The organism is Sphingopyxis sp. GW821-FHT12F08 (assembly GCF_058806755.1).
In genome coordinates, this window is the sequence record NZ_JBXAQA010000004.1 from 280,361 (window position 1) to 335,684 (window position 55,324).

The following is a 55,324-nucleotide window of genomic DNA, read 5'->3' on the forward strand; positions in this document are numbered from 1 at the left end:
ATGCCGCCGCAACGCCCGCCCTCGCTCGAAACCCTGCGCGTCTTCGACGCCTGCGCGCGCCACGGCAATTTTTCGCGCGCCGCCGCCGAACTGTGCGTCACCCCCGCCGCGGTCAGCCAGCGGATCCGCGGGCTCGAAAGCGACATCGGCAAACCCTTGTTCGTGCGGAGCGGCCCGCGCATCACGCTCAACGGCGACGGCGAGCGACTCCTCGCGCGTACCAGCGCGATGATGGCGCTGGCGCGCGCCGCGATCGACGAGTTGCGCGATGTCCGCACGCTGCGGCTGACCGTCACTCCGACCTTCGCGTCGCGCTGGCTCGCCCCGCGGCTGCCGGGTTTCGAGGCGCTGCATCCCGGCATCGCGGTGGAGATCGACGCATCGACCGACCTGCGCGACCCCGACGCCTATGATCTCGCGATCCGTTCGGGCGCGGGGCGCTGGCCGGGCGCGCATGCGACCCCGCTGTTCGCGATCGAGGCCACGCCGATGCTCAGCCCGCGGCTTCTGGAGAGTCCAGGAGTGGCGAATCCCGGCGATCTCGCACGCGTCGCGCTCGTCCCGGGCACCGACTGGCCGCGCTGGTTCGCCGAGCAGGGCCTCGAAGTCCCCGCGCTGCCCGGGCCGGCCCGCGCGGGTTACCCGACGCAGGAGCTCGCCGCGCGCGCGGCCATCGAGGGACAGGGCGCAGCGCTGCTCTCGCCGCGGCTGTTCCGGTCCGAAATCGACGCCGGGCGGCTCGTCCGGCCTTTCGCCTTCCTGCTGTCGGGGCCGCATCACTATTGGCTGGTCGAACCCGGCGCGCGCGGCGATCCGGCGGCGGCGGCCTTCCGGAACTGGCTGCTCGCGGAAATCGCCGCGCGCTGACCCGCGCACCCTTCCGGTTTCGCGCCGCTTGGCTATGATGGCTGTAATGCCCCCAACGAATTCCACGCCCCGGATCAGGACGCGCATGCCGCGGATCGCCGCCGCCGTCCTGCTCGCGCTGACACTGCCGAGCTGCGGGCTGTTCGGCGCGCGCGGCCCGGTGACGATCGCCGCGATCGGCACGCTCAACGGCGCGGTCAGCCCGATCGGGGGCGAACTCAATGCCGCCAACGCCGCTTTGCTCGACGCCAGCTCGCAGGGGCTGGTCAGCTATGACGGCGAGGCGCAGATCGACGTCGGGCTCGCCGAGCGCTGGACGGTGACCGGCGACGGGCGCAGCTATATCTTCCGCATCCGCGAGGCCAAATGGGCGAACGGGCGCAAGGTCACCGCGGGCGACGTCGCCGCGATCCTGCGTTCCTATCTGGGGCCGGGCAGCCAGCACCCGCTGCGCGGCGATTTTCCGGAGGTCGAGGCGATCCGCGCGATGACCGACACGGTCGTCGAAATCCGCCTCTCGGTCGCGCAGCCGGGCATGCTCGAACTGCTCGCGCAGCCGTCGATGGCGATCGTCAACCGCGGCCTCGGCTGGGGGCCGATGCGCGCGAAGCGCGCCGGCAAGGCGATGCTGCTCACTCCGGTGGCCGATCCGCTCGCCGAAGACCCCGAAGCCGCCGAGGCCGCCGCCGCCGACCCCGCGGCGTCGATCGAGCTGGTCGGCACCTCGGCGGCAAAGGCGCTCGCGCGCTTCAAGAACGGCTATGCCGACGGCGTCATCGGCGGCCGTTTTTCGACCCTGCCCTATTTCGCCGCATCGAACATCGGCCGTTCGCGGCTCGTCGTCGACCCGGTCCCCGGGCTGTTCGGGCTGAGCTTCACGAGCAGCGACGGCCTGCTCGGCGTGCAGGCCAATCGCGAAGCGCTGTCGCGCGCGATCCGGCGTGAGCGGCTGGTCGATGCCTTCGGGCTGCAGGAATGGCAGTCGCAGGTGACGCTGCGCCCCGACCTCTACACGCGCGACGTCGGGCCGACGCCGCTCCTGCCCGCCTGGGCCGAATTCGACGAGCAGTCGCGCTTCGTCCAGGCGAAGCGCGTGATCGACGCATGGCGCGCGGGTGGGCGCGAGATCGCGCCGCTGCGCATCGCGGTGCCCGACTCACCCGGCGGGCGCATCCTCTACGCCTATGTCGCCGCCGATTTCGCGCGGCTGGGCGTGCCGAGCCGCCGCGTCGGGCTGGCGGCGCGCGCCGACCTCAGGTTGATCGACGAGGTGATGCCCAACGACGATGCCTTGTGGGGCCTCCGCCGCCTGTCGTGCCGCGCCGACACCATCTGCCACCGCGACGCGCAGGAGAGGATCGACGAAGCCGTCGCGGCGACCAGCGCCGCCGAGCGCGCAAGGCTGATCGGCGAGGCCGAGGCGCTGCTCGCGGGCTATTCGCCCTTCATCCCGATCGCCACCCCGCTGCGCTGGTCGGTCGCGTCGCAGCGGCTGACGGGGCTGCGCGCCAACGGCCGGGCGCAGCACCCCTTGAATCACCTGATTGCCCTACCCAACTAATACAGTGGCGCTCAAGATCGGGCGCTGCCTGAAAGGACCCCGATGGCCCCTTCGACCCCCGACACCGACGCCCTGTTCGATACGCTGATCCAGAACCGCCGCGATCCCGCCGCGCTGCGCAAGCGCGTCGAGACGCTCGAGATCATCCTCGAGCGCAGCTTCGTGATCCCTGGCATCAACCGCCCCGTCGGGCTCGACGCGATCGTCGGCCTCGTCCCCGTCGTCGGCGACGTCATCGCCGCGGCGATGGGCGCTTACCTGATCTGGGAAGCGCGCAACCTCGGCATGCCGAAGTGGAAGATCTGGCGGATGGTCGGCAACCTCGGCGTCGACACCACGCTCGGTGCGATCCCGGTCGTCGGCGACGCCTTCGATCTGTTCTTCCGCTCGAACACGCGCAATCTCAAGATCATCAAGAAGCATCTCGACAAGCATCATCCGGGCACGATGATCATCGACCAATAGCGGCGCTTCCCTCCGGCCGTCCGGTGGTGCTAACACAGTAGCATCGGACGATTTTCGGAGACCCAGATGATCCGCGCCACGCTCGCCGCGCTCGCCCTCGGCTGTTCCTTCGCGACCCTCGCCGCCGCCGCCGAGAAGGAGGAGAAGGACCCCTATCTCTGGCTCGAGGAGATCGAGGGCAAGAAGGCGCTCGACTGGGTGAAGGCGGAGAATGCCGCGACCGACAAGCTGATCCTCGGTCGCCCGGGCTTCGAGGCCGATCGCAAGCGCGCGCGCGAAATCCTCGACGACGACCGCCAGATCGCGATGCCCGGCGAGGTGATGGGCGAGACAATCACCAATTTCTGGCGCGACGCCGCCAATCCGCGCGGGCTGTGGCGCCAAAGCCCGCTCGCCGCCTGGCTTGCGGGCAAGCCCGAGTGGAAGACGCTGATCGACGTCGACGCGCTGGGCAAGGCCGAGAAGCAGAGCTGGGTGTGGCACGGCGCCGACTGCCTCGCCCCCGAGTATAAGCGCTGCCTCGTCTCGCTCAGCCCCGGCGGGACCGACGCCGACATCGTCCGCGAATGGGATCGTAGCACCGGGCAATTCGTCGAGGGCGGTTTCGCCGTTCCGCTCGCCAAGAGCAGCGTGACCTGGGAGGACGCCGACAATCTGCTCGTCGCGACCGACTTCGGCGAGGGCAGCATGACGACCTCGGGCTATCCGCGTATCGTCAAGCGCTGGAAGCGCGGGACGCCGCTGTCGGCGGCCGAGACTTTGGTAGAGGGCGAGACCGCCGACGTCGGCATGGGGGTCGGCGCCGAGATGGACGGCGACACGCGCTGGCCGGTCATCAGCCGCAACAAGAGCTTCTACACCACCGAATATTATATCCCGAACGGCAGCCGGTCGGGCTATACCGACACGATCATCCCCGAGACCGCCGAACTGCGCGGGGTGATCGACGGGCAGGCGATCATTTTCCTCAACGACAAGGAATTCGACTATCCGCCGGGTTCGCTGCTCGCGCTGCCCTTGCTCGAAATGTCGCGCGGCGACCAGGTGCCCTTCGTTCCCGTGATGACGCCGACCGCGTCGCAGGCGATCGAGAATGTCGCGGCGGGCGACGATATATTGTGGGTCAAGGCGCTGGACGATGTCGAGGGCAAGCTCTTTGCGCTGCGCCGCGACCAGCCCCATGGCCGCTGGAGCCAGAAGGAAGTGCCGCTCGCCGCCAATGCGACGGTGCAGATCGCGGGGGTGATCGGCAAGACCAACCAGGTGCTGGCGACCGCCGAAACCATGCTGCAGCCGCCCACGCTTTATGCACTGGCCGAGACGGGGGCGCCGCAGGCGGTGCAAAGCCTGCCCGCGATGTTCGATGCCAAGGACATGAGCGTCGAGAAACGCTTCGCGACCTCCAAGGATGGGACGAAAATACCCTATTTTCTCGTCCGCAAGAAGGGCGCGAGCGGACCGGTGCCCGCGCTTGTCCACGCCTATGGCGGGTTCAAGGCGGCGCAGACGCCGGCTTATCTGACCGGCCAGCCCTATCGCGCCGGCCCCCTCGGGCTGTTCTGGGTCGAGGACGGCAACGCCTATGTCCTCGCGAACATCCGCGGCGGCGGCGAATATGGACCCGCCTGGCACCAGGCGGCGCTCTACGAGAAGCGCCAGAACAGTTTCGACGACCTGCATGCGGTCGCCGAGGATCTCGTCGCGACCGGGGTCAGCCCCAAGGGCAAGATCGCGATCTCGGGCCGCTCGAACGGCGGCGTGCTCGTCGGCGCGGCGATGGAGCAGCGCCCCGACCTCTATGGCGCAGTGATCTCGGGCTCGCCGCTCAAAGATATGAAACGCTTCAACAAATTGCTCGCGGGCGCGTCGTGGATGGACGAATATGGCGACCCCGACGATCCCGCCGACTGGGCGTTCATCTCGAAATATTCGCCCTATCAGAACCTCAGGAAGGGCGTGAAATATCCGCCGATCTTCCTCTATCTCTCGACCAAGGACGACCGCGTCCACCCCGGCCACGCGCGTAAATTCGCGGCGCGGCTGAAGGAATATAGGAACCGGGTCTATTATCACGAATATCTGGAGGGCGGCCATTCGGTCGGCGCCGACCATGCCGAGGATGCGGTGCGCGCCGCGATGCTGCATGCGTTTCTGCTGCGGGAACTGGTGGAGAGGAAGTAGGGGGTGGGTTTCGGGCGAAACTTGTTATCGGGTTTTACCCAACGTCACCCCGGGCTTGACCCGGGGCCTGCCTTGTCTTGAAGAAAAAAGGCGGATCCCGGATCAAGTCCGGGATGACGAAGAATGGGGCAGCACCGGCAGCTCCCATTCCAACCTCCGCTCAGAAAATCACCACCACCAGCGTCCCCGGTTCGGCGTCGCCGATCTCCAGCGCCCCCTTGTGCAGCGCCACGATCGCCGCGACCAGCGCGAGGCCCAGCCCCGTCCCCGGCGCGCTAGCGGTCTCGCGCACGCGGAAGAAGCGCTCCTTCACCCGCTCGCGATAAGCGAGGGCGATGCCGGGGCCGCTGTCGCTGATCTCGATGCGGATGCGCCCGCCCTTCGCGGTCGCCGCGACCAGGATGCGGCCGCCCTCGCCCGCATATTTGACCGCATTGTCGAGCAGGTTCGACACCGCCTGGAAGATCAGGTTGCGGTCGCCCTCCATCACGAGCCCGCCCGCGATCGCGCTTTCCAATGTCTGCCCATGCGCGTCGACATCGGGGCTGTGCAGCTCGATCGCATCGGCCAGCAGCGCACTCAGATCGACGCGCGCGAAGCCCGCGAAATGCCGTCCGCTCTCGATCCGCGCGATGCGCAGCAGCGCGTCGAAGATCGCCTGCAACCGCGCGGCCTCGGCGATCGCCTGCTCGGTCAGCCGCTCGCGTTCCTTCGTGCCCTTCGCCATGCGCAGTTCGTCGAGGTCGGCGTGCAGCCGCGACAATGGCGTGCGCAGTTCGTGCGCGACATTGTCCGACACGCGCCGCACCGACTCGACCGATTCCTCGATCCGCCCAAGCATCAGGTTGAGCGTCTCGGCGAGCTCGTCGAAATCGTCGCCGGTGCCGCGCAAGGGGATGCGCTCGGTCATGCTGCCCGCCATCACGCGCCGCGCGGTGCGCGTCACCGCCTCGATTCGGCGCCCGACCGCGGCGCTCATCGCAAAGCTGCTGCCGACCGCCAGCAGCGCGGCGATCAGGATCAGCCACGCCGACCCCATCGAGAAGAGTTCGTCGCGGTCGTCGATATCCTCGACGTCGCGCCCGACGATCAGCCGCGCGCCGTCCGCCAGCCGGCGTTCGACCGACAGCGACGTAAAATCCTCCTCGCTGCCCTGCACCGACAGGTCGGCGTCGAGCATGCGCCAGCCCTCGATCGTCTCATCGGGCCAGCTCGGCAGATTGGCGCTCAATGTCTGGCCGTCCGCGCCGATCAGCGCGTGAAAGGCGTGGCGATGCCCCGCCAGCCGCTGCCGCGCGTCGAGCGCCGCGATCAGCGCGCCACGCCCCTCGGCCCGATCGACCGCGACGAGCCGGCCGGTCTCCCCGATCACCTGCTCGGCCTCCTGCTGCATCGGGCGCGCGACGCCGATCCAATAGGCGGCACCGAACAAGGTCAGCATCGAGGTCAGGAACAGGACGACGTACAGGATGCCCAACCGGAAGGTCAGGCTGCGCGCCATCCTCCGCCAGCGCTCCTGCGTCACGCGCCTGCCCGCATCATATAGCCGGTGCCGCGCACGGTGTGGACTAGCGGGGCGTCATAGCCCTTGTCGACCTTTTGGCGCAGCCGGCTGACATGCTGGTCGATGATGTTGGTCTGCGGGTCGAAATGATAGTCCCACACATGTTCGAGCAGCATCGAGCGCGTCACCACGCGGCCCTCATTCTGTGCAAGATAGACGAGGATGCGGAATTCGCGCGCGGTGAGGTCGACGGGCCTCCCCTGCCGCTTCACCTGCTGGCCGAGCAGGTCGATCTCGAGGTCGCCGACCGCCAGCTTCGTCTCGGCGACGATCGCCGGCCCGCGCCGCGCGAGCACGTCGACGCGCGCGAGCAGTTCGGACATGGCGAAAGGCTTGGTCAGATAATCGTCGCCGCCGGCGCGCAGCCCCGCGACGCGCTCGTCGACTTCGCCGAGCGCGCTCAGGAACAGGATCGGGGTCGCGTCGCCCGTGGCGCGGATCGTCTGGACGATCGTCAGCCCGTCGACCTGCGGCAGCATGCGGTCGACGATGATCAGGTCGAAGCTGTCGGCAGCGGCGCGGAGCAGCCCGGCGCGCCCGTCGCCCTCGTGCGTGACGACATGCCCCGCGGCCTTCAGCCCCTTGCCGATATGCTCCGCGACGCGGGCGTCGTCCTCGATCACCAGGATTTGCATTCGATCCCCACATACCAAAACCCTCCCCTTCAGGGGAGGGCAGCGAGACCTGGCGGCTTCCGCCTGGTCGCAGCGGGTGGGGGCCAGCGGCCTTGCGCGAGGTTCGGGCCCCCACCCCAACCCCTCCCCTAAAGGGGAGGGGCTTTGAAGACCACAGCCGCGAACATTTGATTTTCGACATGTTCGGTGTCGGCACACGATCATGGCCAAAATCAAATCTTTGCGCCACCCGCCCGTTAAGCCCGCCCGCCATGGCTCTGCGCAGCAAAGGAGCGAACCATGGGCCAGGCACAGGTCAACATCGCGGCGGCGCCCCAACCGGAAGCCGCGCGGGCGAAGATCGAACTGTCGGTCTTCGATCTCGACCGCACGCTGACCATCTTGCCGACCTATACCCCCTTTCTCTTCTTCGCCGCGCGGACCCGCGCGCCTTGGCGGCTCCTCCTCGCCCCGCTGCTGCTGCCGCTCGCGCTGCTCTATGCGCTGAAGCTGCTCCCGCGCTGCCGGATGAAGCAGGCGATGCACTGGGTCGCATTGGGCGGCGCGCTGCCCGAACGCGAGGCCGCGCGGCTCGCCGACCGCTTTGCACAGCATCTGGTGGCACGCGGCCTGTACGCCGAGGGGCTGGCGCTGATCGAAAAGGAACGCGCCGCGGGGCGCCGCATCCTGCTCGCGACCGCCGCGCCGCATTTCTACACCGCCGCGCTCGCGCGCCGGCTCGGCATCGCCGACGTCGTCGCCACCGCCTCGTCGTGGCAGGAGGGCAGCCTCGTCCCCACGCTCGCCGGCGCCAATTGCTACGGCGCCGACAAATGCACGATGGTCGGGGCCTTTTTGGACCGCGCCGGCATCGCGCGTGAGGCCACGCATATCCGCTTCTATTCGGACCATGCTTCCGACCTGCCGCTCTTCGACCTCTGCGACGAACCCGTCGCGGTGAACCCCTCCCCCAAATTGGCCGCTATCGCCGCCGCGCGCGGCTGGCCGGTGCTCGACTGGCGCAAAGCAAAGGCCTGACCCCCATGCGTATCGGTTTCCTCTTCAACCACAGCGCCGGGCACCAGGTCGCGCACGCCCTCCCCGTCGCGCTCGCGCTGCGCCGACTGTCGAACCACGCCGAGATCCGCGTCCTCGTCTCGCAAGGGAGCGAGGCGGAGGTGACGCGGCTGCTCGATCGCGAGGCGGGGCCGCGCCCCGACGTCGTGCGACTGGCGCCGCCGTCGCGCCTCGCAAGCACCGCGCAGCGTGCAACGGGCGGCGCAGTCCCCGCCGACACGCTGTCGGTGCTGCGCCGCAACCTCGGCCATTTCCGCGACCTCGACGCGCTCGTCGTCCCCGAAAAGACCTCGCTGCTGCTCAAGACGCATTTCGGGCTCGACAATCTGAAGATGATCCACACGCGCCACGGCGCGGGCGACCGTGCGATCGGCTTCGACAAGGCGAGCGGGAAATTCGATCTCGTGCTGATGTCGGGGGCGAAGATCCGCGACCGGCTGGCGGGCGCCGGGCTGCTGCGCGAGAACGGCCATGCGATCGTCGGCTACCCGAAGTTCGACCTGCCGCCGCGCAGCCCACGCCCGCGGCTTTTCCCCAAGGACCGCCCGACCGTCCTCTACAACCCGCACCCCTCGCCCGCGCTGTCGAGCTGGTACCGCATGGGGCCGCAGATCCTCGACTGGTTCGCGAAGAGCGACCGGTACAACCTCATCTTCGCGCCGCACGTCATGCTGTTCCAGAAAAGGCTGACCGCCTCGCTCTCGCCCTTCGCGCTCGGCTGGAACCGCCTGCCCGACGTCCGGCACTACGACCTCGACCATATGCTGATCGACACCGGCAGCGCGGGGAGTGTCGACATGACCTATACCGACGCCGCCGACATCTACCTCGGCGACGCGAGCAGCCAGGTCTACGAGTTCATCCGCCGCCCGCGCCCGTGCGTCTTCCTCAATCCGCGCGGCCATGCGTGGCGCGGCAATCCCGATTTCGCGCATTGGCAGGCGGGCCCGGTGGTCGAGACCCTCGACGATTTCGAGGCGGCGTTCGAAGAGGTGCCGATGCTCGACCCCGCCGACCGCCAGCGCCAGCAGGGCCTCTTCGCCTACAGCTTCGACCTCGACGCCCGCCCTTCGTCGGAACGCGCGGCCGCGGCGATCCTCGACTATATGGGCCGCGCCTGATGATCGGCCTCGCTTCCCCCTCGCCGCTCGGCGCCTTCGTCGAATATGGGCTGGTCAAGACGCTCGCCAAATGGCGTGCCCGCGCGCTGTCGGCGCTGCGCCCGGTCAGCGACCGGCCCGTGCGCACGCGCTACGGCGTAACGATGCACGCCAACTGGCGCGACCGCACCTTCCAATATTGCTATCACGGCACCTATGGCCCGGTGCTCGCCGACTATCTCGCAAATCGGCAAGGGCCTTTCGCCTTCGTCGATATCGGCGCGAACCAGGGGCTCTACAGCCTGATCGCGGCGCAGAACCCGCACTGCGGCGCGGTGACCGCCTTTGAGCCCGTCGCCGCGACCTTCGCTCTTTTGGGGCGCAACATTGCGGCGAACGCAGGAGCGGCAAAGGTGGCGGCAGTGGACGCGGCCATCTCGCGCGAGTCCGGTGCCGCGACGATCGCCACCGACAGCGCGCACAGCGGCACCGCGAGCCTGCGCCACGCCGACGCCGGGGGCGAGCCGATCCGCATCCTCAGCGCCGCCGAATTCGACCCGCTGATCGACGCGCATCTGCCGTTGATTGTAAAGATCGACGTCGAGGGGCATGAGGAGGCGGTGATCGACGCGCTCATCGCCTCGGCGCACCTGCCGCGCATCGCCGCGATCTTCTACGAGATCGACCGCCGCTGGACCGACGCCGCCGCGATCGAGGCGCAGCTCTCTGCGGCAGGTTTCGCGCGCTTTGCCCGCTACGGCTTCGGGCGCCATTATGACGTGCTGGCGGAGCGCTGATCCGCACCGCTGGCCGCCCCGCCGCACGAACGCCGCCGCGGCCTGATAGGCGTCCATGAACGCCCGCGCCTCGCCGACCAGCGCGCTCTCGGCCGCCTGCGCCGCCGCCTCCGGCGCGGAAAACCCCGTGATCGCAGGCGCCGCCGCGAGCGCCAAAGCCGCCCATATCCGATTCATGCCAGTCTCCCTCATGCGAGGTTAGGCTAGGCATCAACGCGAGGGAAGCTGCCGGGCGCATCGCGACTTCGCGCCCGGCATCAAGCGGTCAGAAGGCGGCGGTCACGCTCGCCACGACGGCCGCGTCGGCAATCGATCCGCTGCCGTCGCCGCCCTTGCTGAAATTGGGCTGCAAACGCGCCGCCTCTGCCTTGCCGATGTCGGTATCGACGTAGGAGAGATTGAGCGTCAGGTTGCGCCAAGTCGCGTCCATGCCGAGCGACCAGTCCCAGTAGCGGCCGGTGGGCGCGACGCTGGTGCCGTTGGGACCGAGCCCGGGATTGCCGTCCGAATAGCCGATATGCGCCTTCGCCGTCAGCGGCGTTCCGGCGATGGCCAGCGCGCCGTCGCCCCACAGATAGAGATTGTCGTCGCTCTGGCCGCGGCTGTTCGGCGCCGCCGACACATTGGCGAGCGCGTGCTGTTTGGGCGCATAGGCGGCCCCGGCGGTCAGCGTGGCGGGTCCCGTCGTGCCGGTCAGCTTGACATAGGGTTCCGCGAAGTCCGATTCATCGGCGCCGCCCGGATACATGTACCAGACCAGCCCGACATCGAGCGTCGCATTGTCCGCGACGGGCAATTTGTAGCCGCCGATCAGGTCGAGCTCCATGTTCGCGCCGCCAAACGTCCCCCAACCGGCGAGGTTCGAGCCCCACACCCCGGCGTAAAGCCCGCTCTTATGCGTCAGGGTCAGCCCGCCCTGCACCGCCATCTCCTTGTCCGACTGCGATACGCCGCGGAAGCGATAGTCCGAGGCGATCGTCGCCGAACCCGAAATGACGACGGCAGGCTTCTCTTCCTCCTGCGCCGAAGCGGCGGCAGGCGTCAGGGCTGCCGCCAGAAGGGCCGCAGAGATGATGTGTTTCATATTGTCCTCATGGGTGTTCGCCCGGCCGGAATGGCGCAGGCTCGTGAGGCGGCTCAACTAGATCGGGCGCGCGTTGAAAATCGAGACGGGCCGAGGCGCAATCGCATAGTGTTTTCACTATGCGCGGGCGGGTCGGCGGGAGCGCCTTATCGGTCGCGATCGAAATAGGTCGTCGGCGGCGGCAGCCGCCGCCATCGCTCGGACACCTCGACCGATTCCCAGAGACCGGGACCGACGAAGAGCAGCGCGCTCCCCGCACTGCCGCAGAGGAAGACGATCGCCGCGAGCAGCATCATGAAGGACGAATAATCGCGCGAAGGCGTGGCGAGCGCAAGCTGATGGAGCCGCACCGCGACCGACCAGCCGGTGGCAAGCAAGGCGATCCCGCCTGCGCGCAGGCCGATGTTGGCGGAGAGGTTTTCGTGCCGGTATTTCATTGGGAGACCTCCGAAGGAGGTCATCCACCTACGCATAGGCGCGTAGGAATTCGAGAGCGCGAAACGCGGCGGCGCATTGAAATTGCATAGGATCGGCGCACAGATCGAAATCTAGCGCACTGCGTCGGCGACGAAGGCGATGGCTGCAACGATCGCGCACATATAGACCGTCAGCAGCGACGGCCCCTGCGCGCCCAGCCAGTCGACGATGCGATCCCGGACGCGCGATGGTCCGGCTGGGTCGGTTTCGATATGATGTCCGATCATGGACAATAGCTAGCCGCTAGCACCGTTGGAATTCGAGAGCGGCCAGCGGCATTTTCCATAGCAATTGCATAGGATCGGCGCGCTGCTGCGACTCAGCGCCCCTCATGCCCCTCGGCGAGACCGTCCGCCCCGAGGCGCAGCCGATAGCCGATGCCGAGTTCGTTGCAGATAATCTGCGGCTGTTGCGGATCGGCCTCGAGCTTTTGGCGCAGCGTGCGGATCAGGACGCGCAGATATTCGACATGATGCTCGTGCTCGTGCGGCCACACCTCGTTCATGATCTGCTTGTGGGTGATAACGCGGCCGGGAAAGCGGGCGAGTTGCGCCAGCACGGCATATTCCTTGGGCGTGAGATGCACCTCCTTGCCCCCCTTGGTCACCGTTCGCGCGACGAGGTCGAGCTGCACGTCACCCACCGTGAGGCCGAGGTTGCCGCCGTCGCGCGTCAGGCGATGGCGGAGCGCGACGCGGACGCGCGCGAGCAGTTCGTCGGTGTCGAAGGGCTTGGTGAGATAATCGTCGGCGCCAAGGTCGAGCGCGGCGACCTTCTCCTCGGTGGCGTCGCGCGCCGACACGACGATCAGCGTCGTCCCCGATTGCTGCTTGAACAGCGGTACGAGTTCGAGCCCGTCGCGGTCGGGGAGCCCCAGGTCGAGCAAGGTGATGTCGGGGCGCTCCTCGTGCAGCCGCTCGGTCGCCTCGCGCGCATTTTCGGCTTCGACAATCGCATAGTCGGCGCGTTCCAGCGCCGCGCGGATCAGGCGGCGGATATGGAGTTCGTCGTCGACGACGAGCACCTTGTGACGCACTTTCATGGGATATCCTTGTCGGTGAGATTCGTGATGATCAGCGCTTCGGGGATGCGGATCGTGAAACAGGCCCCGTGCGGCTCGTCATTGTTGCCCGCCTCGACCGTCAGCCCCATCGCCTCGGCGAAGCCCTTGACGATCGCGAGCCCGAGGCCGGTGCCATGCTTTACGCGGTCGCTGCCTTCGAGCCGCGTAAAGGTTTCGAAGACGCGTTTCTCGTTCCCCGGCGCAATCCCCGGTCCCTGGTCGATCACCGAAAGCAGGATCGCGTCGGCGGTGCGGCTCGCGCGGATCGTGATCGGCGTATCGGGATCGGCGTAGCGCCCCGCATTGTCGAGCAAGTTGATCAGGCAGTGGTGAAGCAGCACCGGATCGACGCGCACGAAGGGGATGTTCGGGGCGATATCGATCTTGACCTCGTGCCCCGCGAGTGACGCGCGCGTATCGTGCGCCGCACTCGCCGCCGCGTCGAACAACTCGGTGGCCTCGGCCTTCATCGGCAGCGCGCCCGCCTCGACGCGGACCATGTCGAGGAGGTTGGATACGAAGCGGTTGAGGCGCAGCGCTTCGGTCTCGACCGTCTCGGCGAGTTCCGGCGAGGGATGCCGTCGCATTTCCTGCGCGGCGGACAGGATCGTCGTCAGCGGCGTACGCAGGTCGTGGCTGACCGACGAGAGCAGGGCCGAGCGCAGCCGGTCGCGCTCGTCGACCTGCCGCGCGCGTAGCGACGCCTCCTCGAGCTCCATGCGATCGAGCGCGATCGACGCCTGGTCGAGCAGGCTCATCAGCAGCGGCACCTGGTCCGACCGCACCGGCTCGCCCGCGTCGTCGCGGGTCAGGCCGAGCACGCCGAGCACGCCGCGCGTCGTGCACAGCGGATGGAAGAGCCAGTCCGACGCGGTGAGCGTCGACGACCCGCGGCCCGCGGGCTGCTCATTGTCCATTGCCCATTGCGCCGCCGCGCGCTCGATCTGTTCGAGCCGGTCTTCGGGCGGAACCGCCGCGCGCAGCGTCGGGCCGTCGGCCGACGGGAGCAATAGCGCCGTCCGGACATGGAGCAGGCGGCCGACCTCGGCGCAGATCGCCTGCATCAGCGTGTCCTGATCGGGCGCGGCCGTGAGCAGCCGCGAGAAACTTGCGAGCGCGGCATTCTGACGTGCGCTCGATTGCGCAAGGTCGGCCTGCGCGCGCACGCGCGCGGCGAACTGGCTCGTCACCACCGCCACACCCAGCAGCACGAGAATGCTGACGACATTTTCGGGATTGTTGACGGTGAGCGTGCCGGTCGGCGGCAGGAAGAAGAAATTATAGGCGAGGCTCGATGCAAGCCCTGCGAAAAGCCCGGCGCGCAGGCCGAAGGTCGCCGCCGCGAACATCACCGGTACCAGATAGAGCAGGGCAATATTGCCAAGGTCGATCGCCTCGATCAGCAGGCGACCCAGCGCGGTCATCGCGGCGACCATCGCCAGCGACCAGATATAGTCCGACGTCTTGCCCCAGCGGCCGGGAACGGCGATCGCGCGGTGCCGGGCCGCCTTTGCTTCGGGCTCGCCCGGCAGGACATGCACCGCGACATCGTCGATCGTGCGCACAAGCTGGTCGACCACCGAGCCGTGGCGCAGCTCGAACCACCACGGCCGCGCCGACTTGCCGATGACGATCTGCGTCGCGCGGGCATCTTCGGCGAAAGCGCGCAACCCCTCGACCACGCTCGCGGCGGGGACGGTCGCGGTCGACGCGCCCAGCCGCGAGGCCAGCGCCAGCGTGTCGGCGAGCTGTTTGCGGTCCTCGTCGGACATCGCCCGGCTGCGACGCGTCTCGATATAGACCGCCGCCCAGGGCGCCTTCAGCGCATCGGCGAGCCTTTTGCCCGCGCGCACAAGTTCGGCGGCGACGGGCAATTCGCTGACCGCGACGACGATCCGCTCGCCCACCGCGAAGCTGCCCGCGAGCGCGTGGCTGCGCACATGCTCGAGCATCTGCGCATCGACCGCCTGCGCCGCGCGGCGGAGCGCCAGTTCGCGCAGCGCCGTCAGGTTGGACTTCGAGAAAAAATGGGTGAGCGCACGCGTCGCTTCCTGCGGGATATAGACCTTGCCGTCACGCAACCGCTCGATCAGCTCGTCGGGCGGGATGTCGACCACCTCGATCTCGGCATTTTCGAGGATCGAGTCGGGCACCGTCTCGCGGACGCGGACGCGGGTGAAGGACGCGACGACGTCGTTGAGGCTCTCGACGTGCTGGATATTGATCGTCGAATAGACGTCGATGCCCGCGTCGAGCAATTCCTCGACATCCTGATAGCGCTTGGGGTGCCGGCTGCCGGGCGCGTTGGTGTGCGCAAGTTCGTCGACGAGCACGAGTTGGGGATGACGCGCGAGAATCGCGTCGATGTCCATTTCGCCGAGACTATGACCCTGATGGTCGACGTCGCGGCGCGGGATGATTTCATGGCCGTGGACCAGCGCCTCGGTCTCGCGCCGGCCGTGCGTCTCGACCACGCCGATCACGACATCGATCCCGGCCTCGCGCCGTTGCCGTCCGTCGGTGAGCATCTCCCACGTCTTGCCGACGCCCGGCGCGGCGCCGAGAAACACCTTGAGACGGCCACGACCTTCCTGCGCCGCCTGGCGCAGGAAGGCTTCGGGGGATGGTCGATCGTTTCCTGTCACGCGGCGGGTTTAGCCCCAAAAGCATCGAGCCGTCGATTGAGCTTGAACACATTGACGCGCGGCTCGCCAAGAAAGCCGAGCAGCGGTGTTTCGACGCTCTGTTCGACAAGCTTCCGGACCGCAGCAGGATCGAGTCCCCGTGCTCCGGCGACGCGATCGACTTGATAGAAGGCGGCCTCGGGGGTGATGTCGGGGTCGAGCCCCGAGCCCGAGGTGGTGACCAGATCGGCCGGCACAGCCTTGCCGGGTTCGGTGGTCTTCAGTTTCTCGACATCGCCCTTCACCCGGTCGACGAGCGCCTGCGACGTCGGGCCGAGGTTCGAGCCCGACGAGGCAAGCCCGTCATAGCCGTCGCCCGCCGCCGAAGGACGCGTGTTGAAATAGCGTTCCGACGCGAAGGCCTGACCGACGACAGTCGAACCGACGACCTTGCCATTCTCTTCCACGAGGCTGCCGTTCGCCTGGTTCGGGAAGAGCACCTGCCCGATGCCGGTGAGCGCCAGCGGGTAGGCGAGCCCGAGGAGCAGCGCAAAGAGCAGCGTCATGACGAGTGCCGGACGCAGCGAGCTGATGAAATCCTTGTTCATTGTCATATCCTCAGACGAGACCCAGGCCGCCGACCGCGAGGTCGATCAGCTTGATGCCGACAAAAGGTGCCACAAGGCCGCCAAGGCCATAGACGGCAAGATTGCGCGCGAGCAGCGGCCCCGCCCCCATCGGGCGATAGGTCACGCCCTTCAATGCGAGCGGAACGAGCATCGGGATGATCAACGCGTTGAAGATGATCGCCGACAGGATCGCGCTCTCGGGACTGGTGAGCCCCATGACGTTGAGCACGCCGAGCCCCGGATAGAGCACGATGAACATCGCGGGGATGATCGCGAAATATTTGGCGACGTCGTTGGCGACCGAGAAGGTCGTCAGCGCCCCGCGCGTCATCAGCAATTGCTTGCCGAGGCCGACGACCTCGATCAGCTTGGTCGGATCGCTGTCGAGATCGACCATATTGCCCGCCTCGCGCGCCGCCTGCGTGCCGGTGTTCATCGCGACGCCGACGTCGGCCTGCGCGAGCGCCGGGGCGTCGTTGGTGCCGTCGCCGCACATCGCGACGAGGCGCCCACCCTGCTGTTCCTTGCGGATCAGCTCGAGCTTGTCCTCGGGCGTCGCCTGCGCGAGGAAGTCGTCGACCCCGGCCTCGGCAGCGATCGCCGCGGCGGTGAGCGGGTTGTCGCCGGTGATCATCACCGTGCGGATGCCCATCGCGCGCAGCTCGCCGAACCGTTCGCGAATGCCCGCCTTGACGATGTCCTTGAGGAAAATCGCGCCGAGCAGCTGCCCGTCCTTCGCGACCGCGAGCGGCGTACCGCCCGCGCGCGCGATTTCGTCGGTGATGCGGCGCAGTTCGGTTGCGGCGGCGGTCGCCTCCGCACCCGGATTGGCCTTGAGCACCGAATCGACCGCCCCCTTCTGGATCACGCTGCCCTCGAGCTTGATGCCCGAGATGCGGGTCTGCGCGGTGAAGGGAATGATTTCGGCACCGGCCGGCAGATCGGTCATCGTCTGGCCGAATTTCTCGCGCGCGAGAGCGACGATCGAGCGGCCTTCGGGCGTCTCGTCGGCGAGGCTGGCGAGCAGCGCGGCTTCGGACAGCACGGCCATCGACTGACCGCCCACCGGACGGAATTCGGTCGCCTGCCGATCGCCGACGGTGATCGTGCCGGTCTTGTCGAGCAGCAGCACATCGACGTCGCCCGCCGCCTCGACCGCGCGGCCCGATTTCGCGAGGACGTTGAAGCGCACGAGGCGGTCCATGCCCGCGATGCCGATGGCGGAGAGCAAGGCCGCGATCGTCGTCGGAATGAGCGTGATCAGCAGCGCCGCGAGGATCGCGACGGGAATGCTGCCGCCCGCATAGCTCGCAAAAGCGGGGATCGTGCCGACCGCGATCAGGAAGATGATCGTGAGGCCGACGAGCAACAGGGTCAGCGCGATCTCGTTCGGCGTCTTCTGCCGTTCGGCGCCTTCGACGAGCGCGATCATCCGGTCGAGAAAGCCCTGCCCCGGATTGACCGTCACCTGGACACGGATTTCGTCGGAGATGACGCGCGTGCCGGCGGTCACCGCCGAGCGGTCGCCGCCGGCTTCGCGGATCACCGGCGCGCTTTCGCCGGTGATCGCCGCTTCGTTGACCGACGCGACGCCGCCGACGACCTCGCCGTCCGACGGGATCAGGTCGCCTGTCTCGACGAGCACGATGTCGCCGACCCGGAGCGCGCTGGCGGGAACATTTTCATACGCCTTCCCGTCGCCCTTCACGCGCTTCGCGGTGAGTTCGGCCTTGGTGGCGCGCAGCGAGGCGGCCTGCGCCTTGCCGCGGCCTTCGGCGAGCGCTTCGGCGAAGGTGCCGAACAGCACCGTCAGCCAGAGCCAGATGACGAGCTGCAGCTTGAAGCCCGTCGCGAGGCCGTCCTGGCCGACGACGAGCAGTAGCGTCAGCAAGGTCGCCACGACCGCGGTGGTGAACATCACCGGGTTGCGGATCAGTTCGCTGGGGTTGAGTTTGCGGAAGGCGTCGCCGATCGCCGGGACGATCAGCTCTGCCGTGAACAGAGACTTGGTTTCAGACCGAGCCATTTGCATGGATCCTTAAAAGAGCTGGCCGTTGATCATCGCGAGATGATCGGCGATGGGACCGAGTGCGAGGCTGGGAAGGAAGGTCAGGCCGCCAACGATCAGCACGATGCCGATCAAGAGACCCGTCCACAGCGGCCCCGTCGTCGGGAAACTGCCTGCCGATTCGGGGGTATATTTCTTCGCCGCCAGGCCGCCCGCGATGGCCAGCATCGGGATGATGATGAAGAAACGGCCAATCCACATCGCGACGCCGAGAAGCCCGTTATAGAAAGGCGTGTTGGCGGTGAGACCCGCAAAGGCCGACCCGTTGTTCGCCGTCGCGCTGGTGAAGGCGTAGAGGATCTCCGAGAAGCCGTGCGGCCCCTTGTTGAGCGGCCCCGCAAGCCCCGCCTCGGTCACCGACGCGATCGCCGTAAAGCCGAGGATGACCAGCGGCAGCACTGCGATGGCGAGCACCGCGAGCTTGACCTCGCGCGCCTCGATCTTCTTGCCGACATATTCGGGGGTGCGCCCGACCATCAGCCCGGCAACGAAGATCGCGAGGATCGCGAACAGCAGAAAGCCGTAGATGCCCGCGCCGACGCCGCCGATGACGACTTCGCCCAGCTGCATGTTGAACAGCGGGATCAGGCCGCCGAGTGCGGTGAAGCTGTCGTGCATCGCGTTGACCGCGCCGCATGACGCTGCCGTCGTCACGACCGAGAAGAGTGACGATGCGGCGATACCGAAGCGGACCTCCTTGCCCTCCATATTGCCGCCGGCGACACCGAGGTTGTGGAGGATGGGGTTCCCCGCGGCTTCCTGCCAGTAAGTGATCGTGACCCCGGCAAGGAAGATCGTCACCATCGCGGCGAGGATCGCCCAGCCCTGGCGCGGGTTGCCGACCGCCTTGCCGAAGGTCCAGGTCAGCCCGAAGCCGATCGCGAAGATCGACAGCATCTGCACGAAGTTGGTCAGCGCATTGGGGTTTTCGAACGGATGCGCGCTGTTGGCGTTGAAGAAGCCGCCACCGTTGGTGCCGAGCATCTTGATCGCTTCCTGGCTTGCGACCGGACCCAGCGCGAGCGTCTGCTTCGCGCCTTCGAGCGTCGTGACATCGACCGATCCCGCAAGCGTCTGCGGCACGCCGTTGGCGATCAGGAAGATCGCATAGACGAAGCACAAGGGCAGCAGCAGGTAGAGCGTCACGCGCGTCATATCGGCCCAGAAATTGCCGATCGTCTTCGTCTCGCGCCGCGCGAAGCCGCGGAACAGCGCGAAGGCGAGCGCGATGCCCGTCGCCGCCGAGAGGAAATTGTGGATCGTGAGGCCGAGCATCTGGCTCAAGTTCGACATCGTCGATTCGCCGCCATAGCTTTGCCAATTGGTGTTGGTCGTGAAGCTGATCGCGGTGTTGAACGCCAGGTCGGCGCTGGTGCCGTCATAGCCCAGCGGGTTGAGCGGCAACACGCCCTGCAGGCGCAATATCGCATAGGTGAAGAGCAGCAGCACCGCGTTGAAGATCAGCATATGCACCGCATAGCGGCGCCACCCCTGCTCCTCGGTCGGGTCGATGCCCGACAGGCGATAGAAGCCCGTCTCGACCGGGCCGAGCAGGCGGTGCAGCGGTGTGCGCTGGCCGTCGTAGAGCGCGTAGAGCCAGCGGCCCATGGGCTTGGTGATCGCCAGCAGGATACCGACGAAGACGATGATCAGGAGCCATCCCTGAAAGGTCATGGCGCGCCTCCTTTAGAAGCGTTCGGGCCGTGCGAGCACGGCGACGAGATAGAAGAGAAGGCCGAGCGCGGTGAGGCCCGCGAGCCAGAGGTCGAGAGTCATGCCATCGCTCCTTATGCGTCGTCGCACAGCCGCGCGTAGCCAAGGCCCGCGGCGACGAGGAAAAGGATGAGGCCGACCCAGATGAGATCCTGCATGGGTTTGCTCCGGCAGGACGCTGGCCACGGGGCGTGGCACGAGTCGTCTGCGGAGCCTCAAATAGGAGAGGCCTGCGTTTGAATTCGAGAGAGCGAAAACCACGGCGGCATAGTAATCGCATATGATTTTGCCGATTTCGGCATCGCATCGCCGGGTGGATCAGGACCGGCCTCCGCGAACGTCTCGTCGGCGAACTCAAATCATCCAAGGCCGCGCAAAGGCCCGGCTTTTCCATCGATGCTCTGGATTGGTCGGGAGAACCCCTGGTGGACAGGGCTGGATTCGAACCAGCGTACGGAAAACCGGGCAGATTTACAGTCTGCTGCCTTTAACCACTCGGCCACCTGTCCATGGGGTCCGCGTCGGGAAGCGGTCCATTGGCGAAAGCGGGCTTGCCTGTCAATGCCGCTCGTGGGAAAGGCGCGGCGTTATGAGACAATTTTCGCGCCATCGCCGCCCCGCCGGCCAGTCGTCCAAGGGCCAGCCCATCCGTTTCTGGGGCCGCCACGCCGTGCTCGCCGCGCTCGCCAATCCCGAACGCAGCGTCAAGCGTATCTGGGGCACCCGCGACGCGCTCGGCCAGCTCGACCTGCCGCCGGTGGTTCCGATCAACTATGCCGACGTGACCGACCTCGCGCGCCTCGTCGCGCGCGACGCGCCGCACCAGGGGCTGGTGATCGAGGTCGACCCGCTCGAGAGCATCTATCTCGGCGACCTGCTGCAGGAAGAGGTCGACGCCGACAGCCGGCGCCCGATCATCGTGCTCGACCAAGTCACCGACCCGCATAATATCGGCGCGGTGCTGCGCTCTGCGGCCGCCTTCGATGCCGCCGCGATCCTCACGCAGGACCGCCACAGCCCGCCCGAAAGCGGCGTCATCGCACGTTCGGCGTCGGGCGCGCTCGAAACCGTGCCGTGGGTGCGCGTCGTCAATCTGTCGCGCGCGCTCGAGGAAATCGCCGAGGCGCAATATTGGCGCATCGGGCTGATGGGCGACACCGACACGGTGCTCGGCTCGGTGCTCGACGGCAACAAGGTCGCGCTGGTGCTGGGCTCCGAAGGCGACGGCATGCGCCACAATGTCATGGAACATTGCGACGTGCTGGCGAAACTGCCGATCTCGCCGCGCATGGAAAGCCTGAACATTTCCAACGCCGCGGCGATCGCGCTCTACGCGGTGGCGACGGCAAACCAATAAGGCCGGTCCCGCAGGAGGCGCGCTCAGTCTTCCGCGGCGATGCGCACCTTCAGCCCGTCGAGCGCCTCGCTGAACGGCAGCTGGCACGACAGGCGCGAATTGTCGTCGCGGTCGGTGGTCGAATCGAGCAGGTCGTTCTCGTCTTCGCTCATCGCGGGCAGCTGGTCGGTCGCGCCGGCCTCGACATGGACGTGGCACGTCGCGCAGCTGCAGCAGCCGCCGCACAGCGCGAGCAGTTCGTCGAAACCCGCGTCGCGGATATTTTCCATCACGGTCAGGCTCGTGTCGCCTTCGATCTCATGCTCGGTTCCGTCGCGCGTCACGACAATCAGCTTGGCCATGCTCGTCCCCATAGGTTTTGATTCGGCTTGGCCTATGTCCCGCGTTGCACCGCAAATCAAGCGCTGCTAGTCAGCGATGTGAACAAAAGGGGAATATCGAGATGGGTCTGAGCCAGCAGCAATTGAACGCCGGGATCGACGCGCTCGCGGGAATCGAGCCGGGCTTCGCGCGCGCGCTCGGCCATGTCGGCTACCCCGAACCGCGCATCCGCGAGCCCGGCTATACCACCCTGCTGCGCACCATCGTCGGCCAGCAGGTCAGCGTCGCCGCCGCAACCTCGATCTGGAACAAGCTCGAGGCCGGATTCGGCGCGGGCTGCCCCGCCGAGGTGATGGCCGCGGCCGAATATGACGCGTTAAGGGCTTGCGGCCTGTCGGCGCAGAAACAGGGCTATGCCAAGAGCCTCGCGCAATTGGTGATCGATGGCGACCTCGCCTTCGACGCGCTCCCCGCCGACGACGAGGAGGCGATCGCGCTGCTGACCAAGGTCAAGGGCATCGGGCGCTGGTCGGCCGAAATCTACCTGCTGTTCGCGGAAGGCCGTCCCGACGTCTGGCCCGCGGGCGACCTCGCCGTACAGGAAGCGGTCGGGCGTATCATGCAGCTCGACGCGCGTCCCAGCGAGAAAGCGATCCGCGAACTCGCCGAAGCCTGGCGCCCCCACCGCGGCGCCGCGGCAATCTTCAGCTGGCATTGCTATAATATGGCGGTGATCTAATCGCCGCGTAGGACAAGATTCGGAGCCATACGCATGACAACCCGCGACATCGTCACCGCCTATTACGCCGCCTTCAACGCGGGCGACACCGACGCGATGCTTGCGCTCGTCGCCGAGGATGTGCGCCACGACGTCAACCAGGGCGAACCGCGCCACGGCAAGGCGCTGTTCGCCGAATTCAACGCGCATATGACGCGCTGCTACCGCGAACGGCTCACCGACATGGTCATCTTTGCGGAGGGCGACCGCGCCGCCGCCGAATTCACCGTCAATGGCACTTATCTCGCGACCGACGACGGTCTGCCCGAAGCCGGCGGCCAGACCTATGTCCTCCCTGCCGGCGCTTTCCTGTCGGTCGACGACGCCGGGCTGATCGACCGCATCACCACCTATTACAACCTAACCGACTGGCTGAAACAGGTCGGCGCATGAGCGTCACCGTCGCGCCGGTGACCGGCGCGGGGCGGACCGAGGTCATTCCCGCGCTCGCTGCATTGCGCATTACGGTGTTCCGCGCCTTCCCCTATCTCTACGACGGCGACGCCGCCTATGAGGCCGATTATCTCGCCGATTTCGCCGCCGCCGGGGGCGCGGTGATCGTCGTCGCGCGCGACGACGAGACGATCGTCGGTGCTGCCACCGCCGCTCCGCTCGTCACGCAGGACGAGGCCTGGCAGGCGCCGCTCGCCGCCGCCGGTTTCGACATCGCGCGTTGCTTCTATTTCGGCGAATCGGTGCTGCTGCCCGAATATCGCGGCCAGGGCATCGGCCACGCCTTCTTCGACCACCGCGAAGCGCAGGCACGCGCGCACGGGGCTTCGCATGCTGCCTTCTGCAGCGTCATCCGCGCCGAGGATCATCCCGCCCGCCCCGAGGGATACCGCCCGCTCGACGCGTTCTGGCGCGGGCGCGGCTATGCGCCGCTCGCGGGCGTGACGGCGTGGTTCGACTGGAAGACGGTGGGCGGCGACGGGGAAGAACCGCACCAGCTGCAATATTGGACGCGGGAATTATAGGCCGAGACGTTTCGGCAGATGCCCGCTTTCGGGCGGTAGCGGACCTAATAATCCTCCCTGTCGCGAAGCGATGGGGAGGGGGACCATGCGAAGCATGGTGGAGGGGTGGCAGCCTTAGACCGGAGCTTTAGGCATCGCCCCCTCCACCGCCCTGCGGGCGGTCCCCCTCCCCACGGCTTCGCCGCAGGGAGGATTAGGAACGTCCGCTCCCCACCCCAAAGCCGACAACATCCGCTCCGCGCATCTGCCCAGCCCCAAAAGAAAAAGGCCGGGCGGAGCATCCTCCACCCGGCCTTTCGTCATTCGCTAAGCGCGAAGCTTATTTCTTGGCGGTAGCCTTCTTGGCCGGAGCCTTCTTCGCGGCCGCCGGCTTTTCCTCGGCCTCGGCCTTCGGAGCCGCGGCCTTCTTCGCCGGGGCCTTCTCGGCAGGTGCCTCGGCCTTTTCTTCCTTCACCGCGTCCTTCTTGGCGGCCGGCTTCTTCGCGGCGGCCTTTTTGGCGGGCTTGTGGTCGTGGTCGTGGTCATGGTCGTGGCCGCAGCCGGGGCCGTGGACATGGCCGCCGTCGTCGTCGGCCTCGATCGCGGCTTCCAGTTCCTCGCGAGTGGTCTCGCGGTCGCTGACCTCGGCCTTGTCGAACAGGAAGTCGACGACCTTGTCCTCATAGAGCGGGGCGCGGAGCTGGGCCGCGGCGAGCGCGTCCTGCTGCACATATTCCACGAAGCGCTGGCGGTCTTCGGGGCGATATTGCTGCGCCGCCTGCTGGACGAGGCGCGCCATTTCCTGCTGCGAAACCTGGACGCCGTGCGCCTGGCCGATTTCCGAGAGGAGCAGGCCCAGGCGGACGCGGCGCACCGCGATCGCGCGATATTCGTCGCGGTCCTTTTCGAGCTCGGCCTTCGCCGCCTCGACGTCTTCCTCATGGCTCGCCTCATGCTCGAGCTGCTGCCAGATCTGGCCGAACTCGGCCTCGACCATCGTCGGCGGCACGTCGAAGTCATGCGCAGCGGCAAGCTGGTCGAGCAGCTTGCGCTTCATGTGGGTGCGGGTCAGGCCGTTCAGTTCCTGCTCGACCTGGTCCTTCATGATCTCCTTGAGCTTGTCGAGGCTCTCAAGACCCAGCGATTTGGCGAATTCGTCGTCGATCGCCGCCTCGGCCGGGACCTTCACTTCCTTCACCGTCACGGCGAATTCGGCGGGCTGGCTCTTGAGGTTCTCGACCGGATAATCTTCGGGGAAGGTGACCTTCAGCACCTTCTCGTCGCCGACCTTGACGCCGACGAGCTGGTCTTCGAAACCGGGGATCAGTTGGCCCGAACCGATTTCGACCGCCATGTCCTCGCCGGTGCCGCCGTCGAAGGCGACGCCGTCGACGCTGCCGGCGAAGTCGATGATGACCTGGTCGCCCTGCGCGGCCTTCCTGGTCTTCGGCGCTTCCTCGAAGCGCTTCATCTGCGCGGCGAATTCCTCGATCTTGGCCATGACCGCGGCTTCATCGGCGGGAACGGTCAGACGCTCGAGCTTGAGGCCTTCGATCGACGGCGTCTCGATGTCGGGCAGCACTTCCAATGCAACCGTGACTTCGGCATCCTTGCCGGCTTCATAATCGTCGCCGAGCGTGACGGCGGGCTGCAGCGCGGGGCGCAGCTTTTCCTTGGCGATCAGGTCGCGGACGCCCGCCTCGATCGCCTTGTTCAGCGCGTCGGCCGACAATGCGGCGCCGTGCATCTTGCGGATCAGGTTCGGCGGCACCTTGCCGGGGCGAAAGCCGGGCATGCGCACGGTCGGCGCGATGCTCTTCACCTCGTCATCGACGCGGGCATCGATATCCTTGGCGGTGATGGTGACGCGATATTCGCGCTTCAGGCCTTCGTTCAGCGTTTCGACGGTCTTCATTGCCTTGGTCTTATCCTTGCTCAAAATCTCTTGGTTTTCCGGCCTTGGGCGTTTCACGAAACTGGTGCGGGCGAAGGGACTCGAACCCCCACATCTTGCGATACTGGTACCTAAAACCAGCGCGTCTACCAATTCCGCCACGCCCGCTTGGGAAGCTTCGGCCGGGTGCACGAAAACGCGCGCAAAGCCGCGCACGCCCGTGCGGGCCGCGCGGGGCTATAGCAGACGCGCGGCCAAGGGCAAGGCCCGGAACGCCCCGAAAGTGCGCGATCCGCGCCGACTTGCGGAACGCACCCCTGCCCCGCTCGTTGATCGGGCAAGGAGAAAAAGGATGACCTTCAATTCCAGCCTGCATGTCCATGCGGCGGACCCGCTGCCCAAACCCAAACCCGACGTGATCGACCCCGTCGCGCCGCCCGAACAGCCGGTGCAGCCGACCCCGCTCGAAGACCCCGCCGGCCAGCCGCTCGAAGTCCCCGGCGCGCCCGGCGGCGGCGATATCGACGAGCCCGGCCGCGGCCCGAGCGAGGTGCCGCCGCAGCAAAGCTAGCGCAACCCTTAAAACCGGAAGAGCTTAGCGAGCTAAGCACTTGACCAGTCCCCTCCCCGCCCGCCACGATGGCCGCCGGGGAGAGACAGATGAAACGACCGACCGCTTTCGCCGCGCTGATGCTCGCGCTCGCCACACCTGCTGTCGCTCAGGAAACCACGCTCTATCGCGGCGGCCCGATCGTCACGATGGACGGCAGCACCGCGCAGACGGTCGAGGCCGTCGTCACCGAGGGAGAGCGCATCTCCTTCGCTGGGACCGAAAAGGAAGCGCGCAAGCTAGCGGGCAAGGACGCCGTCGTCCGCGACCTCGCCGGCGCCACAATGCTCCCCGGCTTCATCGACGCGCATTCGCATTTCACCGTGGCGACGCAGATGGCGGGCGGGCTCGACCTGCGCGCCGCGCCCACGCCGCCGGCCGACGTCGCCGCGCTGCAAGCGGCGATCCGTACTTATATCGCTGCGAAAGCCATTCCGCCCGGCCAGTGGGTGATCGTGTGGCAATATGACAATGAGGCGCTAGCCGAGAAGCGCCACGTCTCGCGCGCCGAGCTCGATGCGGTCGCGGCGGACCGGCCGATCCTCGTGCTCCACGTCTCGCTCCACGGTGCGGTCGCGAACAGCGCCGCGCTCGCGGCCGCGGGCATCGACGAAGCCACGCCGGTTCCGGCCGGCGGGATCATGCCACGCGACGAGGCGGGCAAGCTCAATGGCGTGCTGCTCGAAAAGGCGATGTTCCTGATGCTCGCCAAGATGCCGCAGGCGACGCCGGAGCAGAAGCTCGCCGCGCTGGGTGCCGCGCAGGCCGCCTATTTCGCCGAGGGCTATACCCATGCGCAGGACGGCGCGACGCTACCGCACGACATCGCCTTTCTGACGGGCAACGCGGCGCGTGCGCGGCTGAAGATTGACCTCGCGCTGCTGCCCTTCTCGACCGGGCTCGACGCGCTGCTCGCGCAGCCCGGCCTCGAATTCGGCGTCTATCGGGATCATGTAAAGCTCCAGGGTATCAAATTCGTCCTCGACGGTTCGGTGCAGGCGCGCACCGGCTATTTCACCCGCGACTACAAACGAGGCAGCCCCGAGGGCACGCACCCGTGGCACGGCCAGCCCGTCCTTTCCGAGCAGGATTTCATCGCGCAGGCGAAGAAGGTCCATAGCCGCGGCTGGCAGTTGTTCGTCCACGCCAATGGCGACGCCGCGATCGACATGGCGATCCGGGGTTTCGACGCGCTGGGCATCAAGGCGGCCGACAACCACCGCCCGATCGTCATCCACTCGCAGTTCCAGCGCCCCGACCAGCTGCCCGCCTACAAGCGCATCGGCGTCGGCCCCGCCTATTTCTCGAACCACGCCTGGTATTGGGCCGACGTCCATCGCACCAACTTCCCCAAGGAGGTCGTCGATTTCATCAGCCCGCTGCGCTCGGCGCGCGCCGCCGGCCTGACGCCGTCGAACCACAGCGATTTCAGCGTCACCCCGCTCGACACGCGCTTGATGCTCTGGACCTCGATGGCGCGCGTCTCGCCCACCGGCGTGATCAGCGGCCCCGCCGAACGCCTCGATGCCTATGCGGCGCTGCAGGCGCTCACCACCGGCCCCGCGTGGCAAATCTTCGAGGAGGACCGCAAGGGCCGGATCAAGCCCGGCCTGCTCGCCGACTTCGTCATCCTCGACAAAAATCCGCTGACGACGCCCGTCGACGGCATCAAGGCGATCAAGATCCTCGAAACCGTCAAAGAGGGCCGCAGCGTGTGGCGCGCCAAGCCCTGAGGGCTCGCGCGCCCGATCGTCACTCGGCCGCCGCCGCGACCTCGGCCGCGGGTTCCGCCGCCGGCGCTTCCTCGGCCACCACCGGCGCCGCAGCGGCCGCCTTCAGATCGACCACCTTGTCCCGGTCATAGGCAAGCACGCCCGCAACCGGCGGCATGCGCCCGACGGTGATGCCGTAAAAATTGTCGAGCTTGCCGTGCGCGCGGAAATCGGCCTGTTCGTTGGGGTAGGATTTGAGCGTCTCGGGCAGGCCATGGGCCAGCGCGCCCCATTGCTCGCTCCCCGCCACCGGGCGATAGAGCCCCGCCTCGGAGCCCTCCATCTTCTCGGGCCGCGCCGGGAAATCGGGGTCGGTGCCCGAGCCGACGAGCAGGAAATTGCCCGTGTCGGTGATCGTCCCGGGCTTCACGTCGAAGGCGACGGTCCCCATGCAATAGCACATGCCCGCAAGCGCCCCGTTCGGCCCCCAGAAGATCGGGCCATAATAAGCGTAGCGGCCGGGCTTCACCTTCATCAAATAGCTGTACGCCTCGGGATCCTTGCCCTTGGCAAAAACGAATTGCGGGCCGAAGCTGACCGGATCGCGCAGTTCGATCGCCCCGATCGCGAAATTCTCGGGCGTGGGCTCGATCGGCTTGTCGGGAATGCGGCGCCCCTGCGTCTCGGCATATTCCTTGCTGGTTTCCCAGCTCTTCAGTTTGCCCGGATATTTCTTCTGCACCTTGGCGAGTTCGGTCGCCCATTCCTGCTCATATTCGCCGATCGTCGCGGCGTCGGGCAGGCGCAGCAGCATGCCCATCTGGCGGATCGAGCCGCTGACATAGATATAGCCGCTGTCGGCTTCGATCTTGGCCTTGCCAGACAGCAGGTTCTTCTCCTCGATCGCCTCGGCCCGCACCGCGGCGGGAATGGCGACGGCGACCAGCGCGAGCGCGCCCATCAGCATCCGGATCATCGCGGCAGCACCTCCCCCTTGGGCTTCGGGCCGGAGGCCACCCGCGCCTGCTTCATCAGATAGGTGTCGCGCTTTTCGTCCTTCACGCGGCCGAAACCCTCCTCGAAGTGGAAGGCCTGCCAGCGCTCCTTTTCCACACCGTAGCGATCGTAGCCCTTGAATCCCATGCAATTGCGCATGTTGATCCTCCGCACGCGCCGCCGTTCGGCCGAGCCGAAGATCGCGTCGGCGATCGCCGAGCCGATCACGCCGCCCGCGGCCCCCGCCAGCCCATATTGGGTGGCATAATAGCTCGACATGAAGGAATCGCCGCCGGCGTAAAAATTGATCCCGCTCGACACTGCGTCGCATTCGCTGATGTCGTTGTACGCCGTATCGAAATCGGTGCCCTCGCGGTGGAAATAGAAATATTTGTCATAGGTTTCGACGTCGGCGGGCGTCGCCTCGAACGCCGTGTCGGGCATGTCGACCGCAGCCACCTCCCCGGCGCTGAACGCGCGCATCGGAACCGGCGCCTTGATCGCCTGTGCGTGCGTCCCCGTCGTCGCTATGCAGAATGAGGCCGCCACGATGGCGACCGACAGGTAAATCTTCGGCATCCCCGTCCCCCGGATCAAATCGGGGCAGGGACCTGAACATCCCCCGCGCCCCGTCGTCGATGTGTCAGAAATCGCGCCCTATTGATAGTCGGGCTGCGGCGGGTCGCGCCGGATGAAGCCGAAGAGCGTGTAACCGAGCACCGCGAGCCCGGCGAGCAGCCCCGCGAGCGGGAGCAGATATCCCGCCGGCTTGGCGCCATCGGAGATCACGACATAATCGTCGGCCAGTTCGGGACCGAAGGACTTTTTGACCGCATCTGTGTCAGCACTGTCCGAATTGATCCCGAACTCGATCATGCCCTCGACCGGCCGCTCCTTGGTATAGAGCGGGTTGCCCTTGATCGTCGCCTCGGCCTTGGCCGGGTCAGGTTCCTGCAGCAGCCCCATCAGCAGCCCCGCCTCCGCAGGATCCTCGCGGTGCACCAACACCTGGATCTTGCCCGGACCGGGCGTGGCCGTGCGCACGGGACTGTAGATATCGGCGCCCGCCGAGCCCGCCTCGCCGCTGGTGATCACCCCGCCGTCGATCAGGAACCAGCGCGCGTCGGTGATCCTGTACCAGCCGACGCCCGGCTTCTGCGACATCAACTGCGCGACGGTGATGTCGACGCGTTTACCCGCGTTGATGCTCTCGTAAAGGCCTTGGCCGCCCCACCAGCTCAGCGCTCCGCCCGCGATCAGGCCGATCATTCCCAATTTGATCATCGATTCCCCCATTTTTTCCGCCGCCCCCGCGGCGGATATTCCCCCGAATATTCGCAGAGGCCCGCTGTCCGCTAAGGCCCCATTTACAGCGACATGCAATGCGCGGCGGGATTCGGCAAGGCGAAAGCCCGGCCGGAGCGTTCAGGGCACCACGCGCCGCGCCGCCACCTCGGCAAGCATCGCCCGCAGCGCCGCCGCATCGTGCCAGCGTTCGTTCGCCATCACGCCGAGCGGCGCGCGCAACGTCACGGGCTTCTTGAGCGGATTGTCGGCGACGAGCAGCAGGTCAGCGCGATAGCCCGGCGCGACCACGCCGAATTTCGCCGGGCCCGGCACGGTCTTCGCGATGAACTCGCCCGGCGTGCGCGTCGCTGCCGACAGCGCCTGCCACGGCGTCAGCCCCGCGCCCAGCATCGCGTCGATCTCGCCGTGCAGCGCCCAGCCCGGCACCAGCCCCGGGATCGACGGCGCATCGCCCCCGGTGATCAGCGACACCCCCGCATCGGCCATCGCCTTGACGAAGCGCGCCTCGAACGCCACGCGCCGCGACAGGTCGACCGCCTTTTTCTGATAGCCCGAGCGCGCCCAGTCGATCCGGTCGCCGGGCGAAAGATAGCGCGCCTCGGGCGCCGCAAGATAGGCCTGCACCGCCTCCGGCCTGCCGAATTGCGCCGCGATGGTGCGATAGGTGAAGAGGTCCGAGGTGACGAACGCGCCATGTGCCTTCACCAGCGCGATCGCGTCGGCGATCCGTGCGTCGTCGGGCGGCGCCTGCTGGTCGCCCTCGGGCGGCTCGGGGAAATGACCGGTGAAGAATTCCTCGACATGCGCGACCATCGCCTGCCCCGCCGCCAGCTGTTTCGCGAGGCCCACCGCCGCGACATTGTGCCCGACGATGCCGATCCCCTGCACCTTGCCCTCCTCCGCCAGCGCCGCAAAGGCCTCCGCCGAGAGGTTGGTATAGACCTTGATGAAGCTGTAGCCGTTCGCCTTCGCCAGCCGCACGATGGCGCGCGCCTCGTCGGGGGTGCGCACGACGAAATGCCCATATTGCGGGTCGCCATCGACGACGAAGGCGGTGAAGATATATGGCCCCGCCACCTCGCCCTTGTTCACCGCGATCCGCGTCCGCCCGGCAAAGGCGTTGGTCACCTCGCCCATGTTGAGCATCGTCGTGACGCCGTTGGCGAGCAGCAGCGCGAGGTCGTCGCGATCGCTCACATGATTGTGCATGTCGGCGAGCCCGGGCACCAGCCACGCGCCCTTGCCGTCGATCACCTTGGTTCCCGCGGGAAGCTTGGCTTTGATCCCGATGCTGGCGATCACGCCATCGGTAACGATCACCGTCGTGCGCGGGATCACGCGCTCGCTGTCCATCGGCACGATATTGACGTCGGTAAAGACGATCGTTTCGGCGCGCGCCAGCGTAGCGCCGGCGACCAGCAGCCACAGGGTCAGGAGCGCGCGAAGAACCGCGCGCATCCTTAGCCGAGCGCCTTCTTCAGCAGCTCGTTCACCACCTGCGGGTTCGCCTTGCCCTGCATCGCCTTCATCGTCTGCCCGACGAAGAAGCCGAACAGCGCTTCCTTGCCGCCTTTATACTGCTCGACCTTGTCGGCATTGGCGGTCAGGATCTTGGCGATCTCGGCCTCGATCGCGCCGGTGTCGCTCGTCTGCTTGAGCCCGTCGCGATCGACGATCGCCGCGGCGCCGTCGCCCGTCTCGAGCATCTTCTCGAACACCGCCTTGGCGATCGTGCCCGAAATGGTGCCGTCGGCGACAAGGCCGAGCAATTCGGCGGCCTGCGCCGGGCTGACCGGCGAGTCCGAAATGTCGCGGCCCAGACGGTTGAGCGCGCCGAACAGCTCGCTCGTCACCCAGTTGGCGGCGGCAACGGGCTTGGCGCCCGCTTCGAGCAAGGCATCGAACCAGCGCGCTGCCTCGACTTCGGCGGTCAGCACGTCGGCGTTGTAGGCCGAAATCCCCTCGGCCAGATAGCGCGCGCGCTTGGCGTCGGGCAGTTCGGGCAGGGACTCGCGGCACTCGGCCAGGAAGTCATCGTCGAGTTCGAGCGGCAGCAAATCGGGATCGGGGAAATAGCGGTAATCATGCGCATCTTCCTTCGATCGCATCGAGCGCGTCTCGTTGCGGTCCGGATCGTAGAGCCGCGTTTCCTGCACCACCGTGCCGCCGCTTTCGATCAGCGCGACCTGGCGCTTCGCCTCGCCCTCGATCACCGCCATCACGAAGCGCACCGAGTTGACGTTCTTCGTCTCGGTGCGCGTCCCGAATTCGTCGCCGGGCTTGCGCACGCTGACATTGACGTCGGCGCGCATCGAGCCCTCTTCCATATTGCCGTCGCACGATCCGACATAGCGCAGGATCGAACGCAGCTTGCGCACATAGGCGCCGGCCTCGGCGGGCGAGCGCATGTCGGGGCGCGAGACGATCTCCATCAGCGCGACGCCCGAGCGGTTGAGGTCGACGTACGACATCGTCGGATGCTGGTCGTGCATCAGCTTGCCGGCGTCCTGCTCGACATGGATACGCTCAATCCCGATCACCTTATCGCCGGGGATTCCGGCCTTTTCATCGGCTGCGATCGTCAGCGAACCTTCGCCGACAAGTGGATGATAAAGCTGAGAAATCTGATAGCCCTGCGGCAGGTCGGCATAGAAATAATTCTTGCGGTCGAACCGCGACCATTTGTTGATCTGCGCCTCGATCGCCATGCCGGTGCGCACCGCCTGGCGGATACACTCGCGGTTCGGCACCGGCAGCATGCCGGGCATCGCGGCGTCGACCAGCGACACCTGCGTGTTCGGCTCCGCCCCGAACGCCGTCGCGGCGCCCGAAAACAGCTTGGCGTTGGAAGTGACCTGCGCATGGACCTCGAGGCCGATCACGACCTCCCACTCGCCGGTTTCGCCCTTGATGCGATATGTCGATTCCGTCACGTTTTCATCCACCATAATATGCTCGCAAATCGGAGCCGGCAAAGCGCTTTGCAACCAGCTCCTCCATGATTTTCCCGGCGCTCGCTACCTTCGCGGCATCGCCCGATTCCAGATATTCATAGGCGAGGTTATACCGCGCCACATCATGCCCCAGATCGGCCGCCTTGGTCAGCCATCGCATCGCGGTGCCCCGGTCGCGGCGCGCAATCCAATGATATTGATACAGGCGAAAAGCCGCAGCGCCATCACCGGTCGCCGTCGCTTCGAGCCGCTCGATTTCGTCGCGGTACAAGCCGTATGCAACCGCCACCGACAGAGCGCTCGCCGGATTGATCGACTGGCCCGGCCGCGCACAGAACATCATCATGAGGCTGCTGCCCAGCGCGAAACCTGACGGCGCCGACCGCCCGACGTCGTGCCCCGCCGCCTCGGGATAAACCGGCTGGTTGCCGCACATCATCGCACCGCCGCTCAGGAAATAGGCGTCGCCGCTGCATCCCTCGACACGGACATCCAGCGCGTCGCCAAGCGCCTTGGCATAGGATGGATCGCCCGACGCGCTGTCGCTAACGCCAAGCTCCACGCGTTTGCGCTTTTTCCCCGAAAAGCTGGGCGCGCCCGCGATCATGCGCGCCATTTCCTTCGGGTGAACCGCCCGCCCCTCGCTGTCGAACAGGCGTCCCAAGCTCCCCGTAGCGCCGATCGAGAAGGCGTAGTCGGGGTTCCATTTGTCGGCATTTGCGCTCAGCAATGCGACCATGTCGGCGGTCGCAGCCCGGTTGATCGGGTCGGCATGGTCGACACAGTCGATCGCGGAGGCCTTGCCCTCCTTGGCCAAGGCGAAACCCGGCGAAAGCAAGGCTCCGCCAGCCATTATCGCGGCAAAGAGGATATGGCGGGTTACCACCACTTCTCCGCCCGCGCCGTGAACCCGACGCGTTCCTCTATCGCGAGACCAGCGTTCAGCACGCCCTGCTCGTCGAATGCCTTGCCGATGATCTGCAGCCCCAGCGGCAGTCCTTCGCGGTTCAGCGCCGCGGGGACTGACATCGCGGGCAGCCCCGCAAGGCTCGCGGGCACCGCGAACACGTCGTTCAGATACATCGCCAGCGGATCGGCCGTCTTTTCGCCCAGCCCGAACGCCGCCGACGGCGCGGTCGGCGCGAGGATCACGTCGCACATCCCGAACGCCGCTTCGAAATCGCGCGCGATCAGCGTCCGCACCTTCTGCGCCTGCGTGTAGTATGCATCGTAGAAGCCCGCCGACAACACATAGGTGCCGATCATGATGCGGCGCTTGACCTCGGGCCCGAAGCCGTCGGCGCGGGTCGCGGCATACATGTCCTGCAAGCCCGCCCCGTTCGGCAGGTCGCGCAAACCATAGCGCACACCGTCATAGCGCGCGAGGTTCGACGAGGCTTCGGCGGGCGCGATGATATAATAGGCCGGCAGCGCATATTTGGTGTGCGGCAGGCTGATCTCGACGACCGCGGCCCCTGCATCCTTCAGCATCGCGATCCCCGCATCCCACATCGCGTCGATGTCGGGATCGATGCCTTCCAGGCGATACTCCCTAGGAATACCGACCGTCTTGCCCTTGAGATCGCTCGACAAAGCCGCCTCCCAATTGGGCACTGCCATATCAAGGCTCGTCGCGTCCTTCGGATCGAAGCCCGCCATATTTTCGAGCATGATCGCGCAGTCGCGCACGTCGCGTGCCATCGGACCCGCCTGGTCGAGCGAACTGGCAAACGCCACGATGCCCCAGCGCGAGCAGCGGCCATAGGTCGGCTTGATCCCGCTGATGCCCACGAACGCCGCGGGCTGGCGGATCGAGCCGCCGGTGTCGGTCCCCGTCGCCGCAGGGCACAGCCGCGCCGCGATCGCGGTCGAACTACCGCCCGACGATCCACCCGGCGCGAGCGCGGCATTGCCGCCGTCCTTGCGCTTCCACGGGCTGATGACATTGCCGAAATAGCTCGTCTCATTCGACGACCCCATCGCGAACTGGTCGAGGTTGAGCTTGCCGAGCATGCCGCAACCCGCGTCCCACAATTTCTGCGAAACCGTGGACTCATAGCGCGGCACAAAGCCTTCGAGGATGTGGCTCGCCGCGGTCGTCTGGACGCCGTTCGTCGCGAACAGGTCCTTCATCCCGATCGGCACGCCCGACAAGGGCTTCAGCGTTCCCGCCGCACGGTCGGCATCGGCCTGCTTCGCGGCCGCGAGCGCATGCTCGGGCGTCTCGACGATGAATGCATTCAGCGCTTTCGCGCCCGCAACATTGGCGTTGAACGCTTCGGCGACCTCGACGGCGCTGAAATCACCCGCGCGATGCCCGTCGCGGATCTGCGCGACAGTCAGATTCGTAAGATCGGTCATTATTCGATCACCTTCGGCACGCCGAAGAAGCCGTGCATCGCCGCCGGCGCGTTCGCCAGCACATCGTCGCGGCGGCCGCCGCCGGTCAGCGGATCGGCATCGACAACATCGTCGCGCAGCCGCAACTGGTTCGGGATCACCGCGGTCATCGGCTCGACCCCGGTCACGTCGACCTCGCCGAGTTGCTCGACCCAGCCCAAAATGCCGTTCAATTCGCCTTCCATCGCGGCGGCTTCCGCATCGCTGATCGCGATGCGCGCCAGCGACGCGATTTTCCTTACCGTTGCCTGATCGATTGCCATTCATCTTGCCTTTGCGGGAGAAGCTGGGCCGCTAGCATCCTCCCCCGCCCGCTTCAAGGCAGGCGCGCGATAATCACTCGAAATCCTCGCCGACGGGCTTGCCGTTGACGAAGACCTGCCGCCGCTGGATCGGCCGCACCTCGATCACCGCCTTCTCGACCGCATCGCTCGCGGGGTCCCCGGCGACGCCGTCGCCCGAAAAGCCCTGATAATCTTCCTCCCACGCCGCGGTCTTCGGATCGCGCGCGAACAGGATGACATTGTTGCCGCGCGCCACCACCACCAGCTGGTCGGCGCCGAGCACATAGGCCGCGCAGGGCGAGGTCCGGCACTGCCCGCGCTCGTCGATCGCCGTATAGGCATCATCCGGCAGCACTTGCCCCGCCGGCAGCACGCGCAGCTTTTCGCGGAGCGGCTTCGCGCCATAGCTCACCTCGGCCGCGTCGACGACCTCGCCCGGCGCGTTCAGATCCCAGCGGCTCTTCGCCGCGAGCGCCCATTTCGCCATCTCGGCGCGCGCCTTGTCGGGCGATTTTGCCATGTCGGCGAGCGCCTTGCGCCCCGCGGGGCCGAAATCGAACGCCATCGCCGCCCAGTCGAACACCTGTCCGCGCGGCGTCCCCTGCTTCAGCCGCGCGAGCTGGTCGCGCGTCGAAATCGCGCCGAAATCCATCACCGGCAGCGCGAGGAGCAAAGCGAGCAGCATCAGCCCGATCGCCAATTTCTGCTGCAATGGCCGCAGCAGATCGTCGAAATCGAGCCGCCCGCGCACCACCGACCACAGCCCCGCCGCGCCATAGGCCAGCGCAACCATCGCCGCGACCGCGCCCCACAGTCGCTCAGGGGTCCAGCCGTACTGGATCACGCGCAAATGCATCGAATAAAAGGCGATCACCGCCAGCGGCAGCACCGCCGCGACCAGCACCGCCGCCGCACCATGCAGGAAACGGTTGCCCGAACGCTCCTCGCGCCCGTTGCCGATCACCGCATTGGCGAGCAGCACCGCGAACGCCGCCGCGGCCATCATCAGCGCCGCGGTCGAAAAGCCCGAATCCCACAGCGGCGTCAGCCCGGTGCCGAGCAGCGACAGCAGGAACAGCGCCACCGCGGCCGCCAGCACCGGCGCCAGCACCGCGAGCACGATCATCACGAGTTTCTGGAGAGTCGCGACCAGCTTGTCGCGCTCGCGCAGCAGCCCCACCGCGCCGCCGAACGCCGCGCCCGCGAGCATCCACGGGAACCAGCCGGTCTCGAACATCTCCATGATCAGCCGGATCCCGATCAGCTCGAACATCGACCCGATCAGCAGCACGAGCAGGAAACTGAGCCCGGTGAAGGCCAGCCCCGCGGCGCCGATCACCGCGTCGGTCCACGCATGGCTGTGCAGCCGGTCGTACGGCATCTGCCACAGTTTCCAGAAGCGCCAGTCGGGCGCGACGTCGCGCCGCGTCTGGAACAAAGGCGCCGCGATCAGCACCGCGAGCAACCCCGACCAGAAGGGCCATTCGAAGGGCGACGCGTTGATATTATACCCCGCCGAGGTCCACACGATCAGCGCGATCACCGCGCCCCAGATCAGGGCAAAACCCAGCGCCCAATGCCAGCGCCGCCGCTCGACTCCGAGCACAAAGACCAGGGTCGACACGGTGACGAAGGCCGCGAACGCATTGCGGCCAGGGGCAAGGTTCGGCGCGTATCGCCAGTCGATCGTCAGGTGAAAGGCGAGCCCCGCGAGCGCGCAGATCGCCGCCATGATCCACGGCCGCAGCGGCCAGGGCGCGTCGCTTTCGTCGAGCCGGTGCGAGCGAGGGGGCGAATCGGGCGCGGGCGCGCTTGCGGATGTGTCGGTCATGCCCCACATCTGGGCTTGTTAAAGCGGCGCATGCAAGCCAGATAACGCCCGGTTTCCCGCTCGTGTCGAGCGAAGTCGAGACACTCCGGCGTTCATGCGCGGCCGACGGGCGTCTCGACTTCGCTCGACACAAATGGGTAAAGGGGCGAATAACCAGACCGCCTCCCACCTCTCCCCGCCCCCATGGAGCCCCCATTGGCCCGCAAATTCCTCTACATCATCGCCGCGATCATCCTGATCATCTTCGGCTTCGGCGTCGCGTACCAGCTCAATCCGGGCTGGTTCGGCCGCGTCGCCTTCGTCCCCAGCGCCAAATTCACGCCACAGGCGGCGATCGCGCCCAACGCCTATGATGATCCCAAGATGTGGATCGCGCGCCCGGGGATGGAGAACGACCCCGCCGACTGGCGCCCCGTAGCCGAAGGCGCCAAGCCGGTCGCGCCCGACAGCGCCAAGGCCGCGACCGACAAGCTGATCCCGCCCGCCAACGCCGCCACCGCAGCTGCACCGGCTGCCGAGGCGCCCCCGAAGGGCGATGCCGCGATCTTCTTCGTCCACCCGACCAGCTATTACAGCAAGGCCAGCTGGAACGCCCCGCTCGACGACCGCGACGCCAATTACCGCGCCGACCTGTTCGTGCGCGGCATGGCGAGCGCCTTCGGCGACGCCGGCGAGGTGTGGGTGCCGCGCTACCGACAGGCGACGCTTGGCGCCTTCCTCGCCACCGACCGCGTCACCGCGGGCAAGGCGATCGACGCCGCCTATCGCGACGTCGAGCAGGCCTTCGATGCGTTTCTCGCGGCGCAGCCCAAGAACAAGCCGATCATCCTCGCGGGCCACAGCCAGGGCGCCCTCCACCTCACCACCCTGCTCAAGAACAGGATCGCGGGCACGCCGCTCGCGAAGCGCATCGCCGCCGCCTATGTCATCGGCTGGCCGATCAGCCTCGACACCGACATGACCGCCCTCGGCCTGCCCGCGTGCGAAACGCCCGAACAAAAGGGCTGCATCCTCGGCTGGGCGAGCTTCGCCGACCCCGCCGACCCCGAAATGGTGCTCGGCGCCTATGACGGCACGATCGGTTTCGACGGCCGCCCGCGCCGCGACACGCGCATGCTGTGCACCAACCCGCTCACCGGCATCCCCGACACCGCCGCGAAGCGCAGCGCCAACCTGGGCACGCTGAAGCCTGCCGAGGGGTTCAAGGGCGGCGTGCTCATTGCGGGTCGGATTGGCGCCAAATGCGACGACACGCGCGGCCTGCTGATGATCGGCAGCGCCGAGATCGCCAAGGACTATGCGCCCGAATACGTGCTGCCCGGCAATAATTATCATGTCTTCGACATCACCCTCTTCTGGGCCAACATCCGCGCCGACGCGCTGCGCCGGCTCGCGGCCTATGAGGGCAAGCCGTCGCCGGTCCCGCCGGCGGCGCCGCCGTTGCCGGCAACTGCAACGCCCAAGGCGGCTCCGGCAACCGAAAAGACCAAGTCCTGACCTGAAGGACCCAACCCCAATTCCGTTCGTGTCGAGCGAAGTCGAGACACGCTTGGGGCGCGCAAGGCTTCACCGCGTCTCGACTTCGCTCGACACGAACGGGTAGAGAGGGCGCGACATGATCACCACTGCCGCCCCCGATTTCGCCGCCGCGCTTCCCAACGGCGGCCGCCTGATGGGCCTCGATGTCGGCACCAAGACGATCGGAGTCGCCTTCTGCGATGTGAACTGGAGCTTCGCGACCCCCGACAAGACGGTCATCCGCAAGAAATTCTCGGTCGACTTGGAGGCGCTCAAGGCGCTCATCGCGCAGCACGGCATTGCCGGCCTCGTCGTCGGCCTGCCCCTCAACATGGACGGCAGCGACAGCCCGCGGACCCAGTCGACCCGCGCCTTCGCGCGCAACCTCCTGCCGCTCGCCCTGCCGATCTTGCTGTGGGACGAACGCTGGTCGACCACCGCGGTCGAGCGCGCGATGATCGCCGCCGACGTGAGCCGGGCAAAACGCGCCGAACGCGTCGACAGCGCCGCCGCGGCCTTCATCCTCCAGGGCGCGATCGACGCGCTGGTGCGCTAGCCTATTCGGACTTCTCGCATTCGAAATCGTCGAGCGTGATGAAGGTATAGACCGAGACATCGTCTATGTCGGTCTTCATCTCGATCGAGACATCACCGCTGCACCCGTTGCATCCGATAATGAGCTGGGCGTCCGATTCATCGTCCTTATCCCCGACCACCTGCTCGTCGCCGTCGGCGTCGAAGGCGACAATGGCAAAATTGCAGCTCAGCTTGTGCGTAAAATCGGCCTCGCAGCCGTTGGGAACGGTGAGGCGGTCGACCGCGGCCGTGTCGTTGGCGTTTCCATTGCCGTCGAGTTCGATACGGACGGTTTCGGGCGCCGCCTGTTCATCGTCGATGTGCGTCTCGAAGGTAAAATCGAGCGCGCCGTTGGCCGGCCCGTCGCGGACGACGATGTTGATCCGCTGGTGAAAGCTGCAATCGCCCTTGCCGCAATCGCCATCCTCGCCATCGCCGTCTTCTCCCGACGCGCCATGCGTACCGCCGGTGCCACCCTCCATCACCTCATGCTCGCAGGGGACGCAGCGATAATGATAGAACCCGCTCAAGGCCACGCTGTCCTGTGCCTCGTTGGCGACGTTGATCGTCGTGCTCGCCTTGCCGCCCAACTTGATCCCGCCCACCGTGCCGCCGACATTCCCGCCCAGCGTAACCTTTTCGATCGACAGTTTACCCTCGATGCTCGCCGTCGCATCGACCTCAAGCACGATCTCGTCGGGCAGGTCGCCGGGCACCGCGTCAACCGACAGCGCGATCTGGAAGACGCCGCCGCCGGGCTGCAATTCGCCGCCCGAGCCGCGCGCGACGCATTTGCCGCCCACGTCGCGGCAGAAGACGGAGCCGGTGACGATATTGGACTCGTTGAACTGCCGCGCCGTGACGCTGAACCAGGGGATGCAGAAACCGATCGCCGATGCTGACACGATCACGCCCGTATCGGTCACCGAAACGACCCGGACCGCCAGGTTCCACTCATAATAGGTCGAGCCGATCCACCACGAGGTCCCGCTGCTTCCCTTTTTCTCGAGCGTGGCGAGGCTTCCCGATTGCCCGACGAGCTTGGGCTCGCAGCATTTCTCGCCTTTCGGCGCGCCCTCGCGCGCCGCGCCGCCGGCCCGGTCCGGGATGGCGTCCAGCGGCGGAACCGCGACGGGTTGGGCGGGCTGTATCGCGGGCCGCGTGACCATCGCCGCCATCGCGAGGCGCGCGACGATCGGCAACCCGAGCACGACGGCGTAGATCAGCAGATAGAGCTGCGACAGCCGCGATTCCGCCATCGTGGCGATGCTTCCGGCGATCGTCGGCACCGCAAAGGCGAGCGCGAGCCACAAGCCGGGCCAGGCGGCGCGCGCCGGCCGCCTTCGCGTCGCCAGCGCCAGATACAGCGCCGGCACGGCAAAGCTCAGGACAAACAACAGGTTGATCGTGGCTAGCGACATATCGAGGCCCCCCTCACCATCCGCTCACCCCTCGTTTTACCAGCTTTTCGGCCAATTTCCGAATCATATCGCCGCCGGCACTTGAGCTTGCCCGGCGCCGGCGCTAGACGGCCCCTTTAATGACAAGCGCAACCACCCGACCCGCCAGCGACTATCCGCCGGGCGGCGATGCCTTTCGCCATCGCCACCTGATCGGCATCGCCCAGCTGACCCCATGGGAGATCAGCTACGTCCTCGACGCCGCCGAAGAATGGGTCGAACTCAACCGCAGCGGCGCCGCGAAGCACGACGACCGGCTCGCGGGGCTGACGATCATCAACGCCTTTTTCGAAAACTCGACGCGCACCCTGCTGTCGTTCGAAATCGCCGGCAAGCGCCTCGGCGCCGACGTCGTCAACATGCACGCCGCGCAGTCGAGCGTGAAGAAGGGCGAGACGCTGATCGACACCGCGATGACATTGAACGCGATGCGCGCCGACGCGATGGTGATCCGCCATGCGTCGTCGGGCGCGGTGCAGCTCATCGCCGACAAGGTCGACTGCCCCGTGCTCAACGCGGGCGACGGCCGCCACGAGCATCCGACGCAGGCGCTGCTCGACGCGCTCACCATCCGCCGCCGCCTCGGCAAGGTCGAGGGCCTCACGATTGCCATCTGCGGCGACGTCCTCCACAGCCGCGTCGCGCGCTCGAACATCCTCGCGCTGACTTTGCTCGGCAACGAGGTGCGCATCGTCGCGCCGCCGACGCTCACCCCGCCCGCGATCGACCGCATGCACGTCGCGACCTACACCGACATGGATGAAGGCATCAGGGACGCCGACGTCGTGATGATGCTCCGCCTCCAGAATGAACGCATGGACGGTGCCTATCTGCCTAGCGCGCGCGAATATCACGCGCTCTATGGCCTCACCCCCAAGCGCCTCGAAAAGGCCAAGCCCGAGGCGATCGTCATGCACCCCGGCCCGATGAATCGGGGGGTGGAGATCGACAGCAGTGTTGCCGACGATCCAGCGCGCTCGACGATCACCGAGCAGGTCGAGATGGGGGTCGCGGTGCGCATGGCGTGCCTCGACATCCTGACGCGCCGCAAGCGGGGAGTCGCGGGATGGAACTGACCCCGCTCCTGATCGCGAACGCGCGCCTGCTCGGCGGCGAGACGGCGAGCCTGCTTGTCGTCCAAGGGCGCATCGCCGCGCTCAACCCGGCCGGAACCCAGGACAATGCCGAAACCGTCGACGCCAAGGGCCAGTGGCTCGCCCCCGGCATCATCGACCTCGGGGTCTTCGCGACCGACAAGCCCGCGTTCCACTTCGGCGGCATCACGCGCGCCGCGCTGATGCCCGACAGCGGCCCGCTCGACGGTGCCGGGCTGGTCGAGCGCGCCGCCAAAGGCGGCAAGCCCGACCTGTGGGTCCATCCCCTCGCCGCCGCCACGAAAGGCCTCGAAGGCAAGGAACTCGCCGAAATCGGCCTGATGAAGCAGGCGGGCGCGCGCGCCGTCGCGACCGGCCGCGGCCGCATCGCCGACGCGGGCGTGATGCGCCGCGTGCTCGCCTATGCCGCGTCGCTCGGGCTCACCGTCATCGCGCACGCCGAGGACGAGGGGCTGACCGCGGGCGCGGTCGCGACCGACGGCGAGATGGCGACGCGCCTCGGCCTTGCCTCGGCCCCCGCGATCGCCGAGGCGATGGCGATCGCGCGCGACCTTTGCCTCGTCGAGGAGGTCGGCGCGCCGATCCACTTCCGCCAGGTCACCACCGCGCGCGGACTCGACCTCATCCGCGCCGCCAAGGCGAAGGGCCTGCCCGTCACCTGCGGCATCACCCCCGCGCATCTTTTCCTCTCGGACACCGCGATCGGCGATTTCCGCACCTTCGCGCGCCTGTCGCCGCCGCTGCGCAGCGAGGACGATCGCCACGCCTGCCTGACCGCGGTCGCCGACGGGACGATCGACGTACTCGCATCGGGCCACGACCCGCGCGGCCCAGAGGACAAGCGCCTGCCCTTTGCCGAGGCGCTGCCCGGCATGGCGGGCGCCGAGACCCTGCTCGCGATGGGGCTGCAACTCGTCCGCGACGGCCATGTCACCCCCGCGCGCCTCTTCGACCTGCTCGCCGCCAACCCGGCCAAGCTGCTCGGGGTCGCGGCGGGGCGGATCGAGCCGGGGCTCGAGGCCGACCTGATCCTGGTCGACGAGGGCACACCGTGGCAGGTCGATACCAAGAAGATGGCGGCCTGGGCGGGCAACACTCCCTTCGACGGCATGCCGGTGCAGGGCCGTGCGACGACGATGTGGAAGGGCGGGTTGCGGATACGGTAGGGGTGGCGGACTAATATGTTCCCCTCCCTCTTAGGGAGGGGTTAGGGGTGGGTAGCGAGCGCAGCGAGCAAGAAGAACAGAGCACCGCCTTTGGCGGTCACCCACCCCCGGCCCCTCCCTTGCAGGGAGGGGAGATAAGAAGCCTCACCCGATCCCCTCGACCAGCGCCCCCAGCATCTCGAACATCCGGTCGATCTCGGCCTTCTCGACGATCAGCGGCGGCGACAGCGCGATGATATCCCCTGTCGCGCGGACGAGCAGCCCCTCGTCGAAGCACGCGTGGAACAGCTCGGTTGCGCGCGCGGTGGGGGCGCCGGGGCGCGGTTCGAGCTCGATCCCGGCGACGAGACCGATGGTGCGGATATCGACGATATGCCGCCGCCCCTTCAGCGCATGCGCGGCATCCTCCCAATAGCCCGCAAGCTCGGCGGCGCGGTCGAACAGGCCCTCGCGCGCATAGAGGTCGAGCGTCGCGAGCCCCGCCGCGCTCGCGAGCGGGTGGCCCGAATAGGTATAGCCGTGGAACAGCTCGATCCCGCCCGCCACGCCGTCGACCACTGCGTCGTGCAGCTCGCGCTTCACCGCGACCGCGCCCATCGGCACCGCGGCGTTGGTCAGCCCCTTGGCCATGGTGATGATGTCGGGGATCACGCCCCACGCCGCGGCCGCGGTCGCGGCGCCGACGCGGCCGAAGGCGGTGATCACCTCGTCGAAGATCAGCAGGATGCCGTGGCGGTCGCAAATCTCGCGCAGCCGCTGCAGATAGCCTTGCGGAGGGATCAGCACCCCGGTCGAGCCCGCCATCGGTTCGACGATCACCGCGGCGATCGTCTCGGCACCATGCAGGTCGACGAGGCGCTGGAGATCGTCGGCGAGCTCGGCGCCGTGCGGCGGGAAGCCGCGCGCAAAGGCGTTGCCGGGTTGCCCGTGCGTATGGCGGATATGATCGGTCCCGGCGAGGCCCGGGCCGAAGGCGCAGCGGTTGTTGACGATCCCGCCCACGCCGATCCCGCCGAAGCCGGTGCCATGATAGCCGCGCTCGCGCCCGATCAGCCGGGTGCGGCTCCCCTGCCCCCGCGCGCGCTGCACCGCGAGCGCGATTTTCAGCGCCGTATCAACCGATTCGCTGCCGCTATTGGTAAAGAATATCCGGTCGAGCCCCCCGGGCATCAGCGCCGCCACGCGGCTCGCCAGCTCGAAGACGAGCGGATGGCCGAGCTGGAAGGTCGGCGCGAAATCGAGCGTGCGTGCCGTTTCGGCGATCGCCTCGGCGATCTCGGGGCGACAATGGCCCGCATTGCAGCACCACAGCCCCGCGGTGCCGTCGAGGATATCCCGCCCGTCGGCGCTGCGGTAATATATGCCGCTCGCCGACACGAGCTGGCGCGGGTTGGATTTATACGCCTTATTCGCCGTGAAGGGCATCCAGAAGGCCGCCAGCGGATCATTCTCGCCCTGCATGTCGATCTCCTAAGCCCCTCCCCTGAAGGGGAGGGGTTGAAATTAATGCGCCGCCTTCTTGCCCGGCAGCAGGTGCAGCGCCCCGACGATCACCCCGCCGAGCAGCAACCCGAAAATCCCCGCCCCGCCCGCGTTGATCAGCCATTCCCAAACGCTCGCGCCCGGCAGCCCGCCCGCGACCGCATGCGCGAAGTCGTGCAGCGCATGGCCCAGCCCGAGGATATGATAGCCATCGAGGCCGTGCAGGAAGATTTGCCCGCCGACCCATAGCATCGCCGCGGTGCCGATGAAGGCGAGCGCGGCGAGCAGCTTGGGCATCAAGGCGACCAGCCCGCGCCCGATCGCGCGGCCCGCGGCCGCCCTGCCCTTGCTCATGTGCAGCCCGATGTCGTCCATCTTCACGATCAGCCCGACGACGCCATAGACCGCGACCGTGATCGCCAGCGCGACGACGGCGAGCGTCGCGGCGCGCATGCCGAGCGGCTCGCCCAGCACTTCGTTGAGCGCGATGACCATGATTTCGGCCGACAGGATGAAGTCGGTGCGGATTGCGCCCTTCACCATCGCCTCTTCATGGTCCTTGTCGGCGACGATCGCGGCATCCTCGGCGAGCGTGGTCGTATCCTTCTGCAGCGAATGCAGGACTTTTTCGGCGCCTTCGAAGCAGAGATAGGCGCCGCCCACCATCAGCAGCGGGGTGATCGCCCATTGCGCCAGCGCCGACAGCAGCAGCAGCACCGGCAGGATCAGTATGATCTTGTTGAAGATCGACCCCTTGGCGATGCGCCAGATGATCGGCAGCTCGCGGTCGGGGGTGAAACCCGTCAGATAGCGCGGGGTCACCGCGGTGTCGTCGACGACGACCCCCGCCGCCTTCACCCCCGCCTTCGACGCCGCCGCACCGATATCGTCGATGCTCGCCGCCGCCACCTTGGCGATGGTCGCCACATCGTCGAGCAGCGCGAAAAGTCCTGAAGGCATGTGCGTAAGATCCCCAATGGCGTTTCATCTGCTCTATCGAGCCAAAAGCCCACGCGAAAGAGGATGTTGCGGTGCGTCAGGGATAAAGGCGCGCAAAGGCCGCCGCGGCGCCGAACAGACCCGGCTGCGGGTGGGTGATCAGCTTGACCGGCAGCGCCGCCATGAAGCCCTCGAAGCGCCCCTTTTCGACGAAGCGTTCGGGGAAGCCCGATTTGACGAGGCTGTCCTTGATGCGGAGGCCCAGCCCGCCCGCGATCACCACCCCGCTCGCGCCCTGCGCCAGCGCCAGGTCGCCCGACACGCTGCCGAGCGACAGGCAGAAGCGGTCGATCGCGGCGGCGGCGAGGCTGTCGGTGCCGCTGGTGCCGTTAGTCCAGATCGTCCGGTCGTCGAGCGGCGTCACCGCGCGCCCTTCCATCGCGGCGAGCGTCTCATAGATGTCGACGATGCCGGGGCCCGAGACGATGCGCTCGATCGACACGCGGCGGTGGCGCTTGCGGAGCCGCGCGAGGATCGCATCCTCGATGCTGTCGAGCGGCGCGAAGTCGATATGCCCGCCCTCGGTCGCCTGGACGCGGTACTCAGCGCCGTCGCGCCAGATATGCGCGACGCCGAGGCCCGTGCCGGGGCCGATCACGCTGATCGTCCCGCTGCCCGGCAGCGGAACGTCGGGGCCACAGAGCGTCTCGAAATAGCCGGGGTCGGCCTGCGCCACCGCATGGCCCACTGCCTCGAAATCATTGACAAGCACCGAACGATCGACGCCGAGCTTCTCGCCGATCAGCGCCGGGCGGATGATCCACGGATTGTTGGTGAAACGGATCACCTCGCCGCGTGTCGGCCCGGCGATCGCGATCGCGACGGCGCGGGGCAGCGTGCCGCCCTGCTGCTGGGCAAAATCCTCCCACGCGGTCTGGAAGCTCGCATGATCCTTGGTGTGCAGCGTCACCGCCTCGCCGAGCGCGACGCAGCGTCCGTTCGCCACCTCGGCGATCGCGAAACGCGCATGCGTGCCGCCGATGTCGACGGTGACGATCTTGTCGCTCATATCTCTCCCTTGCGCGGCCGCGCCTTATCCCGGACGCCAGACTGTCCCATGGCCCCGCAGCTGGCAACCAGGCATAGCTATGCGCGGGCTTGCCCGCCACGTCCGCATCGCGTAGTTGCGAATAATTCTCAATAAGGAAATCAAAATGGCAATAACTGGGCAGATATCCACGCACGAATGGGCCGGCGCCAGCGGCGACAATTGGGTCCTCCACCAGCAGCGGCTCGACCTGATGCTGGAGGCGTTCGGAAACGCCGCGATGGACGCCGCCGAGATCGCGCCGGGCGAGCGAATCCTCGACGTCGGTTGCGGCGCCGGCGCGACGAGCTTTGCCCTCGCCACCAGGACCGGCCCCGGTGGCCATGTGCTGGGGGTCGATATCTCGCCGCAACTCGTCGCACGCGCCGAGGCTGCGGCCCTCGCCGGAGCGCCGATCACCTTCCGCCTCGCCGATGCGGCGACCGCGGCGCTGCCGCCCGCGCGCTTCGACCTGCTCTTTTCGCGCTTCGGAGTGATGTTCTTCGACGATCCCGTCGCGGCGTTCGCGCATATGCGGCCGGCGCTGAAAAGGAACGGACGCCTCGCCTTCGTCTGCTGGCGCGCGGCGGCGGAAAACGACTGGGTACGCCTGCCTATAACGGCGATCCGCGACCTCGTGGCGCCGCCCGCGGTCGATCCGCTCGCCCCCGGGCCCTTCGCCTTCGCCGATCCGGAACGGGTCCGGGCGATCCTGTCGGCAGCGGGCTTTGCCGATATCGAGGTCGCGCCGTTCGACAAGGCGATCCCCTATGGCGAGGGCGCAACGCGCGCGGCGGCGATCGAGGATGCGCTGCAGCTCGCGCTCGCGGTCGGTCCGCTGTCGCGCGCGCTGGCGGGTCAGGCCGATGATGTGCGCGCCAAGGCGGTGGAGGCGGCGCGCGCCGCCTTCGCCGCACAGCCCGGCGAAACCTCGATCCTGATCGGCGGCGCCGCGTGGATCGTGACCGCCAGCGCCGGCTGAAAGAACGCGCGGATCGGCACAATCGGCGATTGCCGATCGGCATAATGACAATGCTGTAAACCGGCCGCGAATCACGCTATGAAGCGAGGGATCGCGGGAGCGGCCACGGACGTCTGCCTGGGGGGTATAACAGGCCCCGCGATCAACAACCGCGAGACGTTTCGGACGTATTGCCCGGGGTATTCATCCACTTGCATCGGGCCTCGCGGCCAAAACGGAAGCCGCCGACGCGGCCCGCCGGCGATTCGGCGCGAATCGTTCGGTGCCGAAAATCGGCCTCGTATCGCGTCGTCGAGGGAAATGGCGCACCCGGAACGATTCGAACGTCCGACCCCCAGATTCGTAGTCTGGTGCTCTATCCAGCTGAGCTACGGGTGCGTGGAGACGCGCCTTTAAGGGGGAGCGCGCGGGGGCGCAACCCCCTATTTCGGATTTGTGACCGGGGCGCAGGACGACTGCCGCCGCGCTGCGTCGAGCCGGGTGATTTCCCCCGGATCCTTGAGCAGCAGGCGGATCAGCGCGATGCCGCGGTCATGGCTTGTACGCACCACTTCGGCGCCCGCGGGCACCGCCTGCCCGTCGCGCGCGACGATGATTCGATAGGGCTTGCCGCCCGCCTGCACGTCGTTGCGCACGAAGATGACGTCGGTCGCCGCGTCGAAGATGCTGAGCGAGCTGTAGCGGCCCGGCACCGGGGTGACGTCGATCGCGAGCGGGCCGGCCGACAGGTCGTAGGGGCAGCTGGAATAGGCAAGGTCGGGGCTCGGCCGCACGATCGGCTGGCGCGCCGCGGTCGCCAGCGCGCCATAGGCCATGTGGTTGGTGCCCTCCTGCCCCAGCCGGTCCATCGCGACATTCATCAGGGCATAAGGCACATAGGAGATCGCCGCCCAGACCGTCGCCGCGGCGACGATCAGGCCGAAGATCAGCGGACCGAGCCAGGCGCGCATCTCAGCAGCCCTCCTTCACGAGGCGCGGGAGCACTGCCTTCTCGGGATCGGCGCGGAAGGCCGTGCCGGGATTGTACATGCGCAGCGTCAGGTGGAAGGGCTGGCCCTTGGTGCCGGGCAGCCACGCCCCTTCCGCGGGCTTGTCGGGCGAAATGGTCACGCGCCATTCGCCCTTGGCGCCCTGCGCAACATTGGCGCCGTTGACCGACCATTTGTTCGCCGCGTTGGCGACCATATAGCCCCTGGTGTCGTAGATGGTGACGCTCCACCAGCGGGCGTCGAGCGGGCTTCCCGACAGGCTGTAGCGGCAATTGCCGTCGAGTGCGGCGCCCGCAGCGTCGGTCTTCGCGGCCCAATAGACGGTTTCGGTTGCGGGCAGCGCGAGCAGGCCGCCGCGCGCCACGCGGGCGCGGGTCAGCGCGTCGGTCGCCTTGGTGCCGTAACCTAGCGAGGTCGACCACGGCCCGTTGACGATCGCGCCGCCACTGAAGCCGGCGCTGGTCAGCGACCAGGTGGCGCCGAGCCCCACCGCTATCCCGCCCACCAGAGTGATCGCATAGCGGTGCCAGCTCTTCATCGCGCCCTACCCCCGTTTAAGTGCCGCCTGTGCTGCCGCCAGCCGTGCAATCGGCACACGGTAAGGCGAGGCGCTGACATAGTCGAGGCCGGTTTTTTCGCAGAAATGGATGCTCGGCGCGTCGCCGCCATGCTCGCCGCAGATGCCGAGCTTGACGTTCGGGCGCGTCGCGCGACCGCGGTCGGCGGCGATCTCGATCAGCTGCCCGACGCCCTCGACGTCGAGGCTGACGAAGGGGTCGGTCAGGAAGATGCCCTTGTCGACATATTGCGTCAGGAAGCGGCCCGCGTCGTCGCGGCTGATCCCGATCGTCGTCTGGGTCAGGTCGTTGGTCCCGAAGCTGAAGAATTCGGCGCTTTCGGCGATCTCGCCCGCCATCAGCGCGGCGCGCGGCAGTTCGATCATCGTGCCGACGAGATAGGCGATCTCGCGGCCCTTTTCGGTGAACACCGCCTTGGCCTGCGCATCGACCACCGCCTTCATCAGGTCGAATTCGCGGCGCGTCGCCACCAAGGGGATCATCACCTCGGGGATCGGCGCGGCGCCGGTTTCGGCGGCGACGTCGCACGCCGCCTCGAAGATCGCGCGCGCCTGCATCTCGTAGATTTCGGGGTAGGTGACGCCGAGGCGGCAGCCGCGATGGCCGAGCATCGGGTTGAACTCGTGGAGCTCGTTGGCGCGCGCCTTGAGCGCCTCGATGCCGACGCCCGCGGCTGCGGCGACATCGGCAAAATCCTCCTCGCGCGTCGGCAGGAATTCGTGGAGCGGCGGGTCGAGCAGGCGGATCGTCACCGGCAGCCCCGCCATCACCCCGAAGATCGCGGCAAAGTCGCCGCGCTGCTCGGGGAGCAATTTCGCAAGCGCCGCGCGGCGGCCGGCTTCGCTGTCGGCGAGGATCATCTCGCGCACCGCGGTGATCCGCGCGGCGTCGAAGAACATATGCTCGGTGCGGCACAGCCCGATGCCCTCGGCGCCGAAATCGCGCGCGACCTGCGCGTCCTGCGGGGTTTCGGCGTTGGCGCGCACCTTCATCCGGCGCACCTTGTCGGCCCAGACCATCAGCGTGCCGAAATCGCCGACCAGTTCGGGCAGCAAGGTCGGAACCTCGCCCGCCATCACCTCGCCGGTCGAGCCGTCGAGGGTCAATATATCGCCTTCGCGAAGCTCGCGCCCGCCGACGCGCAGCACCCGCGCCGCACCGTCGATCGACAGCCCGCCCGCGCCCGAGACGCAGGGACGCCCCATGCCGCGCGCGACGACCGCGGCGTGGCTGGTCATCCCGCCGCGCGCGGTCAGAATGCCCTTCGCCGCGTGCATGCCGTGGATGTCCTCGGGCGAGGTTTCGACACGGACGAGGATCACGGCCTCGCCCATTTCGGCGGCCTTTTCGGCGCCATCGGCGGTGAACATGATCTTGCCCGACGCGGCGCCGGGGCTGGCGGGAAGCCCCTTGGTCAGCACGTCGCGCGGCGCCTTGGGGTCGAGCGTCGGGTGGAGCAGTTGGTCGAGCGCGCCGGGGTCGACGCGGCCGACGGCCTCCTCTTCGGTGATCAGCCCCTCGGCGGCCATGTCGACCGCAATCTTCAGCGCCGCCTTGGCGGTGCGCTTGCCCGAGCGCGTCTGCAGCATCCAGAGCGTCCCGCGTTCGACGGTGAACTCGATGTCCTGCATGTCGCGGTAATGCGTCTCGAGCGTGTCGAAGACGCGGCCCAATTCGCCGAAGGTCTCGGGCATCGCTTCTTCCATCGACGCCGGCTTGGCGCCCGCTTTCTCGCGCGCGACCTTGGTCAGATATTGCGGCGTGCGGATGCCCGCGACCACGTCCTCGCCCTGCGCGTTGATCAGCCATTCACCGTACCAGGCGCGCTCGCCGGTCGCGGGGTCGCGCGTGAAGGCGACGCCGGTCGCCGAGGTGTCGCCCATATTGCCGAACACCATCGCCTGCACATTGACCGCGGTGCCCCATTCGGCGGGGATCGAGTTCAACCGGCGATAGACTTTCGCGCGGTCGCTCTCCCAGCTCGCGAAGACCGCGCCGACCGCGCCCCACAGCTGGTCGTTCGGATCCTGCGGAAAGGGCGCGCCGGTCTCGCGCGCGACGATCGCCTGATATTCCTTGACGAGGGCCTGCCAATCCTCGGCCGACATCTCGGTATCGAGATAGAAGCCCTTGTCTTCCTTGGCGATTTCCAGCGCTTCCTCGAACTCGGCATGGTCGAGGCCCATGACGACGTCGGCGTACATCTGGACGAAGCGGCGATAGCTGTCCCACGCGAAGCGCGGGTCGCCCGACGCTTCGGACAGCCCGACGACGGTCGCGTCGTTGAGCCCCAGGTTGAGCACCGTGTCCATCATCCCCGGCATCGACACGCGCGCGCCCGAACGGACCGAGACGAGCAGCGGGTCGGCGGCATCGCCGAAGCGCTTGCCGGTGATGCCCTCGATATGCGCGATGCCCGCGGCGACCTCTTCGACCAGGCCCGCGGGGAACTGCTCGCCATTGGTGTAATATTGGGTGCAGACGTCGGTGGTGATCGTAAAGCCCGGGGGCACCGGCAAGCCGATCGAGGCCATTTCGGCGAGGTTCGACCCCTTGCCGCCCAGCAATTCCTTCGACCGCTCGGCCGTGGTGGCCGCGCCGCCGAACAAATGCACCATGCTCGTCATTTCATGCTCCTGCTGCCCCGGGGAGGAGGTTGGCGGGGAATAGGGACGTTGCCCCTTATCGTCGATTCAGTTTTCCTTTAGCGGCTTCAGGCGCGGCTGCCTCCGCCATACGAATGCCATCGCTCGGCGACCGCGCGGCCCGAACGGCCGCGCATCGCGACCACGGGCGCATCGGCGCGAAAGACCAGCCGCGTCCGGCCGTTGAAGAATCCCGTCCGCACGTCAACCTCGGCGATCTGGTCCCAGCGGATGTGCAGCAGCGGATGGAACAGCCGGAAGATGAGCTGTGGCCGCATGTAAATGCCGCGCTGGTCGATCCAGATATTCATGCAATTGCTGTAGTTGGCGATCGTGAAGAGGGAATCGCCGACCGAGAGCGATTGCGAGCCGTAGCGCGTCGCATCGTCCGGAAGCGGACGGTCGAAAGCGAAGCGGCGCGCGAGCGCCGACCAGCCCAGCCACGAAATGACGCGCGTCACGAGCACCCACAGCGCGACGAAGAAGACCGGGAAGAGAAAGGCCAGCCAGACAGGAAATTCCTGCTCCATCGCTTGGGCCTCTAGCCCTCGATCTTCGAGAAATCGGCGACCCCGTGCACCGCGCCGGTGAAGCGCGACAACAGGCCGAGGCGATAGGCGCGGACCGCTTCGTCGGGGTCGTTGACCATCACGCCCTCGAAAAATGCATCGATCGGCGCGCGGAGGCTGGCGAGCGCGGCCATGGCATCGGTGAAGCGCTCCTCGGCGACCGCGGCGGAGGCGGCGGGCTCGGCGGCGTCGAGCGCGGCGAGGAGAGCCCGATCCACATCCGTCGCCCCCGCGAAGGCGGGGGCCGTTGTGTTCGGCGCGCTAACCCCAGCGGCCCCCGCCTCCGCGGGGGCGACGGGGATATCCGCCTGCTTCAATATATTCGCCGCGCGCTTGTAGCCCGCGAGCAGGTTGGCGCCGTCCTCGGTCGCCATGAACGCCTGCAACGCCTTCACGCGAGCGAGCAGGCGAACGAGATCATCCTCGCCGCCAAGCGCGAACACCGCGTCGATCAGGTCGTGCCGGACGCCGGCTTCGCGCTGCTGGACCTTGAGGCGGTCGGCGAAGAAGTCGAGAAGTTCTGCGGCAGCTGGCCAGATGGCTGTAAACTGCGCTTCAAAACGCTGTTTATGGGCGCCACGCTCGGCCTCATTGATAGCTTGAAACGCAGATGCAATGCCATTGTCGTTGCGCGATAACTCGCCAAACATAAGCTTCGACCTGAGCTCCGTCGCAGCAGTTTTAACTGCTTTATCGTCGATAACCCGTAATCCCATCGCCATTCGAGAGGAGACAAGGATTGGCATCCTTATAGACGTTGCCTCAATCGTGCGAATGACTGCGAGCGCCGCTCGACGTAGCGCAAATGGATCTTTTGAACCGGTCGGGGCAATGCCTTCAAAGAAAAACTGAGCCAAGCTGTCCAGCTTATCCGCCAACGCCACAGCCACCGTCACCGGCGCCGTCGGCACGTCGTCGCCCTGCCCGACCGGCTTGTAATGGTCGCGGATCGCGTCGGCGACCGCATCGGGCAGGCCTTCGGCGCGGGCGTAGTAGCCGCCCATCAGGCCTTGTAGTTCGGGGAATTCGCCGACCATTTCGGTGACGAGATCGGCCTTGGCCAGACGCGCGGCGAGTTCGGCTTGGTCGGCCAGAATCTCCCTCTCCCCTTCAGGGGAGAGGGCCGGGGAGAGGGGGACATCGGCCGGAACGGAAGCCGCTTCGGCCCCCTCTCCCAACCCTCTCCCCTGAAGGGGAGAGGGCTTTACGATGCCTTCTTCGACCAGCCACCGCGCCAGCTTCGCCACGCGCTCGACCTTGTCGGCAACGGTCCCCAGCTTTTCGTGGAAGGTGATGTTCGCCAGCTTCTCGGCGTGCTGCGCGAGCGTCTTCTTCTGGTCCTGTTCCCAGAAGAAGCGCGCGTCCGAAAGCCGCGCCGCCAGCACCTTGCGGTTGCCCGCGACGATCTCCGCGCCGCCATCGACCGCGTCGATGTTCGCGGTACAGACGAACCCGTTCGCCAGCTTGCCGCCCGCGTCGTTCACCACGAAATATTTCTGGTTCACCCGCGCGGTCAGCTGGATGACCTCGGGCGGCACATCCAGGAACGCTTCGTCGAAGCGGCCGAGCAAAGGCACCGGCCATTCGGTAAGCCCCGCATTCTCGATCACCAGCCCCTCGTCCGCGACGAGGCTCAGCCCCGCATCGGTCGCGGCCTTCGCCGCGCCGCTACGGATAATGCTCTGCCGCTCCTCATGATCGACGATGACATGGCACGCGCGCAGCTTCTCGGCATAGTCCGATGCCGAGCCGATCGTGATCTCGCCCGGGCAGTGGAAGCGGTGGCCCCGCGTCGCGAAACCTGTAGAAATCCCGCTCACTTCACACGCAACGAGGTCTTCGCCGAAGATCGCGACGATGCCCGAGAGCGGACGCACCCAACGCAGGCTTTCGCTGCTCGCGCTGTCCTTGCCCCAGCGCATCGACTTGGGCCAGGCGAAGGCCCGGACGATCGCAGGGATCGCCTCGGCGAGCACGGCGGCGGTCGCGCGGCCGGGCTTGTCGATCACCGCGAAATACACGCCGTCGCGGTCTTCGAGCTGGTCTTGGCGAAGGCCGGTCTTGCGCAGGAAGCCTTCGAGCGCCTGCGGCGGCGCACTGCTGCGCGGGCCCTTCAGTTCCTCGCTGACTGCGGCGGTCGCCTCGGGCAGGTCGCGCGCAATCAGCGCAAGGCGGCGCGGCGTCGACCAGATGGTCAGCTCGCCCGTTTCGAGCCCTGCCGCGCTCAACTGCGCACGGAACAATTTTTCGAGCTCGGCGCGCGCACCGGCCTGCATCCGGGCGGGGATTTCTTCCGAGCGCAGTTCGAGAAGAAAGTCGGTCATTGCGGGTCCTCCCCGGCACGGGGAGGGGGACCAGCGAAGCTGGTGGAGGGGCACGGGCCCGCATCCGCCGCGTTCAACTGCACGTACCCCTCCACCATGCTTCGCATGGTCCCCCTCCCCCGTTGGGGGAGGATCGTTGCGGCGGCCATCACAGCGTCCACCCCGGATATTTTGCGGTCCAGCGCTCGGACTGGCTGTCGATCCACGCCTTGCAGCTGCCCTTCGCGAGATCGCGGACGCGCGCCATATAATTGGCGCGTTCCTGCACGCTGATCACGCCGCGCGCCTGCAGGAGGTTGAACAAATGGCTCGCCTCGATCGCCTGGTCATAAGCCGCGAGCGGCACCCCCGCTTCGATCGCGCGGTTGCATTCGGCCTCGGCGGCCTTGAACCCCGCAAACAGGCTGTCGGTGTCGGCAACCTCGAAATTCCATTTCGAGAATTGGCGCTCATTCTCGAGGAACACGTCGCCATAGCTCACCGCCGCGACATCACCGACCGCGTCCGAAAAGCGCAGGTCGTACACATTGTCGACATTCTGGATATACATGGCGAGGCGTTCGAGCCCGTAGGTGAGCTCGCCCGCGACGGGCTTGCAGTCGAAGCCGC

General features: G+C 67.2%; 50 protein-coding genes and 3 tRNA genes (1 of these 53 only partly in view). 18 read left to right on the plus strand and 35 right to left on the minus strand.

Features of this window, described 5'->3' with window-relative positions; all coding sequences use genetic code 11:
- The 4 genes from AC1RNQ_RS13280 to AC1RNQ_RS13295 all read left to right on the plus strand — a co-directional run bounded on the left by AC1RNQ_RS13280 (position 1) and on the right by AC1RNQ_RS13295 (position 5,074).
- A complete protein-coding gene (locus AC1RNQ_RS13280; protein ID WP_493171616.1) occupies positions 1-867 on the plus strand; it encodes a LysR substrate-binding domain-containing protein in 867 nt (288 codons plus the stop codon).
- Between the two features lie 85 nt (positions 868-952).
- Positions 953-2,428 (plus strand): ABC transporter substrate-binding protein, encoded by a 1,476-nt coding sequence (locus AC1RNQ_RS13285; protein ID WP_493171617.1) that lies wholly within the window; start codon positions 953-955, stop codon positions 2,426-2,428.
- 42 nt (positions 2,429-2,470) lie between these two features.
- Complete coding sequence (locus tag AC1RNQ_RS13290) at positions 2,471-2,893, plus strand: DUF4112 domain-containing protein (RefSeq protein WP_493171618.1); 423 nt, start codon at positions 2,471-2,473, stop codon at positions 2,891-2,893.
- A 66-nt stretch (positions 2,894-2,959) separates the two neighbouring features.
- Positions 2,960-5,074, plus strand: a complete 2,115-nt coding sequence (locus AC1RNQ_RS13295) for a prolyl oligopeptidase family serine peptidase (protein WP_493171619.1) — start codon at positions 2,960-2,962, stop codon at positions 5,072-5,074.
- 160 nt (positions 5,075-5,234) lie between these two features.
- On the opposite strand, the gene AC1RNQ_RS13300 is transcribed toward AC1RNQ_RS13295, so the two are convergent.
- Positions 5,235-6,575, minus strand: coding sequence for a sensor histidine kinase (locus AC1RNQ_RS13300; protein WP_493171620.1), 1,341 nt, complete (start codon positions 6,573-6,575; stop codon positions 5,235-5,237).
- A gap of 20 nt (positions 6,576-6,595) precedes the next feature.
- The gene (locus AC1RNQ_RS13305; RefSeq protein ID WP_493171621.1) at positions 6,596-7,273 is read right to left on the minus strand and encodes a response regulator transcription factor; all 678 of its coding nucleotides are present in this window, start codon (positions 7,271-7,273) and stop codon (positions 6,596-6,598) included.
- Positions 7,274-7,552: 279 nt separating this feature from the next.
- Between AC1RNQ_RS13305 and AC1RNQ_RS13310 the strand changes: the two genes are divergently transcribed.
- The 3 genes from AC1RNQ_RS13310 to AC1RNQ_RS13320 are packed head-to-tail and all read left to right on the plus strand — an operon-like array spanning position 7,553 to position 10,226.
- Positions 7,553-8,290: an HAD family hydrolase gene (locus tag AC1RNQ_RS13310; RefSeq protein WP_493171622.1), complete on the plus strand. Its 738-nt coding sequence runs from the start codon at positions 7,553-7,555 to the stop codon at positions 8,288-8,290.
- 5 nt (positions 8,291-8,295) lie between these two features.
- Positions 8,296-9,450: a CDP-glycerol glycerophosphotransferase family protein gene (locus AC1RNQ_RS13315; protein ID WP_493171623.1), complete on the plus strand. Its 1,155-nt coding sequence runs from the start codon at positions 8,296-8,298 to the stop codon at positions 9,448-9,450.
- Entirely contained in the window at positions 9,450-10,226 is a 777-nt protein-coding gene (locus AC1RNQ_RS13320) for an FkbM family methyltransferase (protein ID WP_493171624.1), read from the plus strand. The genes AC1RNQ_RS13315 and AC1RNQ_RS13320 overlap by 1 nt, the downstream gene beginning before the upstream one ends.
- A gap of 265 nt (positions 10,227-10,491) precedes the next feature.
- Here AC1RNQ_RS13320 and AC1RNQ_RS13325 read toward each other — a convergent pair whose 3' ends face one another.
- The 10 genes from AC1RNQ_RS13325 to AC1RNQ_RS13370 all read right to left on the minus strand — a co-directional run bounded on the left by AC1RNQ_RS13325 (position 10,492) and on the right by AC1RNQ_RS13370 (position 20,393).
- A complete protein-coding gene (locus tag AC1RNQ_RS13325; protein WP_493171625.1) occupies positions 10,492-11,310 on the minus strand; it encodes a TorF family putative porin in 819 nt (272 codons plus the stop codon).
- 146 nt (positions 11,311-11,456) lie between these two features.
- Positions 11,457-11,747 (minus strand): hypothetical protein, encoded by a 291-nt coding sequence (locus AC1RNQ_RS13330; RefSeq protein ID WP_493171626.1) that lies wholly within the window; start codon positions 11,745-11,747, stop codon positions 11,457-11,459.
- Positions 11,748-11,858: 111 nt separating this feature from the next.
- Entirely contained in the window at positions 11,859-12,014 is a 156-nt protein-coding gene (locus tag AC1RNQ_RS13335) for a hypothetical protein (RefSeq protein ID WP_493171627.1), read from the minus strand.
- Between the two features lie 92 nt (positions 12,015-12,106).
- Positions 12,107-12,829 carry a response regulator gene (locus AC1RNQ_RS13340; RefSeq protein WP_493171629.1) on the minus strand — a complete coding sequence of 241 codons (723 nt, stop codon included), beginning with the start codon at positions 12,827-12,829 and terminating at the stop codon, positions 12,107-12,109.
- On the minus strand, positions 12,826-15,495 hold the full coding sequence (locus AC1RNQ_RS13345) for a DUF4118 domain-containing protein (protein WP_493171632.1): 2,670 nt from the start codon (positions 15,493-15,495) through the stop codon (positions 12,826-12,828). Before AC1RNQ_RS13345 ends, AC1RNQ_RS13340 begins: the two co-directional genes overlap by 4 nt.
- Complete coding sequence (kdpC, locus tag AC1RNQ_RS13350) at positions 15,492-16,082, minus strand: potassium-transporting ATPase subunit KdpC (protein ID WP_493171634.1); 591 nt, start codon at positions 16,080-16,082, stop codon at positions 15,492-15,494. Before kdpC ends, AC1RNQ_RS13345 begins: the two co-directional genes overlap by 4 nt.
- Before the next feature lie 10 nt (positions 16,083-16,092).
- The gene (kdpB, locus tag AC1RNQ_RS13355; RefSeq protein WP_493171636.1) at positions 16,093-18,129 is read right to left on the minus strand and encodes a potassium-transporting ATPase subunit KdpB; all 2,037 of its coding nucleotides are present in this window, start codon (positions 18,127-18,129) and stop codon (positions 16,093-16,095) included.
- A 12-nt stretch (positions 18,130-18,141) separates the two neighbouring features.
- Positions 18,142-19,845, minus strand: a complete 1,704-nt coding sequence (kdpA, locus tag AC1RNQ_RS13360; RefSeq protein ID WP_493171639.1) for a potassium-transporting ATPase subunit KdpA — start codon at positions 19,843-19,845, stop codon at positions 18,142-18,144.
- Between the two features lie 12 nt (positions 19,846-19,857).
- The gene (locus AC1RNQ_RS13365; RefSeq protein ID WP_054588683.1) at positions 19,858-19,947 is read right to left on the minus strand and encodes a potassium-transporting ATPase subunit F; all 90 of its coding nucleotides are present in this window, start codon (positions 19,945-19,947) and stop codon (positions 19,858-19,860) included.
- Between the two features lie 360 nt (positions 19,948-20,307).
- Positions 20,308-20,393, minus strand: a tRNA-Tyr gene (locus AC1RNQ_RS13370).
- An 80-nt stretch (positions 20,394-20,473) separates the two neighbouring features.
- Between AC1RNQ_RS13370 and AC1RNQ_RS13375 the strand changes: the two genes are divergently transcribed.
- Positions 20,474-21,241: a TrmH family RNA methyltransferase gene (locus AC1RNQ_RS13375; protein WP_493171641.1), complete on the plus strand. Its 768-nt coding sequence runs from the start codon at positions 20,474-20,476 to the stop codon at positions 21,239-21,241.
- Between the two features lie 23 nt (positions 21,242-21,264).
- On the opposite strand, the gene AC1RNQ_RS13380 is transcribed toward AC1RNQ_RS13375, so the two are convergent.
- Positions 21,265-21,582: a 2Fe-2S iron-sulfur cluster-binding protein gene (locus tag AC1RNQ_RS13380; RefSeq protein ID WP_336447379.1), complete on the minus strand. Its 318-nt coding sequence runs from the start codon at positions 21,580-21,582 to the stop codon at positions 21,265-21,267.
- Positions 21,583-21,683: 101 nt separating this feature from the next.
- Here AC1RNQ_RS13380 and AC1RNQ_RS13385 point away from each other — a divergent pair, with 101 nt between their 5' ends.
- The 3 genes from AC1RNQ_RS13385 to AC1RNQ_RS13395 are packed head-to-tail and all read left to right on the plus strand — an operon-like array spanning position 21,684 to position 23,317.
- Positions 21,684-22,301 (plus strand): DNA-3-methyladenine glycosylase family protein, encoded by a 618-nt coding sequence (locus AC1RNQ_RS13385; protein WP_493171643.1) that lies wholly within the window; start codon positions 21,684-21,686, stop codon positions 22,299-22,301.
- Between the two features lie 33 nt (positions 22,302-22,334).
- Positions 22,335-22,733 (plus strand): ketosteroid isomerase-related protein, encoded by a 399-nt coding sequence (locus AC1RNQ_RS13390; RefSeq protein ID WP_493171644.1) that lies wholly within the window; start codon positions 22,335-22,337, stop codon positions 22,731-22,733.
- On the plus strand, positions 22,730-23,317 hold the full coding sequence (locus AC1RNQ_RS13395) for a GNAT family N-acetyltransferase (protein ID WP_493171646.1): 588 nt from the start codon (positions 22,730-22,732) through the stop codon (positions 23,315-23,317). The genes AC1RNQ_RS13390 and AC1RNQ_RS13395 overlap by 4 nt, the downstream gene beginning before the upstream one ends.
- Positions 23,318-23,636: 319 nt before the next feature.
- Here the strand turns inward: AC1RNQ_RS13395 and tig are convergent, their stop codons facing one another.
- The gene (tig, locus tag AC1RNQ_RS13400; RefSeq protein ID WP_493171649.1) at positions 23,637-25,211 is read right to left on the minus strand and encodes a trigger factor; all 1,575 of its coding nucleotides are present in this window, start codon (positions 25,209-25,211) and stop codon (positions 23,637-23,639) included.
- 62 nt (positions 25,212-25,273) lie between these two features.
- Positions 25,274-25,358 (minus strand) — tRNA-Leu (locus AC1RNQ_RS13405).
- A gap of 184 nt (positions 25,359-25,542) precedes the next feature.
- On the opposite strand from AC1RNQ_RS13405, the gene AC1RNQ_RS13410 reads away from it, so the two are divergent.
- Entirely contained in the window at positions 25,543-25,761 is a 219-nt protein-coding gene (locus AC1RNQ_RS13410) for a hypothetical protein (RefSeq protein WP_493171652.1), read from the plus strand.
- Between the two features lie 89 nt (positions 25,762-25,850).
- Entirely contained in the window at positions 25,851-27,533 is a 1,683-nt protein-coding gene (locus tag AC1RNQ_RS13415) for an amidohydrolase (protein WP_493171654.1), read from the plus strand.
- Positions 27,534-27,552: 19 nt separating this feature from the next.
- Here AC1RNQ_RS13415 and AC1RNQ_RS13420 read toward each other — a convergent pair whose 3' ends face one another.
- The 9 genes from AC1RNQ_RS13420 to AC1RNQ_RS13460 all read right to left on the minus strand — a co-directional run bounded on the left by AC1RNQ_RS13420 (position 27,553) and on the right by AC1RNQ_RS13460 (position 37,285).
- Positions 27,553-28,488 (minus strand): hypothetical protein, encoded by a 936-nt coding sequence (locus AC1RNQ_RS13420; protein ID WP_493171656.1) that lies wholly within the window; start codon positions 28,486-28,488, stop codon positions 27,553-27,555.
- Entirely contained in the window at positions 28,485-29,087 is a 603-nt protein-coding gene (locus AC1RNQ_RS13425) for a hypothetical protein (RefSeq protein WP_493171658.1), read from the minus strand. The genes AC1RNQ_RS13420 and AC1RNQ_RS13425 overlap by 4 nt, the downstream gene beginning before the upstream one ends.
- A gap of 78 nt (positions 29,088-29,165) precedes the next feature.
- Entirely contained in the window at positions 29,166-29,792 is a 627-nt protein-coding gene (locus tag AC1RNQ_RS13430) for a hypothetical protein (protein ID WP_493171660.1), read from the minus strand.
- A 141-nt stretch (positions 29,793-29,933) separates the two neighbouring features.
- Complete coding sequence (locus AC1RNQ_RS13435) at positions 29,934-31,274, minus strand: amidohydrolase family protein (protein WP_493171661.1); 1,341 nt, start codon at positions 31,272-31,274, stop codon at positions 29,934-29,936.
- A gap of 2 nt (positions 31,275-31,276) precedes the next feature.
- Positions 31,277-32,749, minus strand: a complete 1,473-nt coding sequence (gatB, locus tag AC1RNQ_RS13440; RefSeq protein ID WP_493171663.1) for an Asp-tRNA(Asn)/Glu-tRNA(Gln) amidotransferase subunit GatB — start codon at positions 32,747-32,749, stop codon at positions 31,277-31,279.
- A gap of 4 nt (positions 32,750-32,753) precedes the next feature.
- A complete protein-coding gene (locus tag AC1RNQ_RS13445) occupies positions 32,754-33,623 on the minus strand; it encodes a DUF8616 domain-containing protein (RefSeq protein WP_493171665.1) in 870 nt (289 codons plus the stop codon).
- Positions 33,624-33,649: 26 nt separating this feature from the next.
- On the minus strand, positions 33,650-35,131 hold the full coding sequence (gatA, locus tag AC1RNQ_RS13450; protein ID WP_493171667.1) for an Asp-tRNA(Asn)/Glu-tRNA(Gln) amidotransferase subunit GatA: 1,482 nt from the start codon (positions 35,129-35,131) through the stop codon (positions 33,650-33,652).
- Positions 35,131-35,433: an Asp-tRNA(Asn)/Glu-tRNA(Gln) amidotransferase subunit GatC gene (gatC, locus tag AC1RNQ_RS13455; protein ID WP_493171668.1), complete on the minus strand. Its 303-nt coding sequence runs from the start codon at positions 35,431-35,433 to the stop codon at positions 35,131-35,133. Before gatC ends, gatA begins: the two co-directional genes overlap by 1 nt.
- 73 nt (positions 35,434-35,506) lie before the next feature.
- The gene (locus AC1RNQ_RS13460) at positions 35,507-37,285 is read right to left on the minus strand and encodes a DUF4153 domain-containing protein (RefSeq protein ID WP_493171669.1); all 1,779 of its coding nucleotides are present in this window, start codon (positions 37,283-37,285) and stop codon (positions 35,507-35,509) included.
- Positions 37,286-37,480: 195 nt separating this feature from the next.
- Here AC1RNQ_RS13460 and AC1RNQ_RS13465 point away from each other — a divergent pair, with 195 nt between their 5' ends.
- Positions 37,481-38,782: a DUF3089 domain-containing protein gene (locus AC1RNQ_RS13465; RefSeq protein WP_493171671.1), complete on the plus strand. Its 1,302-nt coding sequence runs from the start codon at positions 37,481-37,483 to the stop codon at positions 38,780-38,782.
- 118 nt (positions 38,783-38,900) lie between these two features.
- Complete coding sequence (gene ruvX, locus AC1RNQ_RS13470) at positions 38,901-39,359, plus strand: Holliday junction resolvase RuvX (RefSeq protein WP_493171672.1); 459 nt, start codon at positions 38,901-38,903, stop codon at positions 39,357-39,359.
- A gap of 1 nt (position 39,360) precedes the next feature.
- On the opposite strand, the gene AC1RNQ_RS13475 is transcribed toward ruvX, so the two are convergent.
- Positions 39,361-40,800, minus strand: a complete 1,440-nt coding sequence (locus tag AC1RNQ_RS13475; RefSeq protein WP_493171673.1) for a hypothetical protein — start codon at positions 40,798-40,800, stop codon at positions 39,361-39,363.
- A 119-nt stretch (positions 40,801-40,919) separates the two neighbouring features.
- Between AC1RNQ_RS13475 and AC1RNQ_RS13480 the strand changes: the two genes are divergently transcribed.
- On the plus strand, positions 40,920-41,915 hold the full coding sequence (locus AC1RNQ_RS13480; RefSeq protein WP_493171674.1) for an aspartate carbamoyltransferase catalytic subunit: 996 nt from the start codon (positions 40,920-40,922) through the stop codon (positions 41,913-41,915).
- On the plus strand, positions 41,906-43,120 hold the full coding sequence (locus AC1RNQ_RS13485; RefSeq protein WP_493171676.1) for a dihydroorotase: 1,215 nt from the start codon (positions 41,906-41,908) through the stop codon (positions 43,118-43,120). Before AC1RNQ_RS13480 ends, AC1RNQ_RS13485 begins: the two co-directional genes overlap by 10 nt.
- A 144-nt stretch (positions 43,121-43,264) precedes the next feature.
- Here the strand turns inward: AC1RNQ_RS13485 and aptA are convergent, their stop codons facing one another.
- From aptA to AC1RNQ_RS13500, 3 genes are all read right to left on the minus strand, one after another.
- Positions 43,265-44,581 (minus strand): omega-aminotransferase AptA, encoded by a 1,317-nt coding sequence (gene aptA, locus AC1RNQ_RS13490; protein ID WP_493171678.1) that lies wholly within the window; start codon positions 44,579-44,581, stop codon positions 43,265-43,267.
- 42 nt (positions 44,582-44,623) lie between these two features.
- Positions 44,624-45,562 (minus strand): DUF808 domain-containing protein, encoded by a 939-nt coding sequence (locus AC1RNQ_RS13495; RefSeq protein ID WP_493171679.1) that lies wholly within the window; start codon positions 45,560-45,562, stop codon positions 44,624-44,626.
- Between the two features lie 76 nt (positions 45,563-45,638).
- On the minus strand, positions 45,639-46,610 hold the full coding sequence (locus AC1RNQ_RS13500; RefSeq protein ID WP_493171681.1) for a glucokinase: 972 nt from the start codon (positions 46,608-46,610) through the stop codon (positions 45,639-45,641).
- 145 nt (positions 46,611-46,755) lie between these two features.
- Between AC1RNQ_RS13500 and AC1RNQ_RS13505 the strand changes: the two genes are divergently transcribed.
- The gene (locus AC1RNQ_RS13505; RefSeq protein WP_493171683.1) at positions 46,756-47,610 is read left to right on the plus strand and encodes a class I SAM-dependent methyltransferase; all 855 of its coding nucleotides are present in this window, start codon (positions 46,756-46,758) and stop codon (positions 47,608-47,610) included.
- A gap of 301 nt (positions 47,611-47,911) precedes the next feature.
- Here the strand turns inward: AC1RNQ_RS13505 and AC1RNQ_RS13510 are convergent.
- The 7 genes from AC1RNQ_RS13510 to AC1RNQ_RS13540 all read right to left on the minus strand — a co-directional run.
- Positions 47,912-47,988 (minus strand) — tRNA-Arg (locus AC1RNQ_RS13510).
- A 44-nt stretch (positions 47,989-48,032) separates the two neighbouring features.
- Positions 48,033-48,560 carry a DUF1254 domain-containing protein gene (locus AC1RNQ_RS13515; RefSeq protein ID WP_493171685.1) on the minus strand — a complete coding sequence of 176 codons (528 nt, stop codon included), beginning with the start codon at positions 48,558-48,560 and terminating at the stop codon, positions 48,033-48,035.
- 1 nt (position 48,561) lies between these two features.
- Positions 48,562-49,137 carry a DUF1214 domain-containing protein gene (locus tag AC1RNQ_RS13520; protein ID WP_493171687.1) on the minus strand — a complete coding sequence of 192 codons (576 nt, stop codon included), beginning with the start codon at positions 49,135-49,137 and terminating at the stop codon, positions 48,562-48,564.
- Between the two features lie 6 nt (positions 49,138-49,143).
- A complete protein-coding gene (gene ppdK, locus AC1RNQ_RS13525; protein ID WP_493171688.1) occupies positions 49,144-51,804 on the minus strand; it encodes a pyruvate, phosphate dikinase in 2,661 nt (886 codons plus the stop codon).
- Positions 51,805-51,890: 86 nt separating this feature from the next.
- The gene (locus AC1RNQ_RS13530) at positions 51,891-52,352 is read right to left on the minus strand and encodes a hypothetical protein (protein WP_493171690.1); all 462 of its coding nucleotides are present in this window, start codon (positions 52,350-52,352) and stop codon (positions 51,891-51,893) included.
- 11 nt (positions 52,353-52,363) lie between these two features.
- On the minus strand, positions 52,364-54,715 hold the full coding sequence (gene glyS / locus AC1RNQ_RS13535) for a glycine--tRNA ligase subunit beta (protein WP_493171906.1): 2,352 nt from the start codon (positions 54,713-54,715) through the stop codon (positions 52,364-52,366).
- A 148-nt stretch (positions 54,716-54,863) separates the two neighbouring features.
- Positions 54,864-55,324: the 3' portion of a glycine--tRNA ligase subunit alpha gene (locus tag AC1RNQ_RS13540; RefSeq protein WP_493171908.1), read on the minus strand. It continues 421 nt past the right edge of the window; the window shows 461 of its 882 coding nt (coding positions 422-882); its start codon lies off the right edge, out of view — the gene reads right to left on this strand; it ends in the stop codon at positions 54,864-54,866.

Excerpts from the sequence above, each read along its gene's own strand:
- AC1RNQ_RS13375 (WP_493171641.1), top strand. The coding sequence starts at position 20,474 with ATGAGACAATTTTCGCGCCATCGCCGCCCCGCCGGCCAGTCGTCCAAG.
- kdpA (WP_493171639.1), bottom strand. The coding sequence starts at position 19,845 with ATGACCTTTCAGGGATGGCTCCTGATCATCGTCTTCGTCGGTATCCTG.
- AC1RNQ_RS13475 (WP_493171673.1), bottom strand. The coding sequence starts at position 40,800 with ATGTCGCTAGCCACGATCAACCTGTTGTTTGTCCTGAGCTTTGCCGTG.
- AC1RNQ_RS13395 (WP_493171646.1), top strand. The coding sequence starts at position 22,730 with ATGAGCGTCACCGTCGCGCCGGTGACCGGCGCGGGGCGGACCGAGGTC.
- AC1RNQ_RS13415 (WP_493171654.1), top strand. The coding sequence starts at position 25,851 with ATGAAACGACCGACCGCTTTCGCCGCGCTGATGCTCGCGCTCGCCACA.
- AC1RNQ_RS13520 (WP_493171687.1), bottom strand. The coding sequence starts at position 49,137 with ATGAAGAGCTGGCACCGCTATGCGATCACTCTGGTGGGCGGGATAGCG.
- AC1RNQ_RS13320 (WP_493171624.1), top strand. The coding sequence starts at position 9,450 with ATGATCGGCCTCGCTTCCCCCTCGCCGCTCGGCGCCTTCGTCGAATAT.
- AC1RNQ_RS13310 (WP_493171622.1), top strand. The coding sequence starts at position 7,553 with ATGGGCCAGGCACAGGTCAACATCGCGGCGGCGCCCCAACCGGAAGCC.
- kdpB (WP_493171636.1), bottom strand. The coding sequence starts at position 18,129 with ATGGCTCGGTCTGAAACCAAGTCTCTGTTCACGGCAGAGCTGATCGTC.
- AC1RNQ_RS13285 (WP_493171617.1), top strand. The coding sequence starts at position 953 with ATGCCGCGGATCGCCGCCGCCGTCCTGCTCGCGCTGACACTGCCGAGC.
- AC1RNQ_RS13385 (WP_493171643.1), top strand. The coding sequence starts at position 21,684 with ATGGGTCTGAGCCAGCAGCAATTGAACGCCGGGATCGACGCGCTCGCG.
- ppdK (WP_493171688.1), bottom strand. The coding sequence starts at position 51,804 with ATGACGAGCATGGTGCATTTGTTCGGCGGCGCGGCCACCACGGCCGAG.
- ruvX (WP_493171672.1), top strand. The coding sequence starts at position 38,901 with ATGATCACCACTGCCGCCCCCGATTTCGCCGCCGCGCTTCCCAACGGC.
- AC1RNQ_RS13420 (WP_493171656.1), bottom strand. The coding sequence starts at position 28,488 with ATGATCCGGATGCTGATGGGCGCGCTCGCGCTGGTCGCCGTCGCCATT.
- AC1RNQ_RS13515 (WP_493171685.1), bottom strand. The coding sequence starts at position 48,560 with ATGCGCGCCTGGCTCGGTCCGCTGATCTTCGGCCTGATCGTCGCCGCG.
- AC1RNQ_RS13430 (WP_493171660.1), bottom strand. The coding sequence starts at position 29,792 with ATGATCAAATTGGGAATGATCGGCCTGATCGCGGGCGGAGCGCTGAGC.
- AC1RNQ_RS13365 (WP_054588683.1), bottom strand. The coding sequence starts at position 19,947 with ATGACTCTCGACCTCTGGCTCGCGGGCCTCACCGCGCTCGGCCTTCTC.
- AC1RNQ_RS13410 (WP_493171652.1), top strand. The coding sequence starts at position 25,543 with ATGACCTTCAATTCCAGCCTGCATGTCCATGCGGCGGACCCGCTGCCC.
- gatC (WP_493171668.1), bottom strand. The coding sequence starts at position 35,433 with ATGGCAATCGATCAGGCAACGGTAAGGAAAATCGCGTCGCTGGCGCGC.
- kdpC (WP_493171634.1), bottom strand. The coding sequence starts at position 16,082 with ATGAACAAGGATTTCATCAGCTCGCTGCGTCCGGCACTCGTCATGACG.
- AC1RNQ_RS13425 (WP_493171658.1), bottom strand. The coding sequence starts at position 29,087 with ATGCCGAAGATTTACCTGTCGGTCGCCATCGTGGCGGCCTCATTCTGC.
- glyS (WP_493171906.1), bottom strand. The coding sequence starts at position 54,715 with ATGACCGACTTTCTTCTCGAACTGCGCTCGGAAGAAATCCCCGCCCGG.
- AC1RNQ_RS13460 (WP_493171669.1), bottom strand. The coding sequence starts at position 37,285 with ATGACCGACACATCCGCAAGCGCGCCCGCGCCCGATTCGCCCCCTCGC.
- AC1RNQ_RS13295 (WP_493171619.1), top strand. The coding sequence starts at position 2,960 with ATGATCCGCGCCACGCTCGCCGCGCTCGCCCTCGGCTGTTCCTTCGCG.
- AC1RNQ_RS13505 (WP_493171683.1), top strand. The coding sequence starts at position 46,756 with ATGGCAATAACTGGGCAGATATCCACGCACGAATGGGCCGGCGCCAGC.
- AC1RNQ_RS13495 (WP_493171679.1), bottom strand. The coding sequence starts at position 45,562 with ATGCCTTCAGGACTTTTCGCGCTGCTCGACGATGTGGCGACCATCGCC.
- gatA (WP_493171667.1), bottom strand. The coding sequence starts at position 35,131 with ATGACCGATCTTACGAATCTGACTGTCGCGCAGATCCGCGACGGGCAT.
- AC1RNQ_RS13330 (WP_493171626.1), bottom strand. The coding sequence starts at position 11,747 with ATGAAATACCGGCACGAAAACCTCTCCGCCAACATCGGCCTGCGCGCA.
- AC1RNQ_RS13445 (WP_493171665.1), bottom strand. The coding sequence starts at position 33,623 with ATGGCTGGCGGAGCCTTGCTTTCGCCGGGTTTCGCCTTGGCCAAGGAG.
- AC1RNQ_RS13390 (WP_493171644.1), top strand. The coding sequence starts at position 22,335 with ATGACAACCCGCGACATCGTCACCGCCTATTACGCCGCCTTCAACGCG.
- AC1RNQ_RS13435 (WP_493171661.1), bottom strand. The coding sequence starts at position 31,274 with ATGCGCGCGGTTCTTCGCGCGCTCCTGACCCTGTGGCTGCTGGTCGCC.
- AC1RNQ_RS13480 (WP_493171674.1), top strand. The coding sequence starts at position 40,920 with ATGACAAGCGCAACCACCCGACCCGCCAGCGACTATCCGCCGGGCGGC.
- tig (WP_493171649.1), bottom strand. The coding sequence starts at position 25,211 with ATGAAGACCGTCGAAACGCTGAACGAAGGCCTGAAGCGCGAATATCGC.
- AC1RNQ_RS13305 (WP_493171621.1), bottom strand. The coding sequence starts at position 7,273 with ATGCAAATCCTGGTGATCGAGGACGACGCCCGCGTCGCGGAGCATATC.
- AC1RNQ_RS13325 (WP_493171625.1), bottom strand. The coding sequence starts at position 11,310 with ATGAAACACATCATCTCTGCGGCCCTTCTGGCGGCAGCCCTGACGCCT.
- AC1RNQ_RS13315 (WP_493171623.1), top strand. The coding sequence starts at position 8,296 with ATGCGTATCGGTTTCCTCTTCAACCACAGCGCCGGGCACCAGGTCGCG.
- AC1RNQ_RS13500 (WP_493171681.1), bottom strand. The coding sequence starts at position 46,610 with ATGAGCGACAAGATCGTCACCGTCGACATCGGCGGCACGCATGCGCGT.
- AC1RNQ_RS13530 (WP_493171690.1), bottom strand. The coding sequence starts at position 52,352 with ATGGAGCAGGAATTTCCTGTCTGGCTGGCCTTTCTCTTCCCGGTCTTC.
- AC1RNQ_RS13485 (WP_493171676.1), top strand. The coding sequence starts at position 41,906 with ATGGAACTGACCCCGCTCCTGATCGCGAACGCGCGCCTGCTCGGCGGC.
- AC1RNQ_RS13290 (WP_493171618.1), top strand. The coding sequence starts at position 2,471 with ATGGCCCCTTCGACCCCCGACACCGACGCCCTGTTCGATACGCTGATC.
- AC1RNQ_RS13380 (WP_336447379.1), bottom strand. The coding sequence starts at position 21,582 with ATGGCCAAGCTGATTGTCGTGACGCGCGACGGAACCGAGCATGAGATC.
- aptA (WP_493171678.1), bottom strand. The coding sequence starts at position 44,581 with ATGCAGGGCGAGAATGATCCGCTGGCGGCCTTCTGGATGCCCTTCACG.
- AC1RNQ_RS13280 (WP_493171616.1), top strand. The coding sequence starts at position 1 with ATGCCGCCGCAACGCCCGCCCTCGCTCGAAACCCTGCGCGTCTTCGAC.
- AC1RNQ_RS13335 (WP_493171627.1), bottom strand. The coding sequence starts at position 12,014 with ATGATCGGACATCATATCGAAACCGACCCAGCCGGACCATCGCGCGTC.
- AC1RNQ_RS13340 (WP_493171629.1), bottom strand. The coding sequence starts at position 12,829 with ATGAAAGTGCGTCACAAGGTGCTCGTCGTCGACGACGAACTCCATATC.
- AC1RNQ_RS13300 (WP_493171620.1), bottom strand. The coding sequence starts at position 6,575 with ATGGCGCGCAGCCTGACCTTCCGGTTGGGCATCCTGTACGTCGTCCTG.